This window comes from Halalkalicoccus sp. NIPERK01, from assembly GCF_030287405.1.
GTDB lineage: Archaea > Halobacteriota > Halobacteria > Halobacteriales > Halalkalicoccaceae > Halalkalicoccus.
The window spans coordinates 331,483-383,908 of record NZ_JASVVV010000001.1 but is presented as its reverse complement, the minus strand read 5'-3'; the positions used below and the strand labels follow the sequence as shown (position 1 = coordinate 383,908).

Below are 52,426 nucleotides of genomic sequence, written 5' to 3'. Positions count from 1 at the left end.
GGCGGGACGAGCCTCGCGGGCCAGTCGGTCAACGAGGCGGTCGTGCTCGATTTCACCCGATACATGGACGGCGTGGAGGAGATGGATCCCGAGGCGAAGAGAGCGCGTGCGGAGGCCGGCGTCTATCTGGGCGACCTCAATGCCGAACTCGCCCCCCACGGCCTGAAGTTCGCGCCCGACCCCGCCTGGGGCGACAAGAGCGCCCTCGGAGGGGCGATCGGCAACAACTCGACGGGCGCACACTCGCTGAAGTACGGCAAGACCGACGCCTACGTCGAGGAGTGCGAGGTCGTCCTCGCCGACGGGACGCGCACGACCTTCGGGGAGATCACGCTCGAGGAACTCGCCGAGCGGGCCGACCCCGAGGGGGACCTCGAGGCGCGGATCCACGCCGAGGTCCGAAGGATCGTCGAGGAGGAGGCCGACGACGTCGAGGAGGCCTACCCCGACCTGAAGCGAAACGTCTCGGGGTACAACCTCGACATGCTGATCGAGGAGGCGCGCGCAGTCCGGGACGGCACCGCGGAGACGATCAACCTCGCGCGCCTGCTCGCGGGCAGCGAGGGAACGCTCGCGATCGTCACCGAGGCCGAAGTGAGCCTCGAACCGATCCCCGAGACCAAGGCGATGGCGCTGCTGACCTACGACACCCTGATCGACGCGATGGAGGACGTCGCGCCGATCCTCGAACACGACCCCGCAGCCGTCGAGGTGATGGACGACGTGTTGCTGGATCTGGCTCGCGAGACCGAGGAGTTCAAGGACGTCGTCTCGATGCTGCCGCCCGAGGCGTCCTCGGTCCTCATCGTCGAGTTCTACGCCGAGGACGACGCCGAAGGGATGGAGAGGGTCGCAGGCCTGCTCGCGGATCGAGCGCCGGAGGCCGACAGCGAGGGTGAACCGGGCGACGATCCCGTTCGGACGGGCGCCCCGCTCAACGCGACGGCGGCGATGGAGGCCCACGACGACGCCGAGCGCGCGCTGTTCTGGAAGATGCGAAAGAGCGGCCTGCCGATCCTGCTCTCGCGTACCTCCGACGAGAAACACATCTCGTTCATCGAGGACTGCGCGGTCCCGCCCGAACACCTCCCGGAGTACGCGAGCGAGTTCCAGGAGATCCTCGAGGACAACGGCACGTTCGCGAGCATCTACGCCCACGCCGGTCCCGGCGTCCTCCACGTCCGCCCGCTGATCAACACCAAGGAGGTCGATGGCGTCGACGCGATGGTCGACATCGCCGACCGGGTGACGGACGCCGTCGCCCGATTTGGAGGAAGCGTTTCCGGGGAGCACGGCGACGGCAGAGCCAGAACCCAGTGGAACCGCAAGCTCTACGGCGACCATCTCTGGGAGGTGTTCCGCGACCTCAAAACCGCGTTCGACCCCGATTGGTTGTTGAATCCCGGCTCCGTGTGTGGCGACTTCGACATGAGCGAACATCTCAGGTTCTCGCCGGAGTACGAGTTCGAGATGGGCTTCGAGCCCGAACTCAACTGGGACAACGAGAACGGCTTCCAGGGGATGGCCGAGCTGTGCCACGGCTGTGGCGGCTGTCGGGGCCCCCAAGAAACCACTGGCGGGGTGATGTGCCCGACGTTCCGGGCCAGCGAGGAGGAGATCACGAGCACGAGAGGACGGGCGAACATGCTCCGACAGGCCATGAGCGGCGACCTGCCCGACGGGGAAGCGTTCAGCGAGAAGTTCGTCACCGAGGTGATGGACCTGTGTATCGGCTGTAAGGGCTGTGCGAAGGACTGTCCTTCCGAGGTCGACATGGCGAAGCTCAAGGCGGAGGTGACCCACGAGTACCACCGGCGCCACGGGGCGGGCCTCCGGTCGCGGCTGTTCGCGAACATCGACACGCTCTCGAAACTCGGCAGTGCGACCGCGCCGGTCTCGAACTGGCTGTCCGAACTTCCGGGGGCCCGCCTCGCGATGGAGAAGACGCTCGGGATCGCCCGCGAGCGCTCGCTCCCGGAGTTCCACCGCGAGACGTTGGAAAGCTGGTTCGAGGCCCGTGGCCCGCGGGTGAGCGAATCGGCCGCGGATCGCAAGGCGCTGTTGGTGCCCGACACCTACACCAACCACAACCACCCCGCGGTCGGCAGGGCCGCCGTCCGTGTCCTCGAAAACGCGGGTGTTCATGTCGAACTCGCCGACGTTGGCGACAGCGGCCGGCCCGCCTTCTCGAAGGGCTTCCTCGACGCCGCCCGCGAGTGCGCCGAGGCGAACGTCGCGGCGCTCGCACCCCGGATCGAGGAGGGCTGGGACGTAGTGGTCCCCGAGCCCTCCGACGCGGTGATGTTCCAACTCGACTACCTCGACCTGCTGTCCGGTTCGGCCGTCGAGTCGGTCGCGGTCAACACCTACGGCGTCATGGAATACCTGAACGCCTTCGACCTCGACCTGCCGGCGGGCGAGGGCTCGCTCGCGTACCACGGCCACTGCCACCAGAAGGCGACGAAGAAGGACGTCCACGCCGCGGCGGTGCTCTCGCAGGCGGGTTACGACGTCGACGTCCTCGATTCGGGCTGCTGTGGGATGGCCGGTTCCTTCGGGTACGAGGCGGATCACTACGCGATGAGCGAGGCGATCGGTTCGATCCTCGTCGAGCAGGTCGAGGAAAGCGACGGTAAGCGGGTCGTCGCCCCCGGTGCCTCCTGTCGAGGCCAACTCGAGGATCTCACCGACGAGGAGCCACCCCACCCGATCGAGGTGCTCGCGGAGGGGCTGTAGTGCCTGTACTCCAGTTCGACACCAGCGCGGCGATGACCGCGGGCGAGAAGCGCGCGTTCGCCCGCCGTGTGCGGAGCCTCTACGCCGAGCACATGGACACCGGCACGGACCACGTCGCGGTGGTGATCCGCGAGCGCACCGAATCGGAGCTCTCGATCGGTCGGGCCGACCCGGACCAGCCCTGTCTGGTTCTCGACGCCGAGATACGCCGGGGCCGCGAGTTCGAACGGAAGCGATCGTTCGCGCTCGCGGTGATGGGCCTCGCGAACGACGCGTGGGCGATTCCCGATCCGAACATGAAGGTCGTCTTCACCGAACACGCCGGTGAGGACGTGATGGGCGTCGACCGCGTCGGCAGCGAGCGAGCAGGAGACGAAAGTAATTAGAACCGCGAACGGAGAAAACGCTCCCGATCCGAACAAACAGAGGATGTTCGACGGATAAATTCGGATTACACCATATTTTCAGTATCTAGAGAGGCGAATAGGAGAGTATCTATCCACCGTCGGCTTTCCCGGTTCCAACTACTTCTATACGGTAATCTCGGTTTCGAGGTCGAACCCATCGAACAGCGCTTTCGCTCGGCGGGCGGCCTCGTGGCCGGCCTCGGGGATGTTCTCCATCAGGACCGTCTCGCTGGGAAAGAGCTGTTCGCCGACCTGTAGGCCGTGTTCACGGGCGGTCGCGCCGCTCACGGTGAGATAGACGCCGAGGCCCACGTCGGCGATGTCGGCCTCCTCCTCGCGCCCGGAGGTCGGGTAGCGAAAGTCGAGGCTGTCGGTGACCTCGGTTCCGAGGACCGCCCGGACGAGCCGTTCGTAGCGCGGCGAGATACACAGCGGGCCCTCGTACTCGCGGAGGAACTCTCGGGAGGGGGTCGGTCCGTCGCCGCCGGCCGGGACGACGTCGGGTCGTCCGAGCAGGGTGTGGTGGACGGTGTCGCCGAGTCCGGTCACGACCCGGACGTCCGTGTCCCGCGGGTCGATCCGCTCGTTGACGTCGGCGATCGTCGAGAGGGGGTCGGCGCGGAGTTCGACGACCTCCTCGAGGACGAGGTCCGCGCTGTCGAAGCCGAGCGCGAACTCGTGGGTGCGGAGCGCACGAAACGGTTCCTCGCGGCCGATCAACTGGAGGCGCAGGTCGCCCTCGGTGAGGGTGAGGCTGTCGAAGACGACCCGCCGGGGTTTCCCGTCGCGGTCGTCCCGAAGCAGGGTGTACTCCGGCCGCGTGGGGTCCGAGAGGTCGCTGTAGTCGGCCAGCCGATCGTAGACGTTTCGGTCCGGCTCCGTGTTCCCCTTCGTGATCGCCTTCTCGTAGCGCAGCGTCGAACAGATCTCGTCGGCGACCTCGGTCGCCCCCATACGGGTCGCGAGCCGATCGAGCACGGCCTCCAGCGGTCGGCCCTTTCGAGGAACGGCCACCGGGATCGTCGCTGTCATTGCCCCTTCGACGGCGTTCTCCGATAAACGGGTTACGCCTCGGCGGTCTACTCGGTACCGAACGCCACACCCATCCGGTCGCGCGGCGGTGACGTTACTGTATGAGTTCGTGTTCGTGGTCAGAGGTCGACGCGATCGCCGATCTCGACGAGTTCGAGGCGTCGGGGATACTCGAAGCCCTTTGCGTGGTGGTGGAGCGCCTTCGGGTCGGCGGTCAGCCCGCGCCACATGTCCCAGTGACTGGGGAGGAGGCGGTCGAGACGGAGGTCGTTCGCGCCCTCGACGATCTGGGTCTCGTCGCTGTACCACTTCGTTCGGACCCGCTCGCCCGTCTCCTTGTCGGGGATCGTTCCCACCGTTCCGAAAGCCAGCACCCCGAGGTCGATGTCGTAGTCCTCGCCGATCGCCTCGAACTCGCCGGGGCGGGCGTCGCCGCCGTGGAAGAACGTGCCCGCGTCGTGTTCGATCACGTAACTGACTGGTTGGGTGGCGTCGGGGTCGTTCGCGGGTTCGACGTTCACGGTGAACGGACCGATCCCGTGGGCCTCGCCCTCGTAGACGTCGACGAACTGCTCGTCGTCGAGGTCCCACGCCTCGTGCCACGCCTCCTGTTTCCGTGCGACCGCGAGGCTGTCCTCGGGGGCGTACATCGTTGCCCCCGTATTTTCGAGGATCGGGGCCTGGCTCTCGCCGTGGACGTGGTCCGTGTGCTCGTGGGTGGCGAGCAACGCGTCGGCCTCCGCGACGTCCTTCGGGTCGAACGGTACCGGGATCATCCTGACCGTGCGTGGCGGGTCGCCGGTCCCGAGATAGGGGTCGATGAACAGGGTGGTTCCGTCCGAGGCCTTGAGGACGAAGCCGTTGCAGCCGAGATACCAGACCGCGACGCCCTCGGGTGAACTCTCCTCGATCTCGCGGACGAGCCAGTCGCCCCAGTCGCTTCGTGTCATGGCCGAGTATGCACGAGACAGCGCCCTAATTGTACCGGTCTTTTCGAAGGCAGTGGGTGCGGTGGCCACCACGAACGCGGTCGCCCACATTCGGCGGCCGCGTGAGGGGGGCGGGGAAGGGCAGGCCTGCTTGAGGAGTTCGACCGCAAGCGACTGAAAGGAGCGAGCGGCCTTTTATCGCCAGAACGCACTGCGTTCTGGCTGACAACCAGAAGTCGGAGACTTCTGGTCATAGTGCAGGTTTTTACGAGGCGTGGTGCCCGCAGCGCGTTAGCGCGAGGACACCCAACGAAGTAAAAAAGTGCGTGGCTAGTCCTGACAGCAGCCGCCGGCCTGCTCGCCGAAGTCGACACTCAGGTGGTCGGAGATCGCCTCGTTGATCGCCTCGAGTTTCGCGTCGAGTTTCGCCTGGGCCTCGAGATACTCGGCCATCACGGGGATCTCGTGGAGTTCCTGTTGCGCCCGCTGGAGTTTTCGGAGGTCCTCCTGGGTGGCGTCGCCGGTCTGGCGGGCGAGCATGAACTCCTGACGGAGCGCCTCGAACTCGTCGATCTTGCCCTGGGCGTGCTCACTTTCCTTGACCTTCGCTTGGGCCGCCTCGTAGGCCGCGTACTCCTCCGTTCGGGCGATCGACTCGCCGAGTTCGCCTGCGAGGTCTTCGATACCGGTCTCCTCGGTACTGGAGTGGGTCTCGACGCTCATTGTCCGTCCTTCGGTCGCCGGCCGTTTCAACCTGCCGGAACCCACCCCGAAGCGCCGAGGTTAAACGCCCGCGGCCGATACACGGGGTAATGAGCCAGAACGACTTTTCCGAGGGCGATCTGCGGAACACGGGCATGGCCCTGAAACACGACCGGGAGTGGGACTACGAACTCGACCGAATCGTTGAGGCCGTCCACGACCGGGACGCCAAAAAGGTCGGCCTGCAGTTCCCAGAGGGGCTGAAACGCCGCGGTCCGAAGGTCACCGACGACCTCCGGGAGCTCCTGCCCGAGGACGTCACCGTCATGATGTCGGGCCAGCCCTGTTACGGCGCCTGCGATCTCGACACCTACATGATGCGCCGAACGGACGTCTTCGTCCACTTCGGCCACTCCCCGATGAAGGAATCGGAGAAGATCATTTATGTGCCTCTCTTCTCGAACGTCGAGGTCCTCCCGATCATCGAGGAATCGCTGGAGGAGATCGAGGGCGAGGAGGTCGGCCTCGTCACCACCGCCCAGCACATGAACCGTTTCGAGGAGATGCGCGAGTTCCTCGAGGAGCGGGGTTACACCGTTCACACCCGTAAGGGCGACGACCGGCTGACACACGAGGGACAGGTCTTGGGTTGTAACTACGCTTCCGCCGATATCGACGCCGACAACGTGCTGTACGTCGGCGGCGGGAAATTCCACCCGCTCGGGCTGGCGATGGAACACCCCGAGAAGAACGTCGTGATCGCCGACCCCGTCAACAACGTCGTCACGATCGCGGATACTGAGAAATTCATGAAACAGCGTTACGGGGCGGTCCACCGCGCGATGGACGCCGAGAAGTGGGGCGTGATCTTCTGTACGAAGATCGGACAGGGCCGGTGGGACGAAGCGGAGAGGATCGTCGACGAGAACGAGAACGCCTACCTGATCACGATGGACGAGGTCACCCCCGACCGCCTGCGAAACTTCGACATGGACGCGTTCGTCAACACCGGCTGTCCCCGTATCACCACCGACGACGGCCCGCAGTTCCACAAGCCGATGTTGACTCCGGGTGAGTACGAGATCGCGGTCGGGAACGAGCCGCTCGATTCCCTCGAATTCGACACGTTCCACGGCACCTGGTAGGTCTCCGTACCCACTTTCTCATCAATTCACTTCTCATCTAAAATTATATATATATATATTGGCGATGTTGTCGATATATGACTCGTAATCGGAGAGGATTTCTCGGTCTCGCCGCGGTCGGTGCTGGGTCCGTTGTAGGCTGTATCGATCTCCCCTTCACGGAGAGATACCAGTTCAGACGGGGCGGATCCATCCGGACCGAGGAGGCGCTCGTCGCCGACACCGGAATCAGCTTCGACAGCGCGTATCCCCACCAGTACTTCGCGCTGATCACGACCCGAAGCGAGGCAGAACGCGTCCGTTGGGAGTATATCCGCGAGGAGGACCAGGTGTTCGCCGCGAAGTTCGAGGACACGGATTTCGAGGAGGGTTTTCTCACGTTCGCCGGACTCGTGTTGCCGAAGACGAAGCAACTCGAAAGCGACGCGACGACGTTCGACGGATCGGCGATGGAATCGACCTACCGCGTGATGGACACGCGGGACGAATCGGACGAACTCGCGGTCCAGACCGTCGTCGAGTACTGGGTCCGGGACGCGAAAGCACCGACCAAGTTCTCGGTGGCGTACACCTACAACCCCCCAACGCCCCGATTGAGATCCGTTTTCGAGTCCCTGTGTCCGGTCGGAGCGGGACAACCTACCGGAACGCCCGTTGGAGATCCTCGCCAAGCGTTTCGATCGCCTCACCCGCAGCGTTGAGGTGGTCGAGCAGGTTCACGAACCCGTGGATCATCCCCTCGTACTCGTGGCGAGTGACCTCGACGCCCGCCGACTCAAGCCGATCGGCGTACTCCCGTCCCTCGTCGCGAAGCGGGTCGAAGCCAGCAGTCAGAACGGTCGCCGAAGGGAGGTCGGAGTAGTCCCGTGCGAGCAGCGGCGCGGCGTAGGCGTTCCGGTGATCGACGGGGTCGGGGAGGTAGCGCTCGAGGAACCACTCGATACTCGCGGCTTCGAGCAGATATCCTTGAGAATTCTCCTCGTAGCTCGGAAACGCGTGGACCGCGGGCGAGGCGACCGCGGGATAGACGAGGAGTTGGTGGGCGATCTCGGGACCCTTTTGATCCCGGCTCATCAGCGAGACGGCCGCCGCGAGGTTGCCCTCGGCGCTGTCGCCGCCGACGGCCACCCTCCGGGGATCGCAGTTGATCCGTTCGGCGTACTCGGCGGCCCACTCAAGGGCGGCGTAGGCGTCCTCGACGGCCGCCGGAAACGGGTGTTCCGGGGCTAGTCGATAGTCGACCGAGAGCACCGCACAGTCGGCGGCGTTCGAGAGGGCGCGACAGACCGCGTCGTAGGTCTCGATGTCGCCGATGACCCACCCGCCGCCGTGATAGAACATGAGCAAGGGATGGCCGTCGCCCGCGGGCGCGTAGAGGCGAACCGGAACCGGTTCGTCGGGTCCGGGAATCGAGAAGTCCTCGACGCGGTCGACGGGTTCGCCCTCGCTCGCGAACAGTTCGGCCAACCGTTCGCGGGCGCTCTCGGGGGAGAGCGCGTACGTCGGCGGCAGTCCCATCGTCTCGACGGTTTCGAGCAACGCCTCGGCCTGTGGGTCGAGTTCGGCCATGTCCGACCGCTCGAACGCCCGATCCTTAGCCTTCGTCATATAATTTCTATGTTAATAACCAAAAGATATTGATACTATGGCTCGCATACTACTTCGGCAATGGCCACGGATTCCCGGGTATCGGTCCTCTTCGAGTGGTACGAGCGGTATATCGGCGAGCCGGACGCGCGCACGGACGTCTACGCCGGGTTCGGGCTGTTCGTCGGCGGGATCGCCCTCGCGGTCTGTGGGCTCGCGCTGTTCCTGTGGAGCGCGAGCGTCGAACCCGGCGGCGAGTTCTACTGGGCCCTGCGACAGGTGGCGGTCGTCTTCGCGTCGCTGGGCCTACCCACTGGCATGGTCGGCATCGTCGTCCTCCTCCCCGTGAGCCGCCGGGCGCTGTACGGGGCGGGCGTAGGAATCGCCGTCTGTCTCGCCTCGATGGCCTTTTTCCTTGCCGTCTACCCGAGCAACTGGAACGTCCAGACCGCGGCGGACTACAGCGCCCAGGGGATCGCCCTCTACGCGGGGGGACTGGCGATCGTCGTCGCCTCGACGGGGGCGGCGCTGGTCGCCCACCACCTCGAACGTTCGCGGCCGGCGCCGGTCGAGGAGGACCCGCGCGAGGAGATCAGCGACGAGCGGGTGGCTCGCGACATCGAAGAGGCGATGGACGGCGTGAACCTCTCGTGGGGCGGCATCCGACGGAAGGAGACGCGCAAACTCGCCGTCGACACCGGTACCGACGACGTGGACCGTTCTTCGTTCGACCGGGTGGAGGCACCGACCACGCGCGCCTCCGGCACCGCGGTCGAGGGGGCGGTCGCGAACCTCCAGGGCCTGCAGGGCGGTCGGAAGGAGCAGGCCACCGGAAGCGGCACGGACGATCAGGCCGCCGCGCTCTCGGAACTGCGCGAGCGAAAACGCGCGGAGGCGCTGGCGACGAAGGACACCCCCTTCGAGCGTCTCCGGACGCGGATCGCGAGTATCCTCGACCGCTCCTGAGACATATTTTATTTGTGCTATTTTTAGATAGATTTATTATCTATCAGTATATCATACAACTATGGCTAAAGGACTCGACGTCGGCACGATGAACATCCTCTCGGCCCAGCAGGACGGTTCGGACACCGTCTTCGTCCAGCAGCGAAACTCCTTCGTGGAGATCGAGTATTCGGACATGGCGGAGCAGATGCTCTCGCGAAGCGACGTACTGCACATCCGCAAGGACGACCGGGTGTACGTGGTGGGCGACGACGCGCTCAACTTCGCGAATATCTTCAACCGCGAGACGAGACGGCCGATGCAACACGGGATCCTCTCGAGCAACGAGCGCTCGGCCATCCCGATGATCAAGCTCATCACCGAACAGGTGGTCGGCGAACCCGCACACAGAAACGAGCGCCTGTTCTTCTCGAGTCCGGCCGACCCCATCGACTCGGAGCTCTCGACGCTCTATCACGAGAAAACCGTGGAATCGTTCCTCGGTGACATGGGCTACGACGTCGAGCCGATCAACGAGGGGATGGCGGTCATCTACTCGGAACTCGCGGATCGGGACTTCACGGGGCTGGGAATCAGCTTCGGGGCGGGCATGACCAACGTCTGTCTGTCCTACTACGCGGTGCCCGTCATGACCTTCTCAGTCGCTCGCGGCGGCGACTGGATCGACGAGCAGGCCGCCCAGGCGACCGGGACGCCGGTCGACAAGGTGACCTCAATCAAGGAGGACGACTTCAAACTCGACTTCCGGACCGACATCGGTGGCGTCGAGGGCGCGCTCGCCATCTACTACGAGAACCTCTTGGACTACGTGATCGAACACATCTCCCGCGAGGTCAACGAGGAGGACGTCGAGGAGGGACTGGACGTGCCCGTCGTCGTCACCGGCGGGACCTCGAGTCCCCGCGGCTTCGAGAAACTCTTCGAGGACCACCTCGAGGACGCCGACATCCCCTTCTCGGTCAGCGGCGTCCAGCAGGCGAGCGAGCCGCTCTACAGCGTGGCCCGCGGCGCGCTCGTCGCCGCCCGCTCGGACGAGGGGGAACGAGCGCCGAGCACGGAGGCCGCGGCGACCGACGGCGGCGAGTCCGACGAGACGGACGACGCGGACGAGGCGGAAGCCGGGGAGTAGTCAGCGCCCGCGGAAGCGATCGAGCGCGACGTCCCACGATTCGAGTTCTCTCGGCGCGCTCGTGTGATCGGCGATCACACCGACGTATCCACACGCCTCACAGCCCACGGCGTCGCGCTCCCCGAACGAGTAGCGCGAAAGCGTCCTCCCACACTGAGGACAGTCCATGTCCTCCCCACCGACGGCGGCCACATAACCGCACCGGCCGATTACTGTTGGGCATCTACAAAGGTTTTTGTATATCCACCATGTATGAGCGTACGAGATGAGCACGCTACAGCGTCCCGCGGTCGAGCCGTGTCGACCGGAGGAGGCCACCCCCGTCCGGGTGGACGGCGACGCGCTCGATTCGACCGCCCCCGACTACCTGCGCGACCTGAAGGCGGACCTCGCCGGCGAACGGCTCGTTCCGGCCCGGCTCACGGTCGACGCCTGCTTCAAGGAGGACTGTTCGCTCTCGACCCAACAGGAGGCCGAACGGATCCGGGACCACATCCGAGCCGCGGCCTTTCTGGGGGCCGGAACCCTCACCGTCTCGTTCGACTCCGTCGGCGACGAGCGGAAGGTCAGGCCGGCGCTCGCCGCCTGTGCCGAACGCGCCCGGCGCGACGGCGTGACCCTCGAACTCGACGGCCCGCTCGCGCTCGAACCCTAACGCTTCTCCGTCCGCTCGCCTTCCTCCCGGTATGGACACGAAGCGGGCGCTCGAACGGCGACTCTCCCGGGTCCGGGGGTTCGAGACCCCGCGGGTCGAACTGGAACAGTACCCGACGCCCGCCGACATCGCCGCCCACCTCGTCCACCTCGCGGACCTCCGGGGCGACCTCGACGGAACGGTGATCGACCTCGGGACCGGCACCGGAATGTTGGCGCTGGGGGCCGCACTCCGGACTCCGGAGCGGGTGATCGGCCTCGACGTCGACCCCGCGGCGCTCGTGACCGCCCGCGAGAACGAACGGCTCGTGGAGCCACCTCGCAGCCCCGACTGGGTGCTCGGCGACGGCGGCCGCCTCCCGGTGTGTCCCGCGAACGCGACCGTGCTCATGAACCCGCCGTTCGGCGCCCAGCGGGGACACCGGGGTGCGGATCGGCGCTTCTTGGCGGCAGCCCTCGAGATCGCGGACGTGGTCTACTCGATCCACAACGCCGGCAGCCGCGGGTTCGTCGAGTCGTTTCTCGGGGATCGCGGCTGGGAGGTGACCCACGCCTACGAACTCGCGTTCGACCTCGACAGCCAGTTCGAGTTCCACGAACGCGACCGGAAGACGATCCGAGCGGAGTGTTACCGATCGTCCCGCGGAGCGTAGGTCTCCTCGTGGGCGATCGAGACGACCGTCCGGCCGTCGCTCGCGACCAGCGTCCCCTCGTCGTTCTCGATCGAGAGCCCGCCGACCGTTCGCTCCCCGCCGCGTGCCGGGATCGGGGCGCGCTCGGTACCGGTCTCGTCTTCGACCTCGACGTAGAACGTCCCCGACTCGCTGTGAATGGTGATCGCCCGGCCGTCGACCACGGCGTCGGCGCTCGCGGGTTCCGAATCGAAGGCGTGGGTCCGTTCGCCATCGCTCTCGAGCCAGACGGTATAGACGGTCTCGTCGCCGACCACCCAGCCCGTCCGTTCGACCTCGACCGTCTCGCTCCAGGTCAGCCCGCCGACCCTGACCGTGGCGTCCCCGTAGGTTTCGAGTTCCGCGGTCGAGACCTCCTGGCCCCAGACGTGCCGGTCGGGACTGGTGACGATCACGCCGCTCGTGGTCACCGCCGTGGTCTCGCCGAACGCCTCGACGTCGACGACCGAGAACATCCGGTTTTCGACCTCCTCGTCGTAGAAGACGGTGTAGTCGCCGGCGGTCATCGACGCCTCGCGGGGCTGGCTGTCGACGACCGCGAGGTTCAACGGGACGGCGACGAGACACATGACGACGAGGGGGACGACGAGCGCGGCGCTCGCGGCCTGTCTGCGGGTCACGCTCCCCGCTAGCGGGCGTTCGCTCGCGGTGAGCGCGGCGCTGATCAGCGCCGCGAGCGCGACCACGAGCGCGACACCCAGCGCCCGATAGAGGACGTACGTCTCGGGGCCGCGAATCCACCAGACAGCCCACAGCGACAGCGAGAGCGTTGTGAGGACGGTCCCGATCCAGAGCCTGAGCGGGTCCGTCGCTACCCTGCGGCGTCGAAGTAGCGCCACGCCGGCGAGGATCCCGACGAGAAAGCCGAGCACGTGACCCTGGATCGCGATTCCGTACCACCACGGCGGGGAGACGCTCGCGCTCACCTCCACGACGTTGACGGGGTTCCCGAGCGCGTCGGTGACGGTGCGTACGGCCCCTCTGGCCGCGAGCGCGACCACCGTGAGGAGCGGGTAGCGCACGAGGACGAACCCGATCAGGGCGAACACCACGCCCGAAAAGCCGATCACGGGCCCCCAGGTGAAGAGGCTCATCGCGATGCCCGCGCCGAACACGCCGAGCGGGAAGACCACGAACGCCCGGATTCGGGGATCAGTGAGCGGACCGTGGTCGGCGGTTCGCTCGGGGAAGTGCCCCCAGACGTACTCCGCGAGCGGCGCGAACACGAGGGCGGTGGTGAGGTTGCCGAGCAGGTGACCGGGTCCGACGTGAGCGAACGCCGAGAACAGCACCCCGAGGGGGTAGAAGTACGACCACGCCGAAAACGGGATCGCGAGGGGGTCGTTCCAGTGCCACAGCCCCCGCTGGACGAACAGGTAGACCGCGAGAACGCCGCCGAGGGTTAGCAGAGAGCCCCACGGAACGCCGAGGTAGAACCGCTCTCGCAGGGCGGATCGGACCCGCCGCTCGGGGCCGGCGAGTCGGAGGGCCAGCAGGGCCGACGCGATCAGCACGCCGACGACGAGCAGTTGCCACCCGAGGGACACGGGGGCGTCCGCGACCGCCATACCCCTCCCACGACGCGGGTCGAATTGAGGGTTGTGCTTCTCACATCCTCGGCGGCGTGTTGTCGCTTGAGAAACGCCCGTGAAATAATGGCTAACTGTTTCCATTCGAGAACACATCGGCCTCAACGCCGATACACTGCCAGCGTGCGCGGGAATCGTGTGTCTCTGACGTCCCGCCTCCGGCGACCCCTGATTCTTTCAGTCCTACTACACACGAGCGGCCTCGCTTCGCGGCCCGCGGGCCGCGAAGCGAACGGGGAGGGCTGGCCTTCCCGGAAGCGGTGCGCGATCTTCTCGCGGGCCTTCGGCCCGCTCGAACGGCCAGAGGGACCTTCGGTCCCTCGCTGTCGCGCACCGCGACTCGGCGGTACCCGGCGGTCATAGAAAATCGGAGATTTTCTTGGACATGAAAAGGGCGAGGAATGCACGTCCCAAGAAACGCGAAGCGTTTCTTGTGGACCCGAAAATCGCGGATACGATTTTCGACCGCCAGTGCATTCCGAGGGCTTTCGAAGGCTTGAAACGCGCCACACGCCAAGGGCGCGCCATGGAACTACGCGTACTCTCGCGCGAGGAGCAGGAACTGGCGCTGGAGATCGCCGGCGAGGACCACACCTTCATGAACGTCCTCAAGGGCGCGCTGCTCGAAACCGACGGCGTGACGGCCGCGACCTACGACATGAACCCCGAGCAGTCGGGCGGCCAGACCGATCCCGTGCTGACGGTGACCACCGAGGAGGGCGTCGATCCGCTCGACGCGATCGCGAGCGCCGCCGCGGACATCCGCGGGGCGACCGACGCCTTTCGCGACGCGTTCCGCGATGCCTCGGCCGCGGCCTGAACCCTAGATCCGGATCGGAACGTCCCGTTCGTCGAGGTACTCTTTGACCTCCGCGATCGAGTACTCCCCGAAGTGGAAGATGGAGGCCGCGAGCGCCGCGTCCGCGCCCGCCTCCTCGAACACCTCCTGCATGTGCTCGGGCCCGCCGGCGCCCGAGGAGGCGATCACCGGGGTCGAGACGGCATCACAGACCGCCCGCGTCACGGGGATGTCGTAGCCCGACTTCGTGCCGTCGGTGTCGATGGAGTTGACGAACAGTTCGCCCGCGCCCCGTGACTCGGCCTCGCTGGCCCACTCGACCACGTCGATACCGGTCCCCTCCCGTCCGCCCTTGACGGTGCACTCGAACCAGCAGGACTCGCCGTCGACCTCGGCGTAGTGTTCGCCGCGCTCGTCGAAGCGGCGTTTGGAGTCGACGCTGATGACGATACACTGGCTGCCGAACGCCCGGGCCCCCTCGGTGATCAGTTCCGGGCGTTCGAGCGCGCCGGTGTTGATCGAGACCTTGTCCGCGCCCGCTCTGAGGGTCTCCTTGATGTCTTTAGTAGTGCGTATCCCGCCGCCAACGGTGAGGGGAATGAACACCTCGTCGGCGACCCGCGAGACTGTGTCGAGCATCGTCTCCCGGCCCTCCGCCGAGGCGGTGATGTCGAGAAAGACGAACTCGTCTGCGCCCGACTCGTTGTAGGCCTTGGCCATCTCGACGGGGTCGCCAGTGTATTCGAGGTTCTCGAAGTTGACGCCGGTGTAGACGGCCGCCTCTCCGCTCTCGTCGACGTCGACGTCGATACAGGGGATGATCCGTTTGGTCAGCATCTACCCGAGGTTCGCTCGAAACGGGGTTGAGGGTTTCGACCGGCGATGAGGTGCGTTTAAGAGCCGCGCGAAACGAGGCGTTCGTATGAGCGATCACGACGACCGCGTCCCCGACGAGGAAGCGGAGGCCGAGGGGCGAGTCGACGCCACCGGCGAGGACGCCACCGGAATGACCGACGAGGACCCCGGCGCCCAGGAGGCCGCCGTCAGCGCCCCCGAGAAGGAACAGCCCACCGTCAAGACGCCGCTCGCCGAGCGCACGACTGCCCCGCAGAGCCCCTACTCGATGCGGCAGGCCGGGATCGGCGTCGCCGTCCTCCTCGTCGGCCTCCTCGTCACGCTCGGGATTCCGCTCCTGTTCTAATCGAGCGGTTCGAGCGGGTCGCGCTCTCCGAACTCGGGATCCGGTCCCCCCGTGGGAGCGGCCCACTCGACCGCGTTCGCGAGCACTTGCTGGATCTCCGGCTCGTAGTAGACGGGGTAGGTCTCGTGGCCCGGCCGGAAGTAAAAGACCTTGCCGGCACCCCGACGGAAACAACAGCCCGATCGGAACACCTCGCCCCCCTCGAACCACGAGGTGAACACGAGGGTGTCGGGCGCGGGGACGTCGAAGCGCTCGCCGTACATCTCCGACTCCGGGAGTTCGATGTACTCGTCGACCCCCTCCGTGATGGGGTGGCCCGGTTCGACGACCCAGAGGCGTTCACGCTCCTCGTCCTCGCGCCACTTCAGCGAGCAGGAGGTGCCCATCAGACGTTTGAACACCTTCGAGTAGTGCGCCGAGTGGAGGGCGAGCAACCCCATCCCGTCGAGGACGCGCTCCTGGACCCGGTCGACCACCTCGTCGTCGACCTCGTCGTGGGCGATGTGGCCCCACCACGTCAGGACGTCGGTGTCGTCGAGGACCTCCTCGGTCAGCCCGTGTTCGGGTTCGTCGAGCGTCGCCGTTCGAGTGTCGAACCCCCGTTCGTCGAGGAATCCCGCGATCACCTCGTGAATGCCATCGGGGTACTGTTCGCGGGCGTCGTCGTTCTCGCGCTCGTGGCGGAACTCGTTCCAGACGGTGACGGTGACCATACGCGAGGCTCGCCGCGGGGGGAAAAGGAACTACCGATGGGCCGTCAGCGCACGAAGTAGAGCTCGTCGTTGCCCAGAAACCGGCTCAGGTCCGCCGTCCGGCGGTAGTCGCTGCCCCGGATCACCGAAAGCGAGTCGATCAGGCGCCCCCCGTCGCCCTCGATCCACTCGGCGGGGTCGCGGATCGGGACGACGAGGAAGCCGCTGCCGCGGATCTCGCTCGCGTGCAGCGCCGTCATGTCGATCTCGATGCGCTCGACCTGCGCGGTGTAGTTGTCGATCACGTGTTCGGTCGCCCGCGCCCCGACCGGCAACAGGACGTGTGCGGCGATCGCCCGGAGTTCCGCGTCGAAAAACCGCTCCATGTCGTCGTACTCCTCCGGCGCGGGATCGCGTCCCTCGGGCGGACAGCACATGTGGAGGTAGCTCAGGAAGCACTCGTCCAGTTCGGGCGCGTCGGCGTAGCGCTCGCTCGCGAAGCCGGTCTCGAAGAGGGTCCGTTGAATCGCCTCGCCGGCGGGCGAGTCGGTGAAGGGAACGCCGGTCCGTGCGCCGCCGTGGACGCCGGGGTGGTCGCCGATCACGTGGAAGTCGGCGTTGGCGTCGCCGTAGCCGAAGACCGCCTCGATCCCAGGGGAACACGCCGACCCGCAGTCGGGACGCATCCCGAAGGGGTTGCTCGTCCGATCGGTGACGTTCTCCACGCCCCCCGTTCTCGACAGTCGAGTAAAACGCTCGCGGTTTCGTCCTCACTCGGCGACGGAAACCGCCCCGCGCATCCCCTGCTGGTCGTGGGGGATGCAGGTGTACCGCGAGACGCCCGACTCCTCGAAGGCGTGTTCGAACGTGTGGCCCTCCTCGGTCTCGATGGGGCTCTCGTAGACCCCGTCCTCCTCGGCGACGTTGTGGCCGCCGCCGTTTCCGGTCCACTCCCAGACCACCGTGGTGCCGGGGTCGACCATGATCGCGGCGGGCGAAAACGAGTAGCCCCGACTGCCCGCCCCCACCGCGACCGTGACCTCGTTCTCACCGCGGAAGTCGGCGGTGCCGTCGTAGGTTTCGGCGGCGTCGAGCCACCCGCCGTAGTCGGGTTCCTCCTCGTCCGGGACCGTCTCGTAGTCGGGTTCGTCGCCGCCACTGCCGTCGTCGGTACAGCCCGCCAGCCCGCCGACCGCGACGAGCGCGCCGGCAGCCCGGAGGACGGTGCGGCGATCGAAAGGGGGGTCGGATCTCATGTCAGGCTCGGAGTACGCGCCGAGGGCGAAAAAGCGGCCTGAAACCGCCGCGAGAGTGGTTCGTGCTATCCATTCGCTAGGGTGCGCCGACGAGGACGAACCGGCTCTCGGCGTCGCCGTTCTCGATCCGCCGCGTCGCCTCGCCCGGAATCCTGACCGCGTCGCCCTCGGCCATCGCCACCTCTTCGTCCTCGATGACGACGGTCGCCTCGCCCTCGACCAGCAGGTAGACCTCCTCGTGACCCTCGTCGGCGTGGTCGTGTTCCTTGCCGGTCCAGCCCGGGTCACACTCGAGGACGCTCACGCCGAGGTTCTCGCAGTCGAGCGGGTCGCGCAGGAAGTACAACGACCCCGCGACCGGGTCGACGTCCGCGTAGTTCGCCTTCGTGTACGTGTCGGGCATACACGCCACGTTCGGCATCGGGGTCCAAATAGCCCGTCGGTCTCCCGGGTCGATGCGCCGAACCTCCGGGGCGCGAACGGACCACGACCACCGGCGGTCGAGAGGACGCTACAGGTATCGGAGGTAGCCACAGTCCGTACAGCGCAGTTCGTCGCCGTCGTGAACGATCCAGCCGAGCGAACAGCGGTCACACTCCCACTGGTACCCCGTGTCCGAAACGCTCACGAACCGATGTTCGACCCGCTCTAGCGTCTCGATGCGACGCTGTTGTTCGGCGATTCGACGCTCTAGCTCACGAAGCGTCACGTCCGACCGCGCCGTTCGAAACATCCTGCGTCACCGCATCGGGTACGCTACATGGTAGCATGAACCTGTCGCCGGCCGGAGCAAGGAACGCGCAAGAAACGGAAACGGGTTCGTACCGTTTCCCTTCCGTCCGCGGCAGTGCTGGGGATGGTCGTGGTGTGTCACGCCAACGCAGGTTGTCTATGGCCTCAGTCTGCGATCTCCCAGCATCCCTATCACATCACTCCGGGGGAGTAAGTTTTGTGCTTACTGATACTGAAACAACACCTATCGGAACCGGCCGAGCAGGCGGTAGTCCTCGTGGGGGTCGTACCCGCGGAACGCGAGGCTGTTGGTCATCACCGAGACCGAGGAGCCGGCCATCGCCAGCCCCGCCAGCGCGGGGTTGAGCAGGCCCAGCGAGGCGACCGGGATCAGCGTCGCGTTGTAGACGAGCGCCCAGAAGAGGTTCTGGTGGACCTTCCGGATGGTCGCCTCCGAGATCCGGATCGCCTTCAGCACGTCCGCGGGATCGTCGCGCATCAGGGTCACGTCGGCCGACTCGATGGCGACGTCGGTGCCCGAACCGATGGCGACGCCGATGTGGGCCGCGGTGAGCGCGGGCGCGTCGTTGACGCCGTCGCCGACCATCATCGCGCGACGTCCGCCGTCGGCACCCTCATCGCCCGACTGGATCTCCTCGACCACGTCTGCCTTGTCCTCGGGCAGGACGCCGGCGCGGACGTTCTCCCCGTCGATGCCGACCTCGCGCGCCACCGCGCGGGCGGTGCGCTCGTTGTCGCCGGTCAGCATGACCACGTCGAGTCCGCGTTCCCGGAGGGCCGCCACCGTCCGCTTCGCGCTCTCGCGCACCGCGTCGGCGTTCGCGACCACGCCCAGCAGTTCCCCGTCACGGGCGACGAGCATCGCGGTCTTGCCCTCGCGTTCGAGACGCTCCATCGTCTCATCCATTCGACTCGGGTCGATCCCGTTGTCGCCCATCAGCTTGCGGTTGCCGACGAGCACCTCGCGTCCCGCGACCGTCGCACGGATCCCGTGACCGGGGACGTTCTCGAACTCCTCGGGGTCGTCAAGGTCGAGCTCGCGCTCGCGGGCCCCCTCGACGATGGCGCGCGCGAGCGGGTGTTCGGAGCCGGATTCGGCGCTCGCGGCGGCCGCGAGGACCGTCCCCTCGGAGGTCGCGGGTTCCTGTACCAGCCCGCCGTCCGCTGCGGTACCGCCGTCGCTTCGGGCCTCCGAGACGGGGACCACGTCGGTGAGTTCCATCTCGCCGTGGGTCAGCGTCCCCGTTTTGTCGAAGACGACCGTGTCGATGCCGCGGGCGCGTTCGAGGACGTCGCTACCCTTGAACAGGACGCCGTTCGTCGCGGAGATGGTCGAGCCGACCATCGTCGCCGCGGGGGTCGCGAGACCGAGCGCGCAGGGGCAGGCGATCAACAGCGCGCTCGCCAGCACGATCATCGAGAACTCGCTCACGGGAACGCCGTCCGCGACCGGGCCGCCGCCGACGGGCCCCCAGAGGGGAAGCCACTCGACGAACGCGAACAGCGGTTCGGGAAACAGCGCCCACAGAACCGCCCAGACGACGGCGTTTACGATCACCGCGGGGACGAAGTAGGCGCTGATCCGATCCACGAGGCGCTGGATGTCGGGCTGGCGCGACTGGGCCTCCTTGACCCGCTCGACGATCCCCTGGATCGCGGTGTCCGACCCGACTTTGGTGGCCTCCACCAGCAACACGCCGTTCTCGTTGATCGTCGACCCCACGACGTCGTCGCCCTCGCGCTTCTCGACGGGCACCGACTCGCCGGTGACCATCGACTCGTCGACCGCGCTTTCCCCTTCTCGGACCACGCCGTCGGTCGGGATCCGCTCGCCGGGGCGGACCTTCAGCAGGTCGCCGACCTCGACCTCCTTCAGGGGCACCGTCCGTTCCTCGTCCCCTTCCACGAGCGTCGCCTCCTCGGCCTCCATCTCCAGTAGCTTCCGGAGCGCGTCGCTGGCCTGGGCCTTCGAGCGGGCCTCGAGCCAGTTCCCGAGCGTGATGAACCAGAGGATGAACGCGACCGCCTCGAAGTACAGGCCGCCCGTGATCCCGCCCAGGAGGACCGCCGTCGAGTAGACGTAGCCCACCGAGGTGCCCATCGCCACCAGCGTGTCCATGTTCGCCCGGTGGCTCTTGACCGCCGCGCGGTAGGCCCCCCTGATGAACTCCTTGCCGAGGGTGGCCATCAGCAGCGTCGCGAGGCCGAACTCGACCCACCCCACCGGGACGCCGAGGATCGCCTCGGGAAGCACGGACAGCCCGAGCATCTCGGCCATCACGACGAGGAACGGCGCGGTCAGGACACCGCCGCCGACCGCCAGCCGCCACTGCTTTCGCATCTCGCGTTGGGCGGCGCTCTCGTGGGCGGCCCCCTCGTCGGCTTCGTCCTCGCGGACGGGGTCGTAGCCCGCCTCCTCGATGGCGTCGTAGACGGCCTCGAAGTCGGTGTCGACGGGGTTGTACTCGACGCGGGCCTCGTCGGAGGCGAAGTTGACGCTCGCGCGTATCACGCCCGGAACCGACTCAATCGCCCGCTCGTTCGTCTCCGCGCAGGTCGCACACGACATCCCGCCGATCTCGATCGTCCGACTCTCGCTGGCGGGTTCGTACCCCGCCTCCTCGATCGCCGCGTAGATCTCCGCCAGCGAGACCGCCTCGGGGTCGTACTCCACCGTCCCCTCGTCGGTGGCGAAGTTGGCGTCGACCTCCCGAACGCCGTCGAGGCCGCCGACGGCGTCCTCGATGGTGCCCGAACAGGTCGCACACGACATGCCGGAGATCTCCAGTTGTATTCTCACGCTATCACTTCGTTCGTATAGAGGGTATCACCGTTCATCGGGGTTACTCTTTCGATCCGAAGGCTAACTCGAGTGTTCACCAACGATTCGAACCTCAATCGGCGCTCTCGGCGAGTTCTTCGTACTGCTCGACGTAGAGACGTTCACAGGACGAACAGCAGAACTGCTTCATCTCGCCGTCGATCCGGCGAGTGACGCCGTCGTCGCCCACCTCGTTGCCGCACTCGACGCAGACGAGCGCGAAGGTGGTGTCGCCGTCGACCTGCTGGCCCCAGTCGGCGCCCGTCAGCAACTCCACGTCGATCTCCCTAATGGAGTCGGGATCGACGCGCTCGAACACCCACGACTGGACGTCCGGCGTCGGCGCGTGGGCGTTGATCACCACCCGGCCCCCCGCGGTGGTGAAGACGTGTTCGACGCCGTCGAGCCCCACCAGTGCGTCCCGGACCGCCCCGGTCGCACCCGGCGCGACCGAGAGGGTCACGAGGACGGGCGTCCCCTGGCGGAGCTGTGATCGGTCGAGGTCCAGCGTGAACCGGCGGATGATCCCGTGTTCCTCGAGCTTCGAGACGCGATCGGAGACCGCCGGCGGAGAGAGGTCGACCCGCTCGCCGATCTCGCTGTAGGGTCGCCGGGCGTCCTCGGTGAGCAACTGGAGGATCCGGAGGTCTGTCTCGTCGAGCATACCCCCGCTTCGACCCGCTATATCAAATCCGTTTCGCCGATCTCGCTTTCGATTCGTGTGTGAGAGGACGGAAACGACTTGGGTTCGAATGGACAACCCAGAAGAGAGGGGAGGGCCTACCAGCCGATATGGCACGAACCCTGACCGTGAGCGACATGAGCTGTACGGGCTGTGAGGAGACCGTCATCGACTCGCTGCGGGACGTCGACGGGGTCGAGGACGCCCGCGCCGACCACGAGGGCGACACGGTCGCCGTCGAGGGCGACGCCAGCGAGGACGCCGTCAGGACGGCGATCGAGGAGGCGGGCTACACCGTCGAGGGCTAGCGCCCCATCGTGTGGAACTCCCCGTTCGGGCGCATGTCCGCGAGGTGTGCCATCCGGTTCGAGAGGTTGAAGAAAGCCGTCACCGACCCGATGTCCCAGATCGCCTTCTCCGAGTAGCCCACGTCGCGGAGGCGCTCGAAATCCCGTTCCTCGACTTCCTCCATCGACTCGGTGAGTTTCACGGCGAGATCCAGCATCCGCCGGTGTCTCTCGCTGATCTCGGCGGTTCGGTAGTTCGCCACCAGTTGATCCGCGAGTTCGGGGTCATCGCCGTAGATCCGCACGAGCGCGCCGTGGGCCACGTTGCAGTAGTAACAGTGGTTCACCCCGGAGACGGCGACGACGATCATCTCGACCTCCTCCCTTTCGAGGTCCGTGTCCTCGATCAGCGCGTCGTAGTACGCGAAGAAGGCCCTGAACTGGGCGGGGTGGTAGGCGTAGGCGAGGAAGACGTTCGGGGTGAAGCCGGCACGTTCGGTCTCCTCGTCGATGCGCTCGCGGAGGTCCGCGGGGAGGTCCTCGTAGTCGGGAACCGGGAATCGGGTCATCGCGGGTTCGTCGGGTGCCATGCGACGTACTCGGCGCTCGGAAGGATAAGTCTACAGCCAGCCACGCCGACTCAGGAGGACGAGAACGCTGTAGCCGACCGCGCCGACGGCGAAGATCACGACCGGGATGAGGAACGGTCCCAGGAGGTCGAGGACCGATTCGAGCGCCATCGGGTGCGATTCGTCCGCGGGAGTCCTAACGGTACCGATCGGCCGGGGAGGGACGGAGTAATATATCCACGGACGCCAATCACAGTCATGCACGCGCCGGGTCACGTCGGCACCGCGTTGCTGGTGTACTCGCCGGTCGGCCTCGCCCTCCTGGTCGCGGGTCTCGACGAACTCGCCGTCCTCGGGGGCGTCGGGATGGTCTCGCTCGCGACGCTGCCGGACTGCGACCACCGACTGCCGCTCGTCGCCCACCGCGGCCCCACCCACTCGGTGGTGTTCGCCCTCCTGATCGGCGGGATCCTCGGGGCCGCGGGGTTCGTCTTCGGCGAGGCGTTCGTCGGACTCTCCGCGACGGTGATGGCGACGTTCGCGTTCGTCGTCGGGGCGCTCGCCGTCCTCTCCCATCTCGCCGCGGATTCGATCACGCCGATGGGCATTCGTCCGTTATGGCCCCTCTCGCGGTGGCACTACTCGGCGGGCATCGTTCGTGCGAAGAACCCGATCGCCAACTACCTGCTTCTGGCCGTGGGGATCGCCGCCGTGACCGCCGTACTGGTCGTCACGGCGGGGCTCTAGAGCAGCGAGTCGATCTCCGCGATCGACCCCAGTACGTGATCGGGTTCGACCTCCGAGGCGGCGAGCGTTCGCGCGTCGGTGACGCCCGTCCGCACCAACGCGGTGGTCATGCCCGCGCGCTCGCCCATCGCGATGTCCGTATCGAGTCGGTCGCCGACGATCAGGCAGTCCTCCGCTCGGACCCCGAGCGTGCGCTCGATGGACTCGACCGCGCTCGGCGCGGGTTTGCCCATGATCGCGTCGGGATCCCTGCCCGCGACCCCCGCGATGGCGTTGATGATCGCGCCCGACCCCGGAACTTCACGGTCTTCGGTCGGGATCGTCCGGTCGGGGTCGGTGCCGACGAACCGGACCTCGGGGTTCGAGAGCGCCCACAGCGCGTGAGTCAACGCCTCGTAGGAAAAGTCGCGGTCGATCGAAGCGACGAGGACGTCCGCGCGTGCGTAGTCGGCGGTCGTCTCGAGGCCCGCCTCCGTGAGTTGCTCCTCGAGGCCGTCCTCGCCGATCACGTAGAGGGTGTGGGCGGCGTGTTCGCGCGCGAGGACCTCCGCGGTGATCGTCCCCGCGGTGATCAGTTCCGCCGGATCGAGGACGAAGCCGTGGCGGGCGAGGCGGTCGGCGTAGGCCTCGCGGGTGCGGATCGGGTTGTTCGAGACGAACGCCGGGGAGAGGCCGGCCTCGCGCAGGCGAGCCACGGCCTCGACCGCGCCCGGGATCGGTTCGCTGCCGCGGATCAGCGTCCCGTCAACGTCGAGGACGACTCCCGCGTGTCCCATCACTCCGCGGCCGGCGGTTCGTTCCACGGCGCGCTCTCGGGGTCGATCATCCGCTCGCGGTCGTCGAGGTCGTTTATCTTCGCCACGTCGGCCTCGGTGAGGTCGTCGACGAGGTCGAGCGCGCGGTAGTTCTCCTCGATGTGGTCCCCGCGTGCCTTCGGGATGGGGTAGATCCCGCGCTCGATCAGCCACGCCAGTGCGACCTGTGCGGGCGTGGCGTTGTGGTTGCCCGCGACGTCGTTGATCTCGGGGATTTCGGTCACCTCGCCGCGGGCGATGGGCGAGTAGGCGACGAGGTGGTGGTCGGTCTCCGCCGCGAACGTCGCGAGGCGCTCCTGTGGTAGGAGGGGGTGGCACTCGACCTGGTGGGCGAAGACCGGCGCGTCGAGGATCGCTTGGGCCTCTTCGAGCTGGTCGATCCGGAAGTTGCTCAGGCCGACGTGCTCGATCGTGCCGTTCTCGACGAGGTCGTCGAACGCCGCCAGCGTCCCCTCGGGGTCGTACTCGCCGGTCGGCCAGTGGACGTAGAGGAGATCGATGGTGTCGACGCCGAGTTTGTCCCGGCTCTCCTCGACGGATTCGAGGGCGTCCTCGTAGGCGAGGTTATCGGTTCCGACCTTGGTCGCGAGGAACACGTCCTCGCGATCGACGCCGCTCTCTGCGATCGCGTCGCCGACGTACTCCTCGTTCTCGTAGACCTGTGCCGTGTCGATGTGACGATAGCCCACGTCGAGGGCGCGCTGAACGCTTTCGACACACGTCTCCGGGTCTTCGAGCTTGTACGTCCCGAAACCCAGGGCGGGTAGCGATCCTGGCATACCTCCGAATCCACGCGCCACTCATAAAGCGGCTGTGGTTGCGAGGCCCATCCGACGCCCGCGCGCGAGCACCCACGCCGCGAAGAGCGCCGCACCGATCGCCTCGGGGACGGCGAGTCCCGACCCCGCGCGGAGGCCGACGGCCCACGCGAGCCACTGGAGGACGTGCAGGTTGGCGAGCCAGATCGTCCCGAGGCCGAAGCGCGGTTCCCCGACGACGACGCTCGAAGTGCCGTCGATCCAGAGGGCGAGCGTCGCCCCCAGATAGAACCCGACCGCGACCGGGAGGTGGAGGGGATGGCCGCTCGGGAACAGGCCGACGCCCGCCAGCAGCGCGAGGGTGACGACCAACGAGGCGGCCGCGAGGCCATCGAGGCGGGTTCGGGCCCCGGCCGCCAGCGCCGTCGCGAACGGGACCCCGAGGAGTGCGGCGAGGACCAGCCCGCCGTTGAAGAGCCACGCGGTCGGCGTGCCCGGCGCGCCGAGGTCGGAGAGGGCGCCGTCCGTCCACGAGAACTCCGGGGCCACCAGCGCCGCGCCGAGGATGGCGACGACGGCGACGGCGGGAGCGAGGGACGCCGACGCCCGTCCGACGCGATCGAGGCGTCTCATACCGATTCGAACCGCGGGATCGCCCGGTCGATCCGCCGTTCGCGCTCGGCGCGGGCGGCCTCGCGCGTTCGCTGTCGGAGGGCGGTCTGGAGCCGGTCGGCGACCGTCTCGCGCACCTCCGTCGCCTCCTCCTCGTCGAGGTCGAGCGCTCGGGCGTCGCCGCCGATGAGGCTACCCGTCCCCGCGGTATCGACCAGCACGGACGCGAGCCGCCAGCGGCGCTGGAGGATCGTCTGCGTCTCGATGGCGTTCTGGACGCGGTAGTACGGCACGACCCGCGTGGTACGGTGCCAGAAGCCCGTTCGGACGACGACGTGGTCCGCGCCGAGGAAGTACCCGCGGGACTTCCACTTGTAATGGGCGGCGACCGGCGCGAGGGGCACGCCGGCGAGGAGGGCGTACCAGTACATCTGCAGGCCGAGCACGAGCGTCCCCGCGTAGAGCGCCCCGGCGAGGACGCCCAGCACGAGCAGGTATCTGAACGCGTAGCGCCTGCGGGCGCGCTTGGGCGGCCGGACGATCTCGGGGTCCTCGAACGGCTCGATCTCGCGGGCGATCCCCCACGTGGTCCCCCGGCGAGCGATCGGCACGGCGGACTCGGAGCCGACGTTCCCGCCCTGTCCGGGGGCGTAGCCGGCGGTCTCGACGGCGAGGCTCGCGTAGCCCAGCCAGCGTTTGAGGAGGTTCTCGCGGAGCACGAGCGTCTGGACCTTGTCGAGCGGGATCGAGCCGTCGAAGCGCTGGACCAGCCCCCGTTCGTAGCGCAACTCGTCGCCCGACTGGACGAGTCGGAAGCCGTAGGTGCTGAAGACGGCGCTCGCGCCGCTCACCAGCGCCGAGGCGACCACCACGAGAACGATCACCGCGCCGACGACGAGCAGCGGGCTGATCGGCAGGTCGGTGAGGATCCGGATCAACACGGGCGGCCCGGCCAGCGAGAGGAGCACGGAGAGAAACGAGGCCAACCGGAGGTCGAAGGAGGCGACCGCGAGCACCGCGAGGTCCTCGGGCGTGATCGCGTACAGCGCGCGCTCGCGCTCGACGGCCTCCCCGATCCCGGCTTCCTCGGCGCTCTTTCGTCGCCGGAGTTCGTTCTGGAGGCGTTTGGCCTCCTCGTAGCCGACGTATCGGAGGACGGCCTCGGTCTCGCCGCCGCCGGCGGTCTCGACGCGGAGTTCGGCGATCTCGAGCGCGCGCTGGACGACGTTGCGCGAGATGTCGACGTTCTGGACCCGCCGGTAGGGTATCTCGCGGTTGCGCCGGGAGACGACCCCCGAGCGGACATCGAACGTGTCGGGCGTGGTCTCGTACTCGAAGCGTTTGTAGTAGGCGACCTGCCAGGCGACGATCCCACCGAACCCGACGACGGCCGCGAGCGTCGCGAGCGCGAGGCCGGCGCCCCCGAGCGCGGGCCCCGAGGCGATGGCGGCGAAGAAGACGAGGGGGACGTAGCCAAGCACCGCCTGGACGACCCGGTAGGGGATCGACAGCGGGTGGAGGTGGCTCATACGGCGTCGTCACCCTCGGCGTCGATCGCGAGCGCCTTCAGGCGGCGCTGGAGGTCGTCGGCACCCTCGGGGGTGAGGCCCGGCACTGTCACGTCCGCGCCCCGCGAACCCGCGGTGTAGACGACGGTGCTCGCGAGTCCGGTCGCGCGTTCGAGCGGGCTTCGCCGGGAGTCGACGTGCTGGATCCGGACGAACGGAACGACCGTCTTCACGCGCGTGAAGACGCCGCGTTCGAGGTACAGCGCGTCCTCGCGGACCTCGTAGCGCCAGACTCGATAGCGAAGCAGGCCGTGGGCGCCAAAGAGGACGAACAGTCCGGCGAAGGCGGCGACCGGCAACCAGATCCCGAGATCGAGCGCGAAGACGCCGACCGCGCCGACGACCGCCGCGAGTATCGCCGCCGAGAGTACGGCCTGAAGCACCCAGACGATCCGGATCCGGGGGTGGAGCGAGCGCATTACCTGCCGTTCGGACCCGGGGGAAATGAAGGGTCTGGATTAGGCCTCGGGCAGGAGTATCTCGACGGCCAGTCCCCGGTCGCGGGCGTCCGCGGCGAAGGCCTCGGCGTTCGCTTCGAGCGCCTCGAAGGTGTCGTAGTGGACCGGCACCACGAGATCGGCGCCGATCCGCTCGGCGAGGTCCACGATCGAGTCGGGCGACATCGTGAAGGCGTCGTCGATGGGCGCGAGAAAGACGTCGGCAGAGAGCCCCTCGTACTCGGCGACGACGTCGCTGTCGCCGGGGTAGAAGACCGAGACCCCGGCGAAATCAAGCAGGTACCCGACACCCTCGCCCTCGGGATGATACGGCGTGCCGTCCCCGCGGACGTGCCCCTCGGGCGTGTTGTAGGCGCTAATCGCCTCGATTCCGATCCCGTCGATCTCGAAGGCGTCGCCGATCCCGACCCGCCGGATCTCGTAATCGAGGTCCTCGACCGGGCGCGACTCCCGGTCGATTTCTTCACTATGGATCCCCTCGAAGACGCAGACGACGGCGTCGTCCGCCGCAACCCGCTCGATCCCGTCGGGGTCGTAGTGGTCGTCGTGAGTAACGAGAACGAGGTCGCCGTCGCGCGCGTCGTAGTCGTCGAGAACGCCGTACCGGCCGGGGTCGATGTAGACGACCCGTTCTCCGTCGGTGATCCGCGAGGTCGCGTATCCGAGCCAATCGACCGTCAGATCGCCGTACGTAGCGGACATGGGTTCGACTACGTCGAGGAGGGGCAAAAAGCCACGAGAAGCGACATCACGGGGGTGATAAACGTTCGACTGCGATACGAAATATCGCTTCGAGGCGAAGACGGCCCGGGGTCAGTTCAGTCCTCGCCGGTGACGATCCCGGCGACGCGCTCACGGTCGAACAACCGCTCCTCGGCGGGGATCGCCGGGTAGGGTTCGCCCTCGGCGTACTCGGGCCACTCGCCGAAGACGTCGGGATAGAGCTGCTTTGCGCCCATCTCGAGCTGGAAGAGGTTCATGATCGGGCCCTGATAGCGCATCCCGGCGGGGTAGACGCGGTCGTTTTCGACCGCCGAGAGCTGACTGCCGACCGGATGGGACTCGAGGTCATCGCGGACCTGTCCCATGTCGTAGTCCGGGCCGAGCCCCCAGAGGTGGAGGATCACGTCGGGGTCGGCCTCGAGCATCGCCTCGTAGCCGACGGTGCCCCACAGCGCCGACCAGTCCTCCTCGGCGAAGGCGTCGACCGCACCCAGCGGGCGGGTGTCCGCGAGCCAGTAGCCGGGTTTGTTGAGGTGATAGGTGTAGAACCCCTCGCCGCTTTGGGTGACGCGAACGGCCGTGGGGCGCTCATCCTCTGGTGGCAGCCCCTCCTCGATGGTCGCGAGCAGGTCCTCGTGGACCGACGCGAGCGCCTCGTAGCGCTCCTCTTCCCTGAATACCTGCGCGACCGTGCCGAACAGCTCCCAGAGCGTGTAGTACCGATACTCGCCGTCGTACTCGCCGGCCGGTTCGGCGTGGGTGCCGCTGTAGAAGTTGCCGAAGAAGGGGGCGAGCCCCTCGCTGATCTCGTCGATATCGTCCTGCGACCAGTTCTCGAGGCTGGTGACGTAGGTCGGATCGACGAAATGGACGTCGCTGTCGAGTTCGTACAGTCGCTCCTTGGGGAGCCCGTTCTGCCAGGGATTTGCGAGGTCCTCCCACTCGAAGGACACCCCCGGAAGGCGCTCGTAGTAGTGGTTCATGATCGTCCCGGCCATCTCCGTCGAGAACATCGAGTTGACCGCCCCGCCGTGACCGAGCGAGACCGCCATGTCCGCGTACTGCGGGAAAACGGTGAAGGCGCTCTCGGGGACGGCCCCGAATTCGACCTCGCCGACCGGCGAGAGCTCGACGGTAACGGCCCCGTCCCCGTTCGAACCCGTCGAGTCCGAATCGTTCGAGCCGCCACCCCCGCCGAGACAGCCCGCGATCGCCCCGGCGATGATGCCTCCGCCAACCCCTTTTACGTAGTTCCGTCGCGTCGGCGTCCCGCTAGTCTCGTCGTTCGCCATGTTTTTAGGCTAGCCTAATAGCTGATAACCCCTCCGAAGTGGCGACGATCCGAGTCGGTCGAGTCAGGAGTCGTCGGAGTTCTCGACGGTCCGGACGTCGTTCGCGCCACACTCGGGACACGCGAGTTCCCCCTTCGTCTCCGTGACGGCCTCGCTTCGGGGGAACGTCGCCCCGCAGGCCCCACACCGGGCGGAGTTTCGGGCAGTCAGCGTCGTGTGCTGTGCGGGGATTCCGCGGACCACGGCACAGCCACACGCCGGACACGCCAGTTCGTTCTCCGTCTCCGTGGTCGCCTCCTCCCGCGGAAACGTCGCCCCACAGGCCGTACAGCGGGCGTTGATCGGGTTCGTCATGTTCGTGGTATCGTGTGGCACGATCATAGTTCGCCCGGTGGGTCGGGACATCGTTTTCCGCCTCGACGACGAGGGATGTGACATGGAGTTCACCGTCGTTCAGGGCGACATCGCTCGACAGGAGGCCGATGCGCTGGTCAACGCAGCGGGGACGAGCCTGCGGATGGGATCGGGCGTCGCGGGCGCGTTGCGCCGGAACGCCGGCGGACCGATAAACGAGGAGGCGATGGAGAAGGGACCGGTCGATCTCGGCGGGGTGGCGGTAACGGGCGCGTACGACCTGGACGCCGAGTACGTGATCCACGCCGCGGCGATGCCCCACTACGGAGACGGGCGAGCCACCGCAGAAAGCATCCGCGAGGCGACCCGCAACGCCCTCGAGAAGGCCGACGAACTGGGCTGTGAGTCGCTGGTGATTCCCGCGCTGGGCTGTGGGGCCGCCGGGTTCGACCTTCGGGGGGGTGCGCGCGTCGTCGCAGAGGCGATCGACGCCCACGAGCCCCGCTCTCTAGAGGACGTTCGCTTCGTCGCCTACAGCGACGGGGAACACGAGGTCGTCCGGGAGGTCGTCGACGAGGTGCGCTCGTGAGCGCTCGTGGGGAGTATCGTAGAGGTCCATGGAATTCTCCTGCCCAGGGATCGAAACACGGCGTCGGCTCCCGTGAATCGCACTAGACGGTTGGCTACGACACTCCCGATCAGGTGTGACCCGACACGCGCACGGGTTCGTAGGGCTCCTCGAGGTACTCGATGTCGCTCGAAGGGAGCGAGAGTTCGAGGGCCTCGACGGCCTGCTCTAGGTGCTCGCCGCTCGTGGTGCCGACGATGGGGGCGTCGACCCAGTCCTTGTGGAGCAACCACGAGAGCGAGATCTGGGCCATCGTGACGCCGTTTTCCTCGGCGAGTTCCTCCACGCGGGCGTTGATCTCGCGGCCGCCTCCCTCGCGGTAGGGGTGGCGGTACATGTGCTCTTCCGTCTCCCCGCGTGCGGTCGAATCGATCTCCTCGGCCGGCCGGGCGAGATAGCCGCGGGCGAGGGGGCTCCACGGCATCACGCCGATCCCCTCCTTCGCACACAGCGGTAGCATCTCCCGTTCTTCCTCGCGGTAGACGAGGTTGTAGTGGTTCTGCATGGTGACGAACCGGTCCAGCCCCAGGGAATCGCTCGTGTACAGCGCGTCGGCGAACTGGTGGGCCCACATCGAGGATCCCCCAACGTACCGGACCTGCCCGCGACGCACCGCGTCGTCGAGCGCGCGCAGGGTCTCCTCGATCGGCGTCTCGTCGTCCCAGCGGTGGGTCTGGTAGAGGTCGATCGTCTCCATGCCCAGCCTGTCGAGGCTGTTCTCCAACTCCTGCTCGATCGCCTTGCGGGAGAGACCGCGGGCGTTGGGGTTGTCCTCTGCCATCGGGTTGTAGACCTTGGTCGCGACGACGGGCCAGTCCCGGTCGTACCCCTCCAGGGCGGTGCCGAGGATGCGTTCGGACTCGCCCCGCGAGTACATGTTCGCGGTGTCGAAGAAGTTGATCCCCAGATCGATCGCCCGCTCGATGATCTCCCTGCTTTCGTCCTCCTCGAGGACCCACTCGCGCCAGTCGGGATCCCCGAAGCTCATACAGCCCAGACAGAGGCGGCTGACGCGCATCCCCGTCGATCCGAGCGTGGTGTACTCCATATCTCGTGGTGTGGGAGGTGTGACCAAAAACGTGTACCATCCGTGGCGCGCCAAGGTTAAGGTAGGTGGCGGTCGAATCGGCGAGTATGAACACGCTACGGTTGCTCAAGATCGCCGGACTGGGCGTCCTCGCGGTCGTCGCACTGCTGGTCCTAAGCGTCCTCGCGAGCGTCGTGCTGTCGTTGCTCAGCGCGGTCGTGACGATCGCCGTTCTCGCCGGTCTCGTCTATCTCGCCTACAAGCTCTATACGATGGTAAGCGGGGACGACGAGTTCGAGGTCGAATCGGAAGTCAGGAACCTCGAACGGGAGTTCGAGCGCTGATCGGTCGCCGGGGTTCGCACAGCCACAGTTAGGTGGCTGGCGACCGGAGGAGAGGCATGGTCCTTTCGAGACTGTTCAGGGTCGTCGGAGTCGTATCGCTGCTCGTCCTCGCGGCCGTAGCTTACGTCGGCTACCGGCTCTACAGGACGTTCGAAGAGCACGGCGAGTTCGAGTTCGGATGGGCCGTGAGCGATCCCGAACCCGAGCCCTAGAACAGGATCGCCGTCGGCACCGAGAGGAAGGCGGCGTTCAGGAAGAGGAACACGCCGACGAGCGAGGCCGCGAGGAAGTACGGCCGGGCCTCGCGTGCAGGCGTTCGGACCTTCCGCTCGGCGAGACCGCCGGCCAGCCGTTTCGAGCCGCGCTCTACGAGAAGTGCGAGAACGAACCACAGCGTGAGCATCGCGAGGACGAGATGGCCCTGTGGGCTCCCGAACAGCGAGTCGACGGTGTAGCGCGTACCCGCGAGGTGGCCACCGCTGACGAACAGCAAGACCGCGCTGGCCCGCGAGATCCACCTGAGCCTGCCCGTAACGGTTTCGAGCGGGGCGGCGTCGAACGCACCCGTCCGGGCGAGCGGCAGGATCGCGACGGTGAGGAAAATCACGCTCCCGACCCAGAGCCCGGCGAAGCCGAGGTGGACCGCGTTCATCAGCGCGTCGAGAAGCGACATGGGCGACGGTTGGAGGGGCGACTAACAGCCCTTGCGGTTTCAGTCGGTCACCGTGCCGGCGGCCGGTTGGCGTTCGTCCTCCTCCTGTCGGCCCCGGTTGGCCTTGAGCAACGCGGCGAACAGAACGACGCCGACCCCACGCAGCGCGAGGTCGAACGTGAGCGTGTCGAGGATGAACCAGACGCCCGCCGCGCGGCCGACGTCCTGGACGACGAGCAACAGCAGCATCGGGGCCATGAGCATGACCGAACTCAGCCCGAACAGCACCCGGTGGGGGTTGGACACCTCGCCCTCGTAGTAGCCGATGATCGCGACGCCCATCGCGTAGACGCCGACGAACATCCCGACGATCGGGACCAGCACCTCGGGAATCGAGTACGAGAGATCGAGCAGGTCGCCCGCCCCCATGATCCGGCCGTCGCGAAGCAGGAGGATGCCCGGCGAGAAGACGAACGCGAACGGGACGAGGATCTTGTTGAGCGATAGCATGAACGCGATCACACCCGTCTTGAACTCGTCGGCCTTCGCGACCCCGGCGGCGGCGAAGGCGGCGATCGCCACGGGCGGGGTGACGTCGGCCATCAGCCCGAAGTACAGCACGAAGAGGTGGGCCGCCAAGAGAACGAGTCCGAAGTCCTGTAGGGTCGTCCCGAGCATCGAGATGATGATGATGTACATCACGGTCGTCGGCATCCCCATCCCGAGGATGATCGAGGAGACGCCGATCAGCAGGAGGAGCAGGATGTACGAATCGGCGCTCACCGCACGGATGAGCGCGGCAAGGTTCGGCCCGAGGCCCCCGACGGCGATGACGCCGGGGATGACGCCCGCGGCGGCGACGGCGATCACGACCGTCGTGGCGGTGCGCGCACCCGAGTCCATCGACTTGACGACGAAGGTGCCGAACCGGCCGAGCGTCGAGGTCGTCAGGTCGGGCCGACCGATCCGCTCGCCGACGTCCCGGGCGGCCGAATCGACGGCCGGATCGAGGTCGAGCAACGGCGAGTCGCGATTCGGATCGACGAGCAGGAAGACGAGGCTCACCGCCAGCGCGATGACGCCGAACGCGCTGATGGTCGACTCGACGGCCGCGCCGAACGAGCCGGCACCGTCGCCCGCCCCCGTCAGCAACCCGAGGAGACCGACGCCCGCGATCAGGTTCGCGGCGAACTCCGCGAGCGTGAACAGGGTGACGGTCGCCAGCAGCGGGACCCGCGTGCGTTCGTTGTAGGCGGCGATCAGCGCGATCAGCGCGACGACGGCGACGATCGTGAGCCAGCCCGACCGCCCGATCGAGAGCCGAAGCCCGATCAGGAAGTACAGCAGCAAGAACAGCGGCAGGAGGTAGAACCAGCCCTGCACGAAGTGCTCGCGGAGGTTCGCCAGCTGAGAGCGATCCAGCCCGCCGATCCCGTGGCGGGAGGCCTCGAGGTGGACCATCACCCACATCCCGAAGAAGAAGGCGATCGCGGGCAGCGCGGCGGCGACGATGACGTCGCTGAATGGTGTCCCCGTGAACTCGACGATGAGGAAGGCCGCCGCGCCCATCACCGGCGGGAGGAGTTGACCGCCCGACGACACCGAGGACTCGACCGCGCCCGAGAACTCCGGCGAGTAGCCCGACCGCTTCATCAGAGGGATGGTGAACGCCCCGGTCGTGACGGTGTTGGCGACGGAGGAGCCCGAAAGCATCCCCATGAAGCCGCTCGCGACGACGCTCGCCTTCGCCGGGCCGCCCGTCTTGGTGCCCGTCAGCGAGTAGGCCAGGTCGATGAACCACTTGCCCGCGCCGCTCATCTCGAGGAACGCCCCGAAGAGGACGAAGACGTAGATGAACCGGACGCTCACCTGCACGGGCGTGCCGAAGACGCCCTGATCGGTGAACCAGAGGTCCCGGACGATGCTCGTCCACGCGAGTTCGGGGATCGCGAGCGCGCCGAGGTACGTCAGGTCCGTCGGGAGCAGGTACCCCCATCGGGCGTAGACGATGAACATCGCCACGAGCGCCATCAGGAAGAACCCGAGTGTCCTGCGGGTCGCTTCGAGGACGAGCAGCATACCGATCACGCCGACGATGAAGGCGTACGAGATCTCGTCGAGCGGAACGCCGACGGCCGACACCAGCGAGACGACCGGTTCGAGGACGGGATACACCTCGTCGACGGGTCGGCCCGACCCGAGACCGAGCGCGCGCATGCCCCGGATCTCGTCGAACTGCCCGAGCATGTACAGCGGCGACATGACCGTCAACAGGATCAACAGGACGTCGACGGGCGTGATCCGCTCGCGATCGGCATCCATGACCGCCCAGCGAACACCGTCGGCGAGACGGTCCGTGATCGTGGTGAGGGGGCTGTCGGCGCCGAATCGGTTTCGAACCCCGCGAACGACCTCGGAACCGGCACGTGCGACCCGGCCGTCGCCGGTCGAGGTCGGGAACAGCAGGAACGCGAGCACGAGCGCGAACGCGACGTGGATCGAGTCGCGCTGGAGTTGCTGAAGCGACGTGATGGTGTAGCGGACGTCGGTGAACGGAACGGCGACGTAGAACGTCGTCCCGCGGGCGACGAGCCAGATCTGGTAGGCCGAAAACAGGACGCCGACGACGGCCACGAGGATCGCCGCCTTCCCGGTCAGCGACCGTTTTCGCTCGATCTCCTCGAGGAGTTGTTCCTGTTCCTCCGCGGATAGCGCCTGTGAGTCGGGTGGTTGAGATGACATCGGAGTGGGTTAGCGGTCGGTCACGGTTATCGAGACGGAGCCGTCGGCGAGGGCGACGAGGTCGTAGGTCGTGTCGTTTACGGTCAGGGTGTGGCCCGCGATCGCCCCCGGCGAGACGACGATCCGTTCGTGGGTCCCCTCCGTATAGGTGACGAATCGGCCGTCGCCGGTTCGCTCGACGTCGGCGTTCGAGGGGAGGCCCGCGCCGTAGGATTCGAACTCCATGCGCGTCGATTCGAGCGCCGTGCCGTTGACCGTGTAGATATCGGAAACGGGCGTCTTCTCGACGCTGTGTGTGTACTCCAGGCGGACCTCGTCGCCGTCCTCGACGGGTTCGTCGATCAGGACCGTCCCGTCCTCGTCGGTGACGACGAGTCGCTGGGTATCGTCGGAGAGCGTCGATACCGCGGCGGAACTCGCGAAAAACAGCACCGCCACTACGACGACCGCGATCACCGCCGTAGCGAGTGGTCGGCTATCCATCCCTCACCCCGAAGCCGTTCAGTTGAAGTACGCCTCTGCGCCGGGATGGAGGTCGATCGACATGCCCTCCTGGGCGGTCTCGACGTCGATGAAGTCGCCCTTCGTCTCGATCTGATCCACGTTGTCGAAGATCGCGGTCGTGACGTCCTCGACGAGCCCCTCGTCGAGGTCCTCCCGGGTGGCGATCATCGCCTGGACCGACACCGTCTCGACGTCCTCGTCGATGCCCTCGTAGGTGCCGCCGGGAATGGTGTCCTCGGCGAACCACTCGGCGTCGGAAAGCAGCGCGTCGCGCGTTCCCTGATCGAGGTTGAGGATCTCGATCTCGGTGGTGGTCGCGAGGTCCTCGACCGCGCCGACCGGCCAGCCGCCGACGATGAACGCCGCGTCGACGTCGCCGTCACGGATCTGGTCTGCGGCGGTGCCGAAGCCGGTGTTCTGCTCGGTGAAGTCGTCGGTCGTCAGCCCGGCGGTTTCGAGGATCTGCAGGGCGTTGACCTGCGTCCCGCTGCCGAGGTCGCCGGTGTTGACGGTGCCGCCTTCGAGGTCCTCGAGGCTCTGGACGTTCGCGTCGGGGCTGACGATGATGTGGATCGTCTCGGGGTACAGCGTGGCGACCCCCCGGATGGACTCGATGGGGTTGCCCTCGAACTCCTCCAAGCCGGTCCCGTTGTACGCGAAGTACGCGATGTCGTTCTGGATGAGCGCGAAGTCCGCGGTCCCCTCGTTGAGGCTGCCGACGTTCTCGACGGACGCCCCCGTCGACTGGACCTGCACGACGTGGGGCGTGTTGTCGTCGACGACGTTCTTGATCTCGCCCGAGAGCGGGTAGTACGTCCCGTCCGTGCCGCCCGCGTGCCACGTGATGCGCTCGCCTCCCTCCTCGGGCTCCTCGTCCCCTCCGTTGCCGCCGTTCCCACCGTCGTCCGGCCCCTCGCCGATACAGCCCGCGAGGCCGGCGACGCCGGCGACACCGACCGCCTTCAGGAGACGACGCCGATCGATACCGTTCATGACTCGTTTGGCCATACTCATATCATTCTCTTTACCATATATAAACTCATTGGTAGATTGTTTTGCTACTGAGTTAATTGGAAGAAATAATTATTGGTCGGTTGGTGATTACTGTCTACCCGTCCAGAAGGGGGCGCTAAAACCGGACTGTGGGCTATTCCTCGTCTAAGCCGATCGCGAGCCCCTCTCGGACCTGATCGGCCGCCCCCACGTAGCCGTCCTCGTCGGCCCCGAGCATGTTGACGTTGCCGATCGGCCCCGGGTCGTCGCTCCACTCGTTGCCGAGCGCCGCCGCTTCCTCTCTGGCCTCCTCAGGGATCTCCTCCTCCCAGAGCGTGACCCTGGGCGAGTCGGGCGCGTAGATGCTCGGCTCGTCGATGGCGTCGGCGAGCGGAAGCCCGTACTCGACGTGGTGCAGGATCGCCTGTGCGACCGAGGTGATGATCGTGGGGCCGCCGGGCGAGCCGACGGTGAGGAAGGGCTCGCCGTCCCGGGCCATGATCGTCGGACTCATGCTCGAGAGGGGGCGCTTGTTCGGTTCGACCGCGTTCGCGCCGCCGGGTTCGGCGTCGAAGTCGGTGAGTTCGTTGTTGAGCATGAACCCGTAGCCGGGGACCATGATCCCCGACCCGAACAGCTGTTCGATTGTCGTCGTATATGAGACGAGGTTCCCCTCCGAGTCGGCGACCGTGAAGTGGGTCGTCTGGCCGATCGCGCGGGGCGTCTCGCGGGTCACCGAGTCCGCGCGTCCCGGCTGGTAGGCCCACGGGTCGCCCGGCTGTGGGTCCTCGTTGATCGAGTCGGGATCGATCAGTTCGCTCCGCTCGGCGACGTAGGCCGGATCGAGCAGCCCCTCGGAGGGGACGTCGACGAATTCGGGATCGCCCATGTACTCGCCGCGATCCGCGTAGGCGAGGCGCATCGCCTCCGCGAGCAGGTGGTACTTGGTGCCCGACCGGACGTCGTAGGTATCGCCCAGATCGAAGCCCGCAAGCAGGTTGAGGATCTGGATCACGGTCAGGCCGCCCGAACTCGGCGGCGGCATCGAGTAGACGTCGGCCCCGCGGTAGCAGCCGTGAACGGGCTCGTCGACGGTCGCCTCGTAGCGACAGAGGTCCCCGGGGGTCATGCTGCCGCCCGCCTCCTGGACGGCGTCGGCGAGCGCCTCGGCGATCTCGCCCTCGTAGAACTCGCGGATCCCCCGATCACGAAGCAGTCGGAGGGTGTCCGCGAGGTCGGGCTGTTCGAGGGTGTCGCCCTCCGCGAGGGGCTCGCCGTCGTCGAGGAACACCTCGCGGGCGGCGTCGTTGAGCTTCCACTCCTTGTCGGCGATCTGTTCGGCGAGGACGGCGTCGACCTCGGTACCCTCGGCGAGGTCGATAGCGGGATCGATCAACTCCTCGATCGGTATCGAACCGTAGCGCTCGGCGGCACGCCGAAGTCCGCTCGGGGTGCCGGGGACGCCCACCGCGTTCCCGTGGGTGTGGCGCTCGTCGAACGGGATCGGCTCGCCGTCCTCGAGGAACATGTCGGGATCGGCGCCCGCGGGCGCCCGTTCGCGGCTGTTGACGATCTCGACGCCGTCCTCCGCGGCGTCGTAGTACAGCATGAACCCGCCGCCGCCGATCCCCGAGGAGTGGGGCTGGGTGACGTTGAGCGCGAACTGGACCGCGACCGCGGCGTCGACGGCGTTGCCGCCGTCGCGGAGCACCCGCGCGCCGACCTCGCTCGCCGCGGGGCTGACCGAGACGACCATTCCAGCCGATCCTTCGGCGACCGCCCCGCAGTCGACGCCCGCCGTCCCGCAGACCCCGTCCTGTGCGCTCGCGGACCCCAGCACGAACGGGAGGGCCGCCCCCCCAGCGATCCCGCCCAGGAACCCGCGTCGACTCAGATTCCGTGTTCTCTCTCGATTGATTTTATTAGACATCCATCTTCGACTCCCGTGCGATCGACCTATCTCTAACTCTTGTATTCCTATAATAACAAACTGATAAAATGACCGGCGGCCAGCAGATTGAAGCCGACCGATATCGTTTCGCCCCCATGAGCGGCGATCCGTCCTTCGAGATCCCCGTCCACCCCGAGTCCGACTACTCGGACGGCGGGATCACCCGGACGGGCGGAACGGTCTTCTCGCTGACCCCCGAGGACGGGACCGTCGGTGACCGCCTCGATCGGGTGATCGCACGCGAGCGCTACACGGCGGGCGACTGGTTCGACCTCCCGTCGCCGGTGTATCTGGTCCATGACCGCGAACTCGGGACCGTCTTCCGGGTCGTCGGCTACGACGACCGGGTGGAGCTACACGTCACGACGACCACCGAATCGCGGGGGCTGCGCGCCTTCTACGACGCGCTCGACGAGGAGAGTTCGGTCCCGTGGTCGGTCGAGCGCGAAGCCGTCGAGAGCTGATCGGGCGGCGGGATACCCATGACCTACCGCGACCGCCGGGGGTCGTCGGAGCTACCGAGGAGGATGCGGTAGACGACGTAGCCGATCAGCAGCGCGAACGCGACCAACGACAGGGTCTCGACGAGGAGGACGACCGAGTGAAAGAACCGGGTGAGGACGCGAACGGCGACGAAGCCGCCGACGATCAGTACCGCGAACGCGAGTCCGCCGAGCGCCGCGCCGAGTCGTTCCATGTCCCGACGGCGACGCCGAGCCACTAACGCTCGTCGATGTCCCGCTCCATGGGTCGGATCCCGGTCACGGAGAGGAGCGCGGCGACGAACAGGGCACAGAGAACGAGGAGGGCGCTCAGGGCGACCGGTGCGGAGAGCACGGCGGCGACGCGGTCGCCGAGAAACAGCCGGGTCGAGCCGCGGATCACGAACGTGAGGAGAACGAGGCCGAACGAGAGCAGCCCCCACCTGACGAACGTCGACTGCTTCATGTCCGGTGTGAGCGCGCCCGGCGTCTTATACTGTCGGTCGGACGTCCCACACCGATCGAGGAGACGGGTCAGCGCCGGATACGCCGCCGGTGCGCCGTTTCGGTCGGTTTATCGGTTCGCCCGCGCTAACGCGAATATGCGACCGACGACGAGCGGAACGTTCAGGGTGCTCGACGACCCCCACGGGGAGTGGTTGCTCGTCGACCGCGAGACGACCGAGACCATCGCCGCGACCGGCGGCGACCTCGATTCGGGCACCCTCATCGAGGCGACCGTCGAGTGGGACGACGGCGACGCCCGCCTCGTCGAGTTCGAGGTCCTCGCGGGGACGCGGATCCACTTCGTGCGGGACGTGACCGACCTGTTCGAGGTCGCACGCGAACTCTGTCGGGACGCCCGGATGCAGGGCGCGGGAACCCTCGGCCGGACGACCTACAGCACCGACGGCGAGCCGAACGGCGCGGTGTACGTCTTCGCCGAGCAGTCGGGCGCGCGCGACGTCTGGGACGAACTCCGGACCGGGGCGATCCCCCTCGAACCACTGATCGACCGGCTCGGCGACTTCGCGCCCGAACCGTACGAGGTGTTCGTCCTTGACCCTACCGAGGAGCCGTTCGTCGTCGTCTACCTCGTCCCGGAACCCGACTCGATGCTCGCGAACACGGTTCGGGACACGTACCTCCGATAGGAGTATCGTAGACGTGCAGAGATGCCCGCGTTGAGCATCGACTACTGTCCCCAGTCGAGACGCGCCGTGGCTCCGGCTGGCTACGATACTCCCGATGAGCGCCCACGGGGACCGCCCGAACCGCAAACGGTTTTCCCTGCCCCGGAAGTAGGTCGGGTATGCTCGAACCAGGCACCGACGCCCCCGCGTTCACCCTCGACGACCAGCACGGAGAGCCGGTCAGCCTCGCCGACTTCGACAGGGCCGTCGTCTACTTCTACCCCCGAGCGGACACCCCTGGGTGTGCGACCGAGGCCTGTGGTTTTCGCGACTCGTGGGAGGCCTTCGAGGAGCGCGGAATCGACGTCATAGGAATCAGCGACGACCCCGTCTCGGACCTCGCCGACTTCGCGGCGAAGTACGACCTCCCCTTCCGGTTGCTCAGCGATCCCGAGGGCGAGGTGAGCGCGGCCTACGATTCGTATGGCGAGAAGGAGATGTTCGGAAAGACCTTCGACGGCGTCTTCAGGAACACCTACGTCGTCGAGGACGGCGAGGTCGTCGCGGCCTACGAGGGCGTCTCCCCCGAGGGCCACGCCGAGGAGATCCTCGCGGACATCGAGTAGGTCACTCCTCGAGCGTCTCGAGGACCCGCCCGGAGAACTCGACCTCGGAGAGGTCACCCCGTTCGAGTTCGTAGAGCCACGATTCGTCCATCCGCCACGTCCCCCTGAGGGTACCGGCGTCCGAATCGAGGACCCGCGCCTCGATCGTCGTCGGTTCCCACCCCTCCTCGATCGCCTCGCGGAAGACGGTGATCACGCGGCCGATCTGGCGGTGCGGGACGCCCTCGCCGGGTGCGACCGTCTCGTACTCGATCTCGAGTCGGTCCCCCGCGTGCTCGACCGACTCGAAGTACACCCCCTGGCCCATCAGCCGATAGCCGACCTGTTCGAGGACCGTGTCGTTCGTCTCGAAGGACATACCCCGTGTATGGGGCGACGGCGTCTAATCAGTGGCGCTTCCAGAACCGCTCGAGGCCGAACGCGAGCATGTCCGAACTCACGGGCTGGAACTCCTCGCGCTCGCTTTCGGGGAAGTGCTCGCGCACCCCGTCCCACGACTCGCGGGCGTAACGCGCGTCGAGCAACACGCGTACGCCGACCTCCTCGGGACCGCGAATGACCCGTCCGATCGCCTGTCGGGCCTTTCGGACCGCCGGGACCGTCAGCGCGTACTCGAAGCCTCTGGCGGATGCTGACGCGCCCACCTGATCCCCCGAGGTACCCTCGGGGACGTCCCTGAATGCGCGGTCGTAGGCGGTCCTGACCGCTTTCGTCCGCGGACTGGCGGTGTTGATGATCGGGACGCCACAGACCACAGCCGCCGAGAGACGGTCCCCGCTGTAATCGACGCCCTCCGTGAGGGTCCCTCTGAGACTCGTCACCAGCACCTTGTCCTCGCCCGCGAAAAAGGCGTGTTTGAGGTCCTCGGTCTCGCCGTCAGCGGAACTCTCGTCGAGCAACACGGGTTTTTCGACCCGCGATTCGAGGTGTGAGGCGGCCCACGTCGCCTCCGCGTAGTTGGGCATCCCCACGAGGACGTTGCCGGGGCTGTCGGCGACCTCGGCGAGAAGGTCGCCGTAGAGCCGACGGACCGCGTTCTCCTCGTCCGGGTGGCCGCGATTCCCGTAGGTGAACTTCGGGGCGTCCACCGCGAAACTCGCGCGGTTCTCGGCGGGGAACTCGAGGGGAACGGTCCGCTCGACGACCGGGCGATCCTCCCCGAGGTGGTCGAGACCCGTCACCTCGCGAAAGACGTCGATCGGTTCGAGGGTCGCGCTCATCAGCACGCCCCCGCCGAACTCCGCGAGGCGGTCGCCGATGACGTCGCCCGGTACGCAGTTGAACAGCGCCAGCCGGGCGGTGTAGGCCCGCTGCCACGACCCCTCGGGTTCGAGTTCGTTCCACGTCCGCTCCAACTCGATCTCCCGGAAGTACGTCTCGTGATCGGCCCGGTACCAGTTCCCCAGCAGCCGGCCGACCGCCGGGGCCGCCCGCGAACTCCCTCCAGAGTGCTCGCTCGGGCTCCCCGAGGCGCTCTGCGCCTGGCCGTCCTCGTCCTCCGTGGTATCGAGGATCCGCTCGACGATCGCACCGACCGACCGCGCGCGCACCCACGTCCCGCCGTCGTATCCCTCGCTCTCGGCCCACTCGGAGATCGCGTCCGGTCCCGGCTCCTCTGGATCCCGAAGCGGGATCTCGTCGTCCGACAGCGAGGTGAGATCGGCCTTCCAGCCCCCGTGTTCGCGGTCGAGGTGCGCTTCGACCCGCCGGTCGATCTCCTCGCGGAGGTCGGCGAGAAACGCCCGTAGCTCCTTGCACTCTTCGAGCGTGACGTCGCTCTCTGCGAGTTCCTCGCGGACGAGTCGGGCATCGGCAGTCGCCCCCTCCGAGGAGGCGCCCAGCTCGACGGCCTGGATCACGCGCGTGAGCTCGGTCTCCGCGTCCCGGAGGGTCGTCCCTGCCACGCCGTCGCTGACCAGGTCCCGAACCCGCGGTTCGAGCATGTGGGCCTCGTCGCAGACCAGAAACGTGGAGTCGTCGAGCAGCGCGCCGGTAAAGGAACCCGTGGTGAGGGGGTCGAACGCGTGGTAGTAGTTGCCCACGACGACCTCTACCTCGGGGATGAGCGCGCCCATCATCGAGTGGGGACAGGTCCCGTAGGAGGCCGACAGCCCGACGAGTTCTTCGGGTGTGAGGTGGCCCTGCTCGGTGAGGTCGAACGGGACCGCCTCGATCGCGTCGCCGTCCTCGGGCAGGTCGTCGAGGTACCCCGCGTAGAAGGGGCAGTACTCCACCTCGTCGTGGTCGGGCATCTCGGGGGGATACGGCGTGGGCTCGCCCGCGGTCTCGAGGAACTCTCCCCCCGAGCCCCCGCTGTCGGCCAGCCCGACCTGCTGGCTTCTCGCCTCGGCCGCCAGCGCGCTCGCGCTCGTCTCGCCGCCGTCGCCGACGAGCGTGCGCGTCCTCTCGCGCAGCGTCTCACACCGGTCGTAGACGTTTTCCCCGCTGATGCCGCCCGCGTTCTCCCGGCTGTAGGGACAGACGTCCGCCTTCCCGACGAGCGTGAGCCCCGAGACCGGGTTCCAGTCGGCGGGGAGGTTCGCGTTGATCGTCCCGAGGTCGGTCTCGAACTGCCTGAGCTGTTGTTTGACGCTCGTGAGGACGAGCACCCGCTCGTAGTCGCTGTCGGGATCGCGCACCCGATCGATCCCGGCGGTGAGCGCGAGCATCGTCTTCCCGGTGCCGCAGGCCCCTTCGAGGACGGTGAATCCGCGATCCTCGGCGGTCTCGATCGCGGTCTCGATCCCCTCCGCCTGGCTGTCGTAGGGCTCCTCGTGACCGAAGACGTCGTGCCAAGCGGGCATGGGGGATACTCCCCGTGGGCGTCGCATAGACCTGTCGAAGGCTGGCCCGCCGACCGTATTTGAACCTCCGCCTCCAACGCTCCCCATGGACCGAGCGCCCGGCATCACCGAGCGGACGGTCGACGTCGCTCGAACCGTCGACGCGCCAGCAGAGGCGGTCTGGGACCTGCTCGTCGACACCCGCCGGTGGCCCGAGTGGGGACCCTCGATCACCGACGTCGCGTGTCGGGATCGCAGGATCCGAACCGGCTCGACCGGCCGGATCCGTGTGGTCGGGGGCGTCTGGATCCCCTTCGAGGTCACCTATCGTGAGGCCTACCGCTGGACGTGGGAGGTCGCGGGGATCCCGGCGACGGGCCACCGGGTCGAACCCCACAACGGACGCTGTCGGGCGGTCTTCGAAATACCCCTGCTCGCGGCGGGCTACGCGCCCGTCTGCCGGCTCGCGCTCTCGCGGATCGCGACTTTGGCCGAGTGATCACCACCGAAAGCCCGCCGTCTCCTCGGGCGGCGAGAGCGGACTCGTCGGGAGGTCGTCGGAGATCACGGGGTCGTTGTACGCGCTCGGAGCGACGTCGTTCGGGGTGTCGGGGTAGAACAGCGAGGCGAGCGCCTGGATCTGGCCCCGTCCGACGTCGAGTTCCATCTGTCCGCCCCCGTAGGTGGTGATCCCGCGATCGCGACAGTACTCGATCGTCTCGAACAGCGACTCGACCGAGCCGAACCGGGAGGGTTTGAGGTTGAGCCACGACGGCTCGAACGGGAGGTCCTCGACGCTCCCGACCCCGTGGATCGGGGCGTCCCACGAGACGCGGTCCTCGTGGCCCTCGAAGAGGGGGCGCGTCTCGTCGACTAGCGCCGGGTCCTCGATCACGGCCTCGGGGAACGCCTCCAGCACCCGCCCGTAGAGGCCGGGGTCCGGCGCCTGATCCACCTCGGTCCCCTCGTAGTGACCCTTGAGGTCGAGGATCCGCACCGCTTCCGTCTCGACGAGGCGCTCGATCAACTCGTCGGACCACGCGCTCTCGGGGTCGAGCTTGAACTCCAGATCGGGGTCGTGCTCCAGAAAGCGCTCGACACGGTCTACGGTCGGCGGGTCGCCCAGCCGCGTGCTGGCGACGAACCTGACGGGGTCGTAGCTCCGGCCGAGCGCGCTCGCGAGGTCCGTGTCGGCCTGCCGGAGCGCGAGGTCGAGGGCGGCGCTCTCGAAGCCCCAGCGCCGGTAGTTCCGGAAGTCCTCGCGACCCGGCCCCTCGGGAAAGAGGTCGAGGCTCCCGACGCGCTCGGAGAACTCCGCGAGAGTGTAGGTGCCGGAGAGATCGGGTGCGCCCGCATCGAGCAGGGCGTCGTGGTCCTCGGCCTCGTAGGTCACGTCCTCGCCCCGACCCTCCTCTCCGTCACCCGACAGCGAGATCACCGTGCTGACGCGGGTGAAGCCGCTGGACGTGTCGCGTTCGCACCGGGAGAGCGAGGCGTCCTCGATGGTGAGCGGAAGGTCTGAGACGGCGTCGTACAGTGCCATACGCCCCGTAGAACCGCCGGCGGCTTAATCCCCGGTCAGGGCGGGCGCTCCATCGAGAAGCGATCGCGCGTGCTCGCGTAGTAGCTCCCCGAGAGCCGCCCGACCGCGTCGAGTTTCGTCACGTCAACCTTCCCATCGGTCGTGACCTCCTCGGCAACGTGCGCGTAGACGACCTCGCCGAGCACCATCGACGACCGGCCGACCTCGACGAAGTCGTAGAGTTCGCACTCGAAGGCGACCTTCGCGTCGGCCACGCGGGGAACGTCGACCCGGACGCCCTCCGCGCGCTCCAACCCGGCGTGCTCGAACTCGCTTTTCTCGACGGTGGCGCTCGTCGCGTTCATCGCCTCCGCCAGATCCATCGTCACGACGTTGACGACGAACTCCTCGGTGTCGAGGATATTCCTCGGCGTGTCCTTCAGGTCCTCGCCGGTGCCGACGGGTGCGAACATCACCACGGGTGGAGCGACCGAGACGACGTTGAAGAAGCTATACGGCGCGAGGTTCTCGCCGTCCTCGCCGCGCGTGCTGACCCACGCGATGGGGCGGGGAATCACGGAGCCGGCGAGCAGGCGATAGGCCGAATCGAGTTCCTCGATATCGACCTCCATCAGTCCGCCTCGAAGGGGTCGATCTCCTCGCTTCCGGGTCGATCTTCGTCGACGCCGAAACCGGGGCCCTGCGTGGCGAGCTCGAAGGCCAGCCCATCCGGATCGCTGAAGTAGATGCTCCGGAAGTAGGTGCGGTCCTTCACCGTCGAGACCCGCACGCCGTGGTCCAGTAGGTGCTCGCGCCAGCTCTCTAGAGTCTCGCGGTCCTCGACGCCGAACGCGAAGTGGTGGCTCGCGCCGGGGCCGGGCCGACCCTGCGAGTTCGGGTACTCGAAGTAGGTGACGGTGGTTCCCGGCTCGCCCTCGGGGGTCGAGGAGAAGTAGTAGTGTGGCGTCCCGGGGTCGTCGTAGTTCTGCGTACGCTTGACGGTGTGCCAGCCGAGGGCGTCCTCGTAGAACTCCCTCGTCTCGTCCATGTCGGTGCAGATGTTCGTCACGTGGTGTAGTCCGGTGGTCGGTGGTGCGTCTGTCATTGGATGCCGTGGATCGTGTGATTCGAGGGAGGGGTTATCGGTCGTAGCCGGCGCCGGTCGGCGCGTCGGGCAGGTCGTAGGGATCGACCTCGAGGCCGAGTTCCTCCAGAGCGGCCTCCATGTGTTCGTCCTTCACGTAGTCGGCGCCCGCCTCCTCTCGAACGCGCTGGGCGGTCGCGAGCACCTCCGCGCGCCGATCGTCCGGGATGTGGAACTTGTCGGTCGCGAACTCGAGGACCAGGCCGTTGTGATCGCGGGTGTAGATCGAGTGAAACGCGCCGCGGTCGAACTCGTTGTAGTGGTGGTCGGCCTCGTCGAAGGCCTCCTTGGTCTCGACGAAGCGCTCGGGTTCGACGCTGAACGCGAGGTGATGCACCGCTCCCAGTCCCGTGCGCTGCGGGCGGGGATCGGATTCGCGGTCGTCGCTCACGAAGAAGGTGAGGATCCGCCCGTCGCCGGTGTCGAAAAAGAGGTGCGTCACTTCGGGCTGATCGAGGTTGGGCTGGCGCAACACGAGCGGCATTCCCAGCAGGTCGCGGTAGAACGCCACGGTGTCGGCCTCGTTGCTCCCGATGAGCGTGACGTGGTCGGTTCCCGAGAGCCTGATGGGGCTGTCGGGCAACTCGTCGGTGACGGGTGTGGGTTCGTCGGGCATGGTGTGTGTCTCGGTTTCCATGTGGTTTTGCCTGTCGGTTCAGAGGGCGTAGGGCCACGCGGTCGCGCTCAGTGCGAGCAGTACGAGCGCGGTCCCGAGCAGGCCGGCGTTCTTCAGGAAGGCGGTCATCTCCGACTGTCGCTGATCCTCGGGCACCGCCCAGAAGTCGTGCATCAGCGGCGTCGTCACCAGCAGGAAGACGACCAGCGCGCCAGCGGCGAGGGTGGGGAGGATCCCGAGGGCGATTCCGAGTCCGCCGAAGACGAGCATCCCGCCCGTAACGGGCACGGCGAGCCCCGCGGCGGGGACGCCCTTCGCGTCGGCGTAGCCGACCATCGACTCCGTGTCGAGGAAGTGGTTCAGGCCGGTGAACGCGAGGACGCCGCCGAAGAGGATCCGGCCGACGAGGAACAGTTCCGCGACGAGCGGGGCGTCGAGACCCGCCGCCTGTAGCGGTGCGATCGGTACAGCAGTCGTGAGCAGCTCAGGTAACATTGTACAACCTGCTGTACGAACCGAACCTATATATCGGTTCGCGGACGTAGGGGTGACCAGGTAACACCGATGTCATCCGTCACCGAAGCGGCGAACGAGGGGCCCTGTGCGGTCGTCGACTCGATCGATCAGATCGGCTCGCAGTGGCGACTCGTCGTGCTCCACGACCTGCAGGGCGGCGAGAAGCGCTTCAACGAACTCAAGCGCTCGACCGACGCCAACTCCCGGACGCTCTCGCGCGTGCTCGACGATCTGCAGGAACTGGAGTTCGTCGACCGCAGACTGGAGGAGGACGCCCCCGTCGCGACCTACTACAGCCTCACCGAGAAGGGCCGATCGCTCTGTCCCGTCTTCGACGAGATCGAGTGCTGGGCCGAGGAGTGGCTGTAGGGTCGAACCCTGCCGGCTACTCGAACTCTCCCTTACCGATGTCGGGTTCGGGCTGTCGCGACATCCGTATCGAGTTCTCCGGGAGGAATCGCGCCAGATCGGTCGTGGTGACGATCCCGATCGCCTCGCCGTCTCGCGCGACCGGGAGTTTCTTGACGTTGTTCCGGCCCATACGCTCGCCGGCGACACGCACCGATTCGGCGGGGTCTATCGTGACGACGGGGTCGCTCATCAGCGCCGAGACCGCCGTCGACGCGAGGTCAGTCCCGTCGGCGACGCCGGCGACGATGTCGGATTCGGTGACGATCCCCACGATCCGTTCCTCGCCAACGACGAGCGAGCCGATACCGTGGTTCGTGAGATCCCTCGCGGCCTCAGTGACCGGCGTCTCGGGGGCGGTCGTCCGAACCGGCGACGTCATGAGGTCGGTGACGGGCGTATTCATCATGATTAATCGTTCTCGGTACGGGACCACGACACGTCGAGTGATAAACGATGCGACGAGACGCAAAAATTGCCGGTCGAGTCAGTCGTACCGGTCGGGGTACGCCTGCCGTAGCAGGTCGGAGTCCGCCTCGAAGCGTTCGCGGATCGGCGCGATGACCTCGGCGATCGCCTCGCCGGTCGCCCCCTTCAGGTCCTGCGGGTGGAGCTCGCCGTCGAGGAAGTCGGCCTCCAGATCGGCGTACTCCTCGTAGACGACGTTTCCGCCGTACTGTTCGGGTCGTTCGATGACGAACGGTTCACCCTCCTCTTCGAGGATCGGGAAGACGAGGTGATCGAGGTACTCAAGGACGCCGTTCTCCTCGAGTTCCCCCTGCGGACAGTACGCCCCGTCGATCTTCTCGCCTACCGTTTCGGGGTCATCGGTGAGGTTCACCTTCGATCCGGCCTCGCTCGCACTCATCTTTCCGCCCGAAAGCCCCGAGAGGAGGGGCGCGAACAGACAGAGGGGCTTCTCGTGGCCGTGTTCGGGCAGGATCTCGCGCGCGAGCATGTAGATCCCGCGCTGGTCGATCCCGCCGTAGGCGATGTCGGCGTCGAGGGCGGCGACGTCGAGGCTCTGCATCAGCGTGTAGACCAACCCCCCTAGCTTGGGGTTGTCGGACTGGCGGACGACCTCGCTGCCGGCGCGCTGGGCGCGCGAGATCGTCGTATCCGCGAGCAGGCGGTAGAGTTCGAGCGTGTAGGGCTCCTCGAGTTCGAACTCGGTCCCGCGGACGAACTCGATCTCGTCGGGGTTCGCTCCGGCGGCCTCGACCATCGCCTCGATCGCGGCCTCGTAGTACGCGGAACGCGCCTCCAGGAGGTCGAACGGGCTCTTCTCGTCGTCGAGGTGGGCGTGCAGATCCGCGATCAGGACGGTCACGTCGAGGCCGGCCCGGAGGAAGTCCGCGAGCTTCCTGATGGTGGTGAAGTGGCCGATGTGCATCTCGCCGGTGGGGGCGTAGCCGATGTAGATGCTCGGATCCGGTTCCTCGAGGAGGTCGTCGAGTTCCTCCTCCGTGATCACCTCCTCGGTGTGGCGGGTGACGAGGCGTTTTCGCTCCGCGGTGTTCATACCGGGGAGAGCCAACCGACCGGGGTAAATGGTTCGATTCGGCGAGTCGCGCCAAGCAACGGGGCTAAATAGCTCCGCGGGCCGATTGTATCTACGGAATGGCTCTGGATTCGAACGACCGATCGATCGCCGGCTTCACGATGGCGGGCCACTCGCTGGTCCACTGGTTCGAGACCTCGATCCCCATCTTTCTGGTGGTGTGGCTCGCGGAGTTCGACGTCTCGGTCACCCTCCTGGGACTGATCGTCGCGCTTGGCTACGCCCCCTTCGGGATCGGGGCGCTTCCCGGCGGCATCCTCGCCGACAAGTACGGTCCAAAACGGTTGGTCCTGCTCTGTCTCGGCGGCATGAGCCTCGCCTTCCTGGTCCTCGCGCTCGCGAACGGCATCTACGTCGTCGCCGTCGGCCTCGTCTGCTGGGGGGCCGCCGCGAGCGTCTATCACCCCGCGGGCCTCTCGTTGATCAGCACGGGCGTCGAGGAACGCGGCACCGTCTTCGCCTACCACGGCATCGCCGGCAACGTCGGGATCGCGCTCGGCCCGTTCGTCGCCGCGACCCTGCTGATCTTCTTCCCGTGGCAACTGGTCGCCGCCCTGCTCGCGATCCCCGGCCTGCTCGCGGTCGCCTACGGTCTCTCGGCCGATTTCGACCCCACGGGCGCGGTCGAGGAGATGGACGCCTCCGAAGCTAGTGACAAAGCCCTCTCGGTTGCGGACCTCCTCACGAACTCCCGGACGCTGTTTGCGAGCGCCTTCGCCATCGTCTTCGTGATCGTCACCTTCGAGGGGCTGTTCTACCGGGGGATGCTCACCTACCTGCCCGAGATCCTCCAGGGACTGCCCGCGCTCGAAGGATTCGTCGCCGGCCCCGACCTCGAGGGGATCGAGCCCTCGCGCTACATCTACGTCGGCTTCCTCGTCGTGGGCATCGTCGGCCAGTACGCGGGCGGGAAGCTGACCGACCGCATGGCCCCCGGGCGTGGCCTGCTCGGGATGTTCGCCGTCCTCACGGTCCTCGCGCTGGCGTTCATCCCCGTGACCGGGATGGGAATGGCCCCGCTGCTCGTGCTGTGCGGTCTGTTGGGTTTCTTCCTCTTCGCCATCCAGCCGTTCTACCAGGACGCCGTCGCGGTCCACACGCCGGCGAACACCCGCGGGCTCTCGTACGGCTACACCTACCTCGGGGAGTTCGGCCTCGGGTCGGCCTCGATCGCGATCGGGGGTTTCCTCCTCGATTCGTTCCCGCTCGCGACCTTCTTCGCGATCCTCGCGGCGTTCGCGCTGACCGGCGCGGCCCTCTCGGCGGGCCTGCTCGCCGTTATCGACCGGTTCGACTCGCCGCGCGTCGTCGAGGACGCCGGTGCGGACGCCGACGACTGATGCTGTCGGTCACAGGAGTATGACCGTCGGTGGCACGAGTCACTCTCGCCAGCGCAGCTACTCCCCGTCGTTGCCACCGGCGATGGCCGGAGGTATGACCGACGGTATGGTAATGTCAACTATCAGGATGGTGGCTACGTTTTTACCTCCCTCTCCCCTCCACTCGGAGTAACGTATGGGTCGCTACGGCCGGACGACGATACAGCGCGTCCTCATGTTCGTCGGACTCGCACTGTTCGTCGTCGGGGTCCTCATCACGATCGGGGTGCCGCCGATAGAGGCGCTTCCGGACCTCCCCGACCCCGGCGGCCTTCCGGAGGGCGGCGATCTCCCCGACTGGGACGAACTCCCCGAACGGGAGGACCTGCCGGACTGGGAGGACGTACCCGTCGACCGGGGAGACGTGCCGCTGATCGGCTGACGCGGCCGTCGAGGCGGACGGACGACGGGACCGTCCGCTTCCGGCGAGCACGCGGGCCCCAGCATCGAAGCGGAAAACGAGCGCATCCGTCGAACTTATATCTATGGGAGGGCATACCGCAATTAGGAAATGTCAACCGATGCCGCGGGGAACGCTCCGGTCGTGCTCGTCGTCGACGACGAGCCCCAGCTCGCGGAGCTGTTCGCGACCTGGCTCGACGACGAGTGGGACGTCCGGATCGCCCACGACGGCGAGGAGGCGCTCTCGCGAATGGACGAGGCGGTCGAGGTCGTGGTGCTCGACCGCCGGATGCCCGGGATGTCCGGCGACGAGGTCCTCGACGCGATCCACGACCAGGGGTACGACCCCCGCGTGATCATGGCCACGGCGGTCGACCCCGATTTCGACATCATCGAGATGGGCTTCGACGACTACCTGGTGAAACCCGTCTCGAACGACGAACTCACGGGGACGGTCGAACGCGTCTATCGCCGCAGCCAGTACGACGAGATCATGCGCGAGTACTACAGCCTCGCCTCGAAACGCGCGGTCCTCGAGACCGAGAAGTCCTGCGAGGAACTCCACGGAAACGAGGAGTTCCGCGAACTCGAACGCCGACTGACGGCGCTCAGGGACTCCGTCGACGAGACGGTCGGCGACCTCCGGACCCACGAGGACTTCGCCGCCGCCTTCCGCGATCTAGAGGGCTAGCTCTGGCGGTAGATCAGGTTGCGCTGGATCTCGTTGGCGCCCTCGTAGATGACCGGGATGCGCACGTCGCGGTAGACGCGGGCGATCCGCCGGTCGGCCAGGATCGAGCGCCCGCCGTGGAACTGCATCCCCTTCTCGGCACACATCGTCGCCGTCTCCGTCGACTTGGTCTTGGCCATCGCCGCCCACAGCCCGGCGTTCTCGCCGTCGCGGACCTTCTTCGCCGCCCGGTAGTTGAGCGCGCGCGCGGCCTCGAACTCCATGCGCATGTCCGCCAGCCCGTGCTGGACGGCCTGGAACTCGTTTACGTTCCGGCCGAACGCCTCGCGTTCGTGGACGAACTCCCAGGCCTCCTCGATGGCCGCGG

Annotated in this window: 64 protein-coding genes (2 of these 64 running past the window's edge); 23 read left to right on the top strand and 41 right to left on the bottom strand. The window is 67.1% G+C overall.

Annotated features, from left to right (window positions below):
• Positions 1-2,736, top strand: the 3' portion of a protein-coding gene (locus QRT08_RS02020; RefSeq protein ID WP_286044020.1) for an FAD-binding and (Fe-S)-binding domain-containing protein. It extends 282 nt beyond the left edge of the window; only the last 2,736 of its 3,018 coding nucleotides appear in the window; its start codon lies beyond the left edge, outside the window; it ends in the stop codon at positions 2,734-2,736.
• On the top strand, positions 2,736-3,122 hold the full coding sequence (locus QRT08_RS02015; RefSeq protein WP_286044018.1) for a tautomerase family protein: 387 nt from the start codon (positions 2,736-2,738) through the stop codon (positions 3,120-3,122). Before QRT08_RS02020 ends, QRT08_RS02015 begins: the two co-directional genes overlap by 1 nt.
• 144 nt (positions 3,123-3,266) lie before the next feature.
• Here QRT08_RS02015 and QRT08_RS02010 read toward each other — a convergent pair whose 3' ends face one another.
• The 3 genes from QRT08_RS02010 to QRT08_RS02000 all read right to left on the bottom strand — a co-directional run bounded on the left by QRT08_RS02010 (position 3,267) and on the right by QRT08_RS02000 (position 5,827).
• The gene (locus tag QRT08_RS02010; protein ID WP_286044017.1) at positions 3,267-4,175 is read right to left on the bottom strand and encodes a phosphoribosyltransferase HisG-related protein; all 909 of its coding nucleotides are present in this window, start codon (positions 4,173-4,175) and stop codon (positions 3,267-3,269) included.
• Between the two features lie 119 nt (positions 4,176-4,294).
• The gene (locus tag QRT08_RS02005; RefSeq protein ID WP_286044015.1) at positions 4,295-5,125 is read right to left on the bottom strand and encodes an MBL fold metallo-hydrolase; all 831 of its coding nucleotides are present in this window, start codon (positions 5,123-5,125) and stop codon (positions 4,295-4,297) included.
• A gap of 309 nt (positions 5,126-5,434) precedes the next feature.
• Complete coding sequence (locus QRT08_RS02000; RefSeq protein ID WP_286044014.1) at positions 5,435-5,827, bottom strand: YlbF/YmcA family competence regulator; 393 nt, start codon at positions 5,825-5,827, stop codon at positions 5,435-5,437.
• 89 nt (positions 5,828-5,916) lie between these two features.
• Here QRT08_RS02000 and dph2 point away from each other — a divergent pair, with 89 nt between their 5' ends.
• The gene (dph2, locus tag QRT08_RS01995; protein WP_286044013.1) at positions 5,917-6,951 is read left to right on the top strand and encodes a diphthamide biosynthesis enzyme Dph2; all 1,035 of its coding nucleotides are present in this window, start codon (positions 5,917-5,919) and stop codon (positions 6,949-6,951) included.
• 77 nt (positions 6,952-7,028) lie between these two features.
• Positions 7,029-7,652, top strand: a complete 624-nt coding sequence (locus QRT08_RS01990) for a hypothetical protein (RefSeq protein ID WP_286044011.1) — start codon at positions 7,029-7,031, stop codon at positions 7,650-7,652.
• Here the strand turns inward: QRT08_RS01990 and QRT08_RS01985 are convergent.
• On the bottom strand, positions 7,591-8,520 hold the full coding sequence (locus tag QRT08_RS01985) for an alpha/beta hydrolase (protein ID WP_286045017.1): 930 nt from the start codon (positions 8,518-8,520) through the stop codon (positions 7,591-7,593). The genes QRT08_RS01990 and QRT08_RS01985 overlap by 62 nt on opposite strands.
• Positions 8,521-8,619: 99 nt before the next feature.
• On the opposite strand from QRT08_RS01985, the gene QRT08_RS01980 reads away from it, so the two are divergent.
• The gene (locus QRT08_RS01980; protein ID WP_286044009.1) at positions 8,620-9,504 is read left to right on the top strand and encodes a cell division protein CdpA domain-containing protein; all 885 of its coding nucleotides are present in this window, start codon (positions 8,620-8,622) and stop codon (positions 9,502-9,504) included.
• A gap of 61 nt (positions 9,505-9,565) precedes the next feature.
• Entirely contained in the window at positions 9,566-10,633 is a 1,068-nt protein-coding gene (locus QRT08_RS01975; protein ID WP_286044008.1) for a cell division protein FtsA, read from the top strand.
• Here the strand turns inward: QRT08_RS01975 and QRT08_RS01970 are convergent, their stop codons facing one another.
• Positions 10,634-10,801, bottom strand: a complete 168-nt coding sequence (locus QRT08_RS01970; protein ID WP_286044006.1) for a hypothetical protein — start codon at positions 10,799-10,801, stop codon at positions 10,634-10,636.
• A gap of 97 nt (positions 10,802-10,898) precedes the next feature.
• On the opposite strand from QRT08_RS01970, the gene QRT08_RS01965 reads away from it, so the two are divergent.
• Together QRT08_RS01965 and QRT08_RS01960 are read left to right on the top strand one after the other, a co-directional pair.
• On the top strand, positions 10,899-11,288 hold the full coding sequence (locus QRT08_RS01965) for a DUF7961 family protein (protein WP_286044004.1): 390 nt from the start codon (positions 10,899-10,901) through the stop codon (positions 11,286-11,288).
• 31 nt (positions 11,289-11,319) lie between these two features.
• Positions 11,320-11,940, top strand: coding sequence for an METTL5 family protein (locus tag QRT08_RS01960; RefSeq protein ID WP_286044002.1), 621 nt, complete (start codon positions 11,320-11,322; stop codon positions 11,938-11,940).
• On the opposite strand, the gene QRT08_RS01955 is transcribed toward QRT08_RS01960, so the two are convergent.
• Positions 11,916-13,547, bottom strand: coding sequence for a rhomboid family intramembrane serine protease (locus QRT08_RS01955; RefSeq protein WP_286044000.1), 1,632 nt, complete (start codon positions 13,545-13,547; stop codon positions 11,916-11,918). The genes QRT08_RS01960 and QRT08_RS01955 overlap by 25 nt on opposite strands.
• Positions 13,548-14,094: 547 nt before the next feature.
• Between QRT08_RS01955 and QRT08_RS01950 the strand changes: the two genes are divergently transcribed.
• The gene (locus tag QRT08_RS01950; RefSeq protein WP_286043999.1) at positions 14,095-14,388 is read left to right on the top strand and encodes a DNA-directed RNA polymerase subunit L; all 294 of its coding nucleotides are present in this window, start codon (positions 14,095-14,097) and stop codon (positions 14,386-14,388) included.
• A 3-nt stretch (positions 14,389-14,391) separates the two neighbouring features.
• Here QRT08_RS01950 and hisF read toward each other — a convergent pair whose 3' ends face one another.
• On the bottom strand, positions 14,392-15,204 hold the full coding sequence (gene hisF / locus QRT08_RS01945; RefSeq protein ID WP_286043997.1) for an imidazole glycerol phosphate synthase subunit HisF: 813 nt from the start codon (positions 15,202-15,204) through the stop codon (positions 14,392-14,394).
• An 85-nt stretch (positions 15,205-15,289) separates the two neighbouring features.
• Between hisF and QRT08_RS01940 the strand changes: the two genes are divergently transcribed.
• Entirely contained in the window at positions 15,290-15,568 is a 279-nt protein-coding gene (locus QRT08_RS01940; protein WP_286043996.1) for a DUF7550 family protein, read from the top strand.
• Here QRT08_RS01940 and QRT08_RS01935 read toward each other — a convergent pair.
• The 7 genes from QRT08_RS01935 to QRT08_RS01905 form a co-directional block, all read right to left on the bottom strand.
• Complete coding sequence (locus tag QRT08_RS01935) at positions 15,565-16,281, bottom strand: ThuA domain-containing protein (protein ID WP_286043994.1); 717 nt, start codon at positions 16,279-16,281, stop codon at positions 15,565-15,567. The genes QRT08_RS01940 and QRT08_RS01935 overlap by 4 nt on opposite strands.
• A 44-nt stretch (positions 16,282-16,325) precedes the next feature.
• Positions 16,326-16,985, bottom strand: a complete 660-nt coding sequence (locus QRT08_RS01930) for a uracil-DNA glycosylase family protein (protein ID WP_286043992.1) — start codon at positions 16,983-16,985, stop codon at positions 16,326-16,328.
• 45 nt (positions 16,986-17,030) lie between these two features.
• Positions 17,031-17,516, bottom strand: coding sequence for a halocyanin domain-containing protein (locus tag QRT08_RS01925; protein WP_286043990.1), 486 nt, complete (start codon positions 17,514-17,516; stop codon positions 17,031-17,033).
• A gap of 76 nt (positions 17,517-17,592) precedes the next feature.
• On the bottom strand, positions 17,593-17,919 hold the full coding sequence (locus QRT08_RS01920) for a cupin domain-containing protein (protein WP_286043988.1): 327 nt from the start codon (positions 17,917-17,919) through the stop codon (positions 17,593-17,595).
• A 108-nt stretch (positions 17,920-18,027) separates the two neighbouring features.
• A complete protein-coding gene (locus QRT08_RS01915) occupies positions 18,028-18,249 on the bottom strand; it encodes a hypothetical protein (RefSeq protein WP_286043987.1) in 222 nt (73 codons plus the stop codon).
• Positions 18,250-18,492: 243 nt separating this feature from the next.
• Positions 18,493-21,069: a heavy metal translocating P-type ATPase gene (locus QRT08_RS01910; protein ID WP_286043985.1), complete on the bottom strand. Its 2,577-nt coding sequence runs from the start codon at positions 21,067-21,069 to the stop codon at positions 18,493-18,495.
• A gap of 94 nt (positions 21,070-21,163) precedes the next feature.
• Positions 21,164-21,754, bottom strand: a complete 591-nt coding sequence (locus QRT08_RS01905; protein WP_286043983.1) for an AsnC family transcriptional regulator — start codon at positions 21,752-21,754, stop codon at positions 21,164-21,166.
• 128 nt (positions 21,755-21,882) lie between these two features.
• On the opposite strand from QRT08_RS01905, the gene QRT08_RS01900 reads away from it, so the two are divergent.
• Complete coding sequence (locus QRT08_RS01900) at positions 21,883-22,080, top strand: heavy-metal-associated domain-containing protein (protein WP_286043981.1); 198 nt, start codon at positions 21,883-21,885, stop codon at positions 22,078-22,080.
• Here the strand turns inward: QRT08_RS01900 and QRT08_RS01895 are convergent.
• Positions 22,077-22,649 (bottom strand): peroxidase-related enzyme, encoded by a 573-nt coding sequence (locus QRT08_RS01895; protein ID WP_286043979.1) that lies wholly within the window; start codon positions 22,647-22,649, stop codon positions 22,077-22,079. The two genes, QRT08_RS01900 and QRT08_RS01895, sit on opposite strands and share 4 nt — an antisense overlap.
• A 237-nt stretch (positions 22,650-22,886) precedes the next feature.
• Between QRT08_RS01895 and QRT08_RS01890 the strand changes: the two genes are divergently transcribed.
• Positions 22,887-23,375 carry a metal-dependent hydrolase gene (locus QRT08_RS01890; protein WP_286043977.1) on the top strand — a complete coding sequence of 163 codons (489 nt, stop codon included), beginning with the start codon at positions 22,887-22,889 and terminating at the stop codon, positions 23,373-23,375.
• On the opposite strand, the gene QRT08_RS01885 is transcribed toward QRT08_RS01890, so the two are convergent.
• The 8 genes from QRT08_RS01885 to QRT08_RS01850 form a co-directional block, all read right to left on the bottom strand.
• On the bottom strand, positions 23,372-24,151 hold the full coding sequence (locus QRT08_RS01885; RefSeq protein ID WP_286043975.1) for an HAD-IIA family hydrolase: 780 nt from the start codon (positions 24,149-24,151) through the stop codon (positions 23,372-23,374). The two genes, QRT08_RS01890 and QRT08_RS01885, sit on opposite strands and share 4 nt — an antisense overlap.
• Positions 24,151-24,969 (bottom strand): aldo/keto reductase, encoded by an 819-nt coding sequence (locus tag QRT08_RS01880; RefSeq protein WP_286043973.1) that lies wholly within the window; start codon positions 24,967-24,969, stop codon positions 24,151-24,153. Before QRT08_RS01880 ends, QRT08_RS01885 begins: the two co-directional genes overlap by 1 nt.
• Before the next feature lie 21 nt (positions 24,970-24,990).
• Positions 24,991-25,581, bottom strand: coding sequence for a DUF998 domain-containing protein (locus QRT08_RS01875; protein ID WP_286043971.1), 591 nt, complete (start codon positions 25,579-25,581; stop codon positions 24,991-24,993).
• A complete protein-coding gene (locus QRT08_RS01870; protein ID WP_286043969.1) occupies positions 25,578-27,089 on the bottom strand; it encodes a PH domain-containing protein in 1,512 nt (503 codons plus the stop codon). Before QRT08_RS01870 ends, QRT08_RS01875 begins: the two co-directional genes overlap by 4 nt.
• Positions 27,086-27,547, bottom strand: coding sequence for a PH domain-containing protein (locus QRT08_RS01865; protein WP_286043967.1), 462 nt, complete (start codon positions 27,545-27,547; stop codon positions 27,086-27,088). The genes QRT08_RS01870 and QRT08_RS01865 overlap by 4 nt, the downstream gene beginning before the upstream one ends.
• A 39-nt stretch (positions 27,548-27,586) precedes the next feature.
• A complete protein-coding gene (locus QRT08_RS01860) occupies positions 27,587-28,288 on the bottom strand; it encodes an MBL fold metallo-hydrolase (RefSeq protein WP_286043965.1) in 702 nt (233 codons plus the stop codon).
• Between the two features lie 116 nt (positions 28,289-28,404).
• Positions 28,405-29,601 (bottom strand): ABC transporter substrate-binding protein, encoded by a 1,197-nt coding sequence (locus QRT08_RS01855; RefSeq protein ID WP_286043963.1) that lies wholly within the window; start codon positions 29,599-29,601, stop codon positions 28,405-28,407.
• 63 nt (positions 29,602-29,664) lie between these two features.
• The gene (locus QRT08_RS01850; protein WP_286043961.1) at positions 29,665-29,976 is read right to left on the bottom strand and encodes a hypothetical protein; all 312 of its coding nucleotides are present in this window, start codon (positions 29,974-29,976) and stop codon (positions 29,665-29,667) included.
• Positions 29,977-30,037: 61 nt separating this feature from the next.
• Here QRT08_RS01850 and QRT08_RS01845 point away from each other — a divergent pair, with 61 nt between their 5' ends.
• Positions 30,038-30,544, top strand: coding sequence for a macro domain-containing protein (locus QRT08_RS01845; RefSeq protein ID WP_286043959.1), 507 nt, complete (start codon positions 30,038-30,040; stop codon positions 30,542-30,544).
• A 109-nt stretch (positions 30,545-30,653) separates the two neighbouring features.
• On the opposite strand, the gene QRT08_RS01840 is transcribed toward QRT08_RS01845, so the two are convergent.
• Complete coding sequence (locus QRT08_RS01840) at positions 30,654-31,631, bottom strand: aldo/keto reductase (RefSeq protein WP_286043957.1); 978 nt, start codon at positions 31,629-31,631, stop codon at positions 30,654-30,656.
• 86 nt (positions 31,632-31,717) lie between these two features.
• Between QRT08_RS01840 and QRT08_RS01835 the strand changes: the two genes are divergently transcribed.
• The gene (locus QRT08_RS01835; RefSeq protein ID WP_286043955.1) at positions 31,718-31,954 is read left to right on the top strand and encodes a hypothetical protein; all 237 of its coding nucleotides are present in this window, start codon (positions 31,718-31,720) and stop codon (positions 31,952-31,954) included.
• A 56-nt stretch (positions 31,955-32,010) separates the two neighbouring features.
• Complete coding sequence (locus QRT08_RS01830; protein ID WP_286043953.1) at positions 32,011-32,166, top strand: hypothetical protein; 156 nt, start codon at positions 32,011-32,013, stop codon at positions 32,164-32,166.
• On the opposite strand, the gene QRT08_RS01825 is transcribed toward QRT08_RS01830, so the two are convergent.
• From QRT08_RS01825 to ggt, 5 genes are all read right to left on the bottom strand, one after another.
• Positions 32,163-32,627, bottom strand: coding sequence for a CopD family protein (locus tag QRT08_RS01825; protein ID WP_286043951.1), 465 nt, complete (start codon positions 32,625-32,627; stop codon positions 32,163-32,165). The two genes, QRT08_RS01830 and QRT08_RS01825, sit on opposite strands and share 4 nt — an antisense overlap.
• Before the next feature lie 39 nt (positions 32,628-32,666).
• On the bottom strand, positions 32,667-35,348 hold the full coding sequence (locus tag QRT08_RS01820) for a TRAP transporter permease (RefSeq protein ID WP_286043949.1): 2,682 nt from the start codon (positions 35,346-35,348) through the stop codon (positions 32,667-32,669).
• A 9-nt stretch (positions 35,349-35,357) separates the two neighbouring features.
• Positions 35,358-35,831, bottom strand: a complete 474-nt coding sequence (locus tag QRT08_RS01815) for a DUF1850 domain-containing protein (protein WP_286043947.1) — start codon at positions 35,829-35,831, stop codon at positions 35,358-35,360.
• Between the two features lie 18 nt (positions 35,832-35,849).
• Complete coding sequence (locus tag QRT08_RS01810) at positions 35,850-36,860, bottom strand: TAXI family TRAP transporter solute-binding subunit (RefSeq protein WP_286043945.1); 1,011 nt, start codon at positions 36,858-36,860, stop codon at positions 35,850-35,852.
• A gap of 139 nt (positions 36,861-36,999) precedes the next feature.
• Positions 37,000-38,775: a gamma-glutamyltransferase gene (gene ggt / locus QRT08_RS01805; protein WP_286043944.1), complete on the bottom strand. Its 1,776-nt coding sequence runs from the start codon at positions 38,773-38,775 to the stop codon at positions 37,000-37,002.
• A 116-nt stretch (positions 38,776-38,891) separates the two neighbouring features.
• Here ggt and QRT08_RS01800 point away from each other — a divergent pair, with 116 nt between their 5' ends.
• On the top strand, positions 38,892-39,260 hold the full coding sequence (locus tag QRT08_RS01800; protein ID WP_286043942.1) for a hypothetical protein: 369 nt from the start codon (positions 38,892-38,894) through the stop codon (positions 39,258-39,260).
• Positions 39,261-39,283: 23 nt separating this feature from the next.
• Here QRT08_RS01800 and QRT08_RS01795 read toward each other — a convergent pair whose 3' ends face one another.
• Together QRT08_RS01795 and QRT08_RS01790 are read right to left on the bottom strand one after the other, a co-directional pair.
• Positions 39,284-39,493, bottom strand: coding sequence for a hypothetical protein (locus QRT08_RS01795; RefSeq protein WP_286043940.1), 210 nt, complete (start codon positions 39,491-39,493; stop codon positions 39,284-39,286).
• A gap of 23 nt (positions 39,494-39,516) precedes the next feature.
• A complete protein-coding gene (locus tag QRT08_RS01790; protein WP_286043938.1) occupies positions 39,517-39,744 on the bottom strand; it encodes a hypothetical protein in 228 nt (75 codons plus the stop codon).
• Between the two features lie 136 nt (positions 39,745-39,880).
• Here QRT08_RS01790 and QRT08_RS01785 point away from each other — a divergent pair, with 136 nt between their 5' ends.
• On the top strand, positions 39,881-40,432 hold the full coding sequence (locus tag QRT08_RS01785; protein WP_286043936.1) for a DUF6663 family protein: 552 nt from the start codon (positions 39,881-39,883) through the stop codon (positions 40,430-40,432).
• Between the two features lie 158 nt (positions 40,433-40,590).
• Entirely contained in the window at positions 40,591-41,037 is a 447-nt protein-coding gene (locus QRT08_RS01780; protein ID WP_286043934.1) for a peroxiredoxin, read from the top strand.
• A gap of 1 nt (position 41,038) precedes the next feature.
• Here QRT08_RS01780 and QRT08_RS01775 read toward each other — a convergent pair whose 3' ends face one another.
• Together QRT08_RS01775 and QRT08_RS01770 are read right to left on the bottom strand one after the other, a co-directional pair.
• Positions 41,039-41,395, bottom strand: coding sequence for a DUF8159 domain-containing protein (locus QRT08_RS01775; protein WP_286043932.1), 357 nt, complete (start codon positions 41,393-41,395; stop codon positions 41,039-41,041).
• A gap of 28 nt (positions 41,396-41,423) precedes the next feature.
• Positions 41,424-43,841: an ATP-dependent DNA helicase gene (locus QRT08_RS01770; RefSeq protein WP_286043930.1), complete on the bottom strand. Its 2,418-nt coding sequence runs from the start codon at positions 43,839-43,841 to the stop codon at positions 41,424-41,426.
• Positions 43,842-43,926: 85 nt separating this feature from the next.
• Here QRT08_RS01770 and QRT08_RS01765 point away from each other — a divergent pair, with 85 nt between their 5' ends.
• A complete protein-coding gene (locus QRT08_RS01765) occupies positions 43,927-44,319 on the top strand; it encodes an SRPBCC family protein (RefSeq protein ID WP_286043929.1) in 393 nt (130 codons plus the stop codon).
• Here the strand turns inward: QRT08_RS01765 and QRT08_RS01760 are convergent, their stop codons facing one another.
• The 5 genes from QRT08_RS01760 to QRT08_RS01740 are packed head-to-tail and all read right to left on the bottom strand — an operon-like array spanning position 44,320 to position 47,597.
• On the bottom strand, positions 44,320-45,363 hold the full coding sequence (locus tag QRT08_RS01760) for an enolase-like domain-containing protein (protein ID WP_286043927.1): 1,044 nt from the start codon (positions 45,361-45,363) through the stop codon (positions 44,320-44,322).
• Between the two features lie 35 nt (positions 45,364-45,398).
• Positions 45,399-45,974: a flavin reductase family protein gene (locus QRT08_RS01755; RefSeq protein WP_286043925.1), complete on the bottom strand. Its 576-nt coding sequence runs from the start codon at positions 45,972-45,974 to the stop codon at positions 45,399-45,401.
• Positions 45,974-46,447: a VOC family protein gene (locus QRT08_RS01750; protein ID WP_303650178.1), complete on the bottom strand. Its 474-nt coding sequence runs from the start codon at positions 46,445-46,447 to the stop codon at positions 45,974-45,976. Before QRT08_RS01750 ends, QRT08_RS01755 begins: the two co-directional genes overlap by 1 nt.
• A gap of 34 nt (positions 46,448-46,481) precedes the next feature.
• Positions 46,482-47,102 (bottom strand): VOC family protein, encoded by a 621-nt coding sequence (locus QRT08_RS01745; RefSeq protein WP_286045016.1) that lies wholly within the window; start codon positions 47,100-47,102, stop codon positions 46,482-46,484.
• A gap of 39 nt (positions 47,103-47,141) precedes the next feature.
• Positions 47,142-47,597 carry a DoxX family protein gene (locus QRT08_RS01740; protein WP_286043921.1) on the bottom strand — a complete coding sequence of 152 codons (456 nt, stop codon included), beginning with the start codon at positions 47,595-47,597 and terminating at the stop codon, positions 47,142-47,144.
• Positions 47,598-47,666: 69 nt separating this feature from the next.
• Between QRT08_RS01740 and QRT08_RS01735 the strand changes: the two genes are divergently transcribed.
• The gene (locus QRT08_RS01735) at positions 47,667-47,987 is read left to right on the top strand and encodes a winged helix-turn-helix transcriptional regulator (RefSeq protein ID WP_286043920.1); all 321 of its coding nucleotides are present in this window, start codon (positions 47,667-47,669) and stop codon (positions 47,985-47,987) included.
• A gap of 16 nt (positions 47,988-48,003) precedes the next feature.
• On the opposite strand, the gene QRT08_RS01730 is transcribed toward QRT08_RS01735, so the two are convergent.
• Both QRT08_RS01730 and QRT08_RS01725 read right to left on the bottom strand, forming a co-directional pair.
• Positions 48,004-48,432 (bottom strand): CBS domain-containing protein, encoded by a 429-nt coding sequence (locus tag QRT08_RS01730; protein ID WP_286043918.1) that lies wholly within the window; start codon positions 48,430-48,432, stop codon positions 48,004-48,006.
• An 81-nt stretch (positions 48,433-48,513) separates the two neighbouring features.
• Positions 48,514-49,548, bottom strand: coding sequence for a tyrosine--tRNA ligase (locus tag QRT08_RS01725; RefSeq protein WP_286043916.1), 1,035 nt, complete (start codon positions 49,546-49,548; stop codon positions 48,514-48,516).
• 98 nt (positions 49,549-49,646) lie between these two features.
• Here QRT08_RS01725 and QRT08_RS01720 point away from each other — a divergent pair, with 98 nt between their 5' ends.
• The 3 genes from QRT08_RS01720 (at position 49,647) to QRT08_RS01710 (ending at position 52,059) form a co-directional block, all read left to right on the top strand.
• Positions 49,647-50,927 (top strand): MFS transporter, encoded by a 1,281-nt coding sequence (locus tag QRT08_RS01720; RefSeq protein WP_286043915.1) that lies wholly within the window; start codon positions 49,647-49,649, stop codon positions 50,925-50,927.
• A 175-nt stretch (positions 50,928-51,102) separates the two neighbouring features.
• Positions 51,103-51,348, top strand: coding sequence for a hypothetical protein (locus QRT08_RS01715; protein ID WP_286043913.1), 246 nt, complete (start codon positions 51,103-51,105; stop codon positions 51,346-51,348).
• A 129-nt stretch (positions 51,349-51,477) separates the two neighbouring features.
• Positions 51,478-52,059 carry a HalX domain-containing protein gene (locus QRT08_RS01710; RefSeq protein WP_286043911.1) on the top strand — a complete coding sequence of 194 codons (582 nt, stop codon included), beginning with the start codon at positions 51,478-51,480 and terminating at the stop codon, positions 52,057-52,059.
• Here the strand turns inward: QRT08_RS01710 and QRT08_RS01705 are convergent.
• Positions 52,056-52,426: the 3' portion of an acyl-CoA dehydrogenase family protein gene (locus QRT08_RS01705; protein WP_286043909.1), read on the bottom strand. 775 nt of this gene lie beyond the right edge of the window; only the last 371 of its 1,146 coding nucleotides appear in the window; its start codon lies beyond the right edge, outside the window; its stop codon occupies positions 52,056-52,058. The genes QRT08_RS01710 and QRT08_RS01705 overlap by 4 nt on opposite strands.

Coding starts and splice junctions, on each gene's coding strand:
- QRT08_RS02010 (WP_286044017.1), bottom strand. CDS start 4,175: ATGACAGCGACGATCCCGGTGGCCGTTCCTCGAAAGGGCCGACCGCTG.
- QRT08_RS02005 (WP_286044015.1), bottom strand. CDS start 5,125: ATGACACGAAGCGACTGGGGCGACTGGCTCGTCCGCGAGATCGAGGAG.
- QRT08_RS02000 (WP_286044014.1), bottom strand. CDS start 5,827: ATGAGCGTCGAGACCCACTCCAGTACCGAGGAGACCGGTATCGAAGAC.
- dph2 (WP_286044013.1), top strand. CDS start 5,917: ATGAGCCAGAACGACTTTTCCGAGGGCGATCTGCGGAACACGGGCATG.
- QRT08_RS01990 (WP_286044011.1), top strand. CDS start 7,029: ATGACTCGTAATCGGAGAGGATTTCTCGGTCTCGCCGCGGTCGGTGCT.
- QRT08_RS01985 (WP_286045017.1), bottom strand. CDS start 8,520: ATGGCCGAACTCGACCCACAGGCCGAGGCGTTGCTCGAAACCGTCGAG.
- QRT08_RS01980 (WP_286044009.1), top strand. CDS start 8,620: ATGGCCACGGATTCCCGGGTATCGGTCCTCTTCGAGTGGTACGAGCGG.
- QRT08_RS01975 (WP_286044008.1), top strand. CDS start 9,566: ATGGCTAAAGGACTCGACGTCGGCACGATGAACATCCTCTCGGCCCAG.
- QRT08_RS01970 (WP_286044006.1), bottom strand. CDS start 10,801: ATGGACTGTCCTCAGTGTGGGAGGACGCTTTCGCGCTACTCGTTCGGG.
- QRT08_RS01965 (WP_286044004.1), top strand. CDS start 10,899: ATGAGCACGCTACAGCGTCCCGCGGTCGAGCCGTGTCGACCGGAGGAG.
- QRT08_RS01960 (WP_286044002.1), top strand. CDS start 11,320: ATGGACACGAAGCGGGCGCTCGAACGGCGACTCTCCCGGGTCCGGGGG.
- QRT08_RS01955 (WP_286044000.1), bottom strand. CDS start 13,547: ATGGCGGTCGCGGACGCCCCCGTGTCCCTCGGGTGGCAACTGCTCGTC.
- QRT08_RS01950 (WP_286043999.1), top strand. CDS start 14,095: ATGGAACTACGCGTACTCTCGCGCGAGGAGCAGGAACTGGCGCTGGAG.
- hisF (WP_286043997.1), bottom strand. CDS start 15,204: ATGCTGACCAAACGGATCATCCCCTGTATCGACGTCGACGTCGACGAG.
- QRT08_RS01940 (WP_286043996.1), top strand. CDS start 15,290: ATGAGCGATCACGACGACCGCGTCCCCGACGAGGAAGCGGAGGCCGAG.
- QRT08_RS01935 (WP_286043994.1), bottom strand. CDS start 16,281: ATGGTCACCGTCACCGTCTGGAACGAGTTCCGCCACGAGCGCGAGAAC.
- QRT08_RS01925 (WP_286043990.1), bottom strand. CDS start 17,516: ATGAGATCCGACCCCCCTTTCGATCGCCGCACCGTCCTCCGGGCTGCC.
- QRT08_RS01920 (WP_286043988.1), bottom strand. CDS start 17,919: ATGCCCGACACGTACACGAAGGCGAACTACGCGGACGTCGACCCGGTC.
- QRT08_RS01915 (WP_286043987.1), bottom strand. CDS start 18,249: ATGTTTCGAACGGCGCGGTCGGACGTGACGCTTCGTGAGCTAGAGCGT.
- QRT08_RS01905 (WP_286043983.1), bottom strand. CDS start 21,754: ATGCTCGACGAGACAGACCTCCGGATCCTCCAGTTGCTCACCGAGGAC.
- QRT08_RS01900 (WP_286043981.1), top strand. CDS start 21,883: ATGGCACGAACCCTGACCGTGAGCGACATGAGCTGTACGGGCTGTGAG.
- QRT08_RS01895 (WP_286043979.1), bottom strand. CDS start 22,649: ATGGCACCCGACGAACCCGCGATGACCCGATTCCCGGTTCCCGACTAC.
- QRT08_RS01890 (WP_286043977.1), top strand. CDS start 22,887: ATGCACGCGCCGGGTCACGTCGGCACCGCGTTGCTGGTGTACTCGCCG.
- QRT08_RS01885 (WP_286043975.1), bottom strand. CDS start 24,151: ATGGGACACGCGGGAGTCGTCCTCGACGTTGACGGGACGCTGATCCGC.
- QRT08_RS01880 (WP_286043973.1), bottom strand. CDS start 24,969: ATGCCAGGATCGCTACCCGCCCTGGGTTTCGGGACGTACAAGCTCGAA.
- QRT08_RS01875 (WP_286043971.1), bottom strand. CDS start 25,581: ATGAGACGCCTCGATCGCGTCGGACGGGCGTCGGCGTCCCTCGCTCCC.
- QRT08_RS01870 (WP_286043969.1), bottom strand. CDS start 27,089: ATGAGCCACCTCCACCCGCTGTCGATCCCCTACCGGGTCGTCCAGGCG.
- QRT08_RS01865 (WP_286043967.1), bottom strand. CDS start 27,547: ATGCGCTCGCTCCACCCCCGGATCCGGATCGTCTGGGTGCTTCAGGCC.
- QRT08_RS01860 (WP_286043965.1), bottom strand. CDS start 28,288: ATGTCCGCTACGTACGGCGATCTGACGGTCGATTGGCTCGGATACGCG.
- QRT08_RS01855 (WP_286043963.1), bottom strand. CDS start 29,601: ATGGCGAACGACGAGACTAGCGGGACGCCGACGCGACGGAACTACGTA.
- QRT08_RS01845 (WP_286043959.1), top strand. CDS start 30,038: ATGGAGTTCACCGTCGTTCAGGGCGACATCGCTCGACAGGAGGCCGAT.
- QRT08_RS01840 (WP_286043957.1), bottom strand. CDS start 31,631: ATGGAGTACACCACGCTCGGATCGACGGGGATGCGCGTCAGCCGCCTC.
- QRT08_RS01835 (WP_286043955.1), top strand. CDS start 31,718: ATGAACACGCTACGGTTGCTCAAGATCGCCGGACTGGGCGTCCTCGCG.
- QRT08_RS01830 (WP_286043953.1), top strand. CDS start 32,011: ATGGTCCTTTCGAGACTGTTCAGGGTCGTCGGAGTCGTATCGCTGCTC.
- QRT08_RS01825 (WP_286043951.1), bottom strand. CDS start 32,627: ATGTCGCTTCTCGACGCGCTGATGAACGCGGTCCACCTCGGCTTCGCC.
- QRT08_RS01820 (WP_286043949.1), bottom strand. CDS start 35,348: ATGTCATCTCAACCACCCGACTCACAGGCGCTATCCGCGGAGGAACAG.
- QRT08_RS01815 (WP_286043947.1), bottom strand. CDS start 35,831: ATGGATAGCCGACCACTCGCTACGGCGGTGATCGCGGTCGTCGTAGTG.
- QRT08_RS01810 (WP_286043945.1), bottom strand. CDS start 36,860: ATGGCCAAACGAGTCATGAACGGTATCGATCGGCGTCGTCTCCTGAAG.
- ggt (WP_286043944.1), bottom strand. CDS start 38,775: ATGTCTAATAAAATCAATCGAGAGAGAACACGGAATCTGAGTCGACGC.
- QRT08_RS01800 (WP_286043942.1), top strand. CDS start 38,892: ATGAGCGGCGATCCGTCCTTCGAGATCCCCGTCCACCCCGAGTCCGAC.
- QRT08_RS01795 (WP_286043940.1), bottom strand. CDS start 39,493: ATGGAACGACTCGGCGCGGCGCTCGGCGGACTCGCGTTCGCGGTACTG.
- QRT08_RS01790 (WP_286043938.1), bottom strand. CDS start 39,744: ATGAAGCAGTCGACGTTCGTCAGGTGGGGGCTGCTCTCGTTCGGCCTC.
- QRT08_RS01785 (WP_286043936.1), top strand. CDS start 39,881: ATGCGACCGACGACGAGCGGAACGTTCAGGGTGCTCGACGACCCCCAC.
- QRT08_RS01780 (WP_286043934.1), top strand. CDS start 40,591: ATGCTCGAACCAGGCACCGACGCCCCCGCGTTCACCCTCGACGACCAG.
- QRT08_RS01775 (WP_286043932.1), bottom strand. CDS start 41,395: ATGTCCTTCGAGACGAACGACACGGTCCTCGAACAGGTCGGCTATCGG.
- QRT08_RS01770 (WP_286043930.1), bottom strand. CDS start 43,841: ATGCCCGCTTGGCACGACGTCTTCGGTCACGAGGAGCCCTACGACAGC.
- QRT08_RS01765 (WP_286043929.1), top strand. CDS start 43,927: ATGGACCGAGCGCCCGGCATCACCGAGCGGACGGTCGACGTCGCTCGA.
- QRT08_RS01760 (WP_286043927.1), bottom strand. CDS start 45,363: ATGGCACTGTACGACGCCGTCTCAGACCTTCCGCTCACCATCGAGGAC.
- QRT08_RS01755 (WP_286043925.1), bottom strand. CDS start 45,974: ATGGAGGTCGATATCGAGGAACTCGATTCGGCCTATCGCCTGCTCGCC.
- QRT08_RS01750 (WP_303650178.1), bottom strand. CDS start 46,447: ATGACAGACGCACCACCGACCACCGGACTACACCACGTGACGAACATC.
- QRT08_RS01745 (WP_286045016.1), bottom strand. CDS start 47,102: ATGCCCGACGAACCCACACCCGTCACCGACGAGTTGCCCGACAGCCCC.
- QRT08_RS01740 (WP_286043921.1), bottom strand. CDS start 47,597: ATGTTACCTGAGCTGCTCACGACTGCTGTACCGATCGCACCGCTACAG.
- QRT08_RS01735 (WP_286043920.1), top strand. CDS start 47,667: ATGTCATCCGTCACCGAAGCGGCGAACGAGGGGCCCTGTGCGGTCGTC.
- QRT08_RS01730 (WP_286043918.1), bottom strand. CDS start 48,432: ATGAATACGCCCGTCACCGACCTCATGACGTCGCCGGTTCGGACGACC.
- QRT08_RS01725 (WP_286043916.1), bottom strand. CDS start 49,548: ATGAACACCGCGGAGCGAAAACGCCTCGTCACCCGCCACACCGAGGAG.
- QRT08_RS01720 (WP_286043915.1), top strand. CDS start 49,647: ATGGCTCTGGATTCGAACGACCGATCGATCGCCGGCTTCACGATGGCG.
- QRT08_RS01715 (WP_286043913.1), top strand. CDS start 51,103: ATGGGTCGCTACGGCCGGACGACGATACAGCGCGTCCTCATGTTCGTC.
- QRT08_RS01710 (WP_286043911.1), top strand. CDS start 51,478: ATGTCAACCGATGCCGCGGGGAACGCTCCGGTCGTGCTCGTCGTCGAC.